Consider the following 56,011-nt stretch of genomic DNA (forward strand, 5'->3'; position numbering starts at 1 on the left):
GCGGGGAGCTTGTCCATCAGCGACGACAGGCCGCCCATCCCCTTCATTTGCGTGAGCTGCGCGCGGAAATCGTTGAGGTCGAAGTCGCCGCCTTTCTTGACCTTGTCGGCGAGCTTCTGCGCGGCTTGCACGTCGACGCCGCGCTGCGCCTCTTCGACGAGCGCGAGAATGTCGCCCATGCCGAGAATCCGGCTCGCCATCCGGTCGGGGTGGAACACTTCGAGACCGTCGAGCTTTTCGGCGACGCCGACGAACTTGATCGGCTTGCCCGTCACGTGACGCACGGACAACGCCGCGCCGCCGCGCGAATCGCCGTCGAGCTTGGTGAGCACCACGCCGGTGAGCGGCAGCGCGTCGCTAAATGCCTTGGCGGTGTTCACCGCGTCCTGGCCGAGCATCGCGTCGACCACGAACAGCGTTTCCGCCGGCTTCAGCGTGCTGTGCAGCGCGGTGATTTCCGCCATCATCGCTTCGTCGATACCGAGACGGCCGGCGGTGTCGACCAGCAGCACGTCGTGATAGTGACGCTTGGCCCAGTCGACCGCGGCGATCGCGATGTCGACCGGTTTCTGATCAGGTTCCGACGGGAAGAAATCCGCGCCGACCTGTTCCGTGACTGTTTTCAACTGCGCGATAGCGGCAGGGCGATAGACGTCGCACGAAACAGTCAGGACTTTTTTCTTGTATTTCTCGCGCAGCAGCTTGGCGAGCTTGCCGACCGTGGTAGTTTTACCTGCGCCTTGCAGACCCGCCATCAGGATGACGGCCGGCGGCGTGACCGCGAGATTCAGCTCGGCAGCCTTGCCTTCGTAGTCGCCGCCGATGATCGCGGTCAGCTCGCGCTGCACCACGCCGACGAGCGCCTGACCCGGCGACAGACTGCTGATGACCTCCTCGCCGAGCGCCTTTTCCTTCACCTTGGCGATGAACTCGCGCACGACGGGCAGCGCCACGTCGGCCTCGAGCAGCGCGAGGCGAACTTCGCGCAACATTTCCTGGGTGTTCGCCTCGGTGAGCCGGGCTTCGCCGCGCAGCGTCTTGACGACGCGCGCCATCCGTTGAGTCAGATTGTCGAGCATGGGGAGCGATGAACAGTGCGGCCCGCGCAGCACGCGAAGTAGAAGACGTCGCGGAGTTGGGGCCTAGTGTAAACTTCGAATATGGATATTGTACTGTATGCCCTCACTGCGCTCCTCTACGGTGGTCTTGCCGTAGCCGGCTGGCGCTCGCACCGGCAAGCCGCGTTGCGCCCCATGCTCGAAAGCGTGCCGCCGATGCCGGTCGCCGCAGCGTCGTCGACGGTGTCGGCGGCGTCCGGCATGAGCACGTCGGGCCGTGCGCTGCTGTGCGTCGCGCTGCTGGCCCACGGTGTGCTGCTCCATACCACGATCTTTCCGCAGAACGCGATGGTGTTCGGTTTCGCGTTCGCGCTGTCGGCGATGTTCTGGCTCGGCGCCGGCATCTACTGGATCGAGAGTCTGTTCTTTCCGCTCGACGGGCTGCGTCTGCTGGTGCTGCCGCTCGCCTGCATCGCCTCTTTATTGCCGCTGGCGTTCAACGGTGTGCGCGTGCTGCCGTATTCGGCCGCGCCGATGTTCAAGCTGCACTTCCTGATCGCCAACATTGCGTATGGTCTGTTCGCGATCGCCGCGCTGCACGCGATCCTGATGCTGCTGGTGGAGCGCCGTTTGCACGCGATGCGCGGCGGTGTCGCGCAGCGGCATGCGGCCGCAGCGGGGAACGGCTGGCTGTCGAGCTGGCTCGATACGCTGCCACCGCTGCTGACTTTGGAGAAGCTGCTATTCCGTCTGATCGGCGCAGGCTTCGTGCTGCTCACGCTCACGCTGGTGTCGGGCATTCTGTTCAGCGAGCAACTGGTCGACCGCGCATTGCGGCTCGATCACAAAACCGTTTTTGCGATTCTTTCCTGGGTGATGTTCGGCGCGCTGCTGACCGCGCGCAAGGTGTCCGGCTGGCGCGGCCGTGCGGCGTTGCGCTGGGTGCTGGCGTCGTTCGTCGCGTTGCTGCTGGCGTACGTCGGCAGCCGTTTCGTTTTCGAGGTGCTGTTGCACCGTGCTGTAGTGTGAGTCTCCTGACATGCGACAAATTTTTCTGCTGATCCTGTTATTCTTCGTCGGCCAGTGGCTGGTCAAGGCGCTGCGTCGTCATGACGCGCAAACGGCCCAACGCACCGGTGCCGGTGCCGGTGCAAAAGGTCCGAACGGTCCCAACGGTCCGAACGGCGCTCCTCGCAGCCCCAACGCGCCGCAAGCGCAGCCGCAACTCGCCGAGCCGATGATCCGTTGTGCCGAGTGCGGCGTGCATGCGCCGAAGAGCGACTCCGTGGTGGTGGCGGGGCAGCCGTTCTGCAGCGCCGCGCACGCGCAGCGTTACGGCGCGCATCCGACCGGCCGCGACGCTCGATGAGCGTCGAGTTCACCGTCGATGCCGACGGTTGGGTCGCCGCCGCACGCAAACTGCCATCGCCGAATTTCGAAGCGCGACCTGAAGGGGCCGTGCCGACGCTGATCGTCGTTCACAACATCAGCTTGCCGCCCAACGAGTTTGGCGGCACGGCGATCGCCGAACTGTTCCTCAATACGCTCGACTGCGACGCTCACCCGTACTACGACACGCATCTGCGCGGCGTGCGAGTGTCCGCGCATTTCGTGATTCATCGCGACGGCGCGCTCGAACAATTCGTGTCCTGCAACGAGCGCGCATGGCACGCGGGGCCGTCGAATTTTTTCGGCCGCGAACGCTGCAATGATTTCTCGATCGGCATCGAACTGGAAGGCAGCGACACCATCGCTTTCGAAGCCGCGCAATACACCACGCTCAGCGCGCTCGTCACAGCGCTGAAGGCTCGCTATCCGGTCGAGGCGCTCGCGGGTCACTCCGACATCGCCCCCGGTCGCAAGACCGATCCCGGGCCCTATTTCGAGTGGCTGCGCCTGCAGGAAGACACCGCGCTCGCCGCTCAGTATTTCCCCTATCTCAAGTTTTCCAAAACACCGTAACGACCCTTCGCGCGCGCTCGCGTGATGCGTGGAGAACGAGGCGCCATCTCGTTCTCCGGGGAGTCGGCTGGGCGCGCCGCTATCCAAAAGTCAAGCTATCGAAAGCAAATAAATCGGTTTGACCTGTCTTGAAACTCCACTATACTTGGTGCCACAAAATCAGTTTCGCACTATATCTTGTGTTGTGCTGTGCATAACCGTGTGAATAAGTGGGTGCGCAACTGGTGCATAAGTTAGCGGCGCCCCGCTCCCGGAGCATGGCGCCGCAAGCATTTCAGGCAGCGAAAAAATTCCTGCGGCGCGGCCGGTGGATATCTCCGGCGGCACCCAGAAGTATTCAGGAAAGGGGCTTGGCAAAGTGATCGCGACATACACGGTGAAGACCGTCATCAATTCGAATCAGGCTTCATCGCAGTCGCATCCCGCTAACCGGCCCGGCCGGTCCCGTCGGCTCTTTTCCTTCTCCCAATCGCTCGCCGTCGCGCAGCGTTCGTTTTAATCCGCAACATTTCCAGGACCAGGAGCTTTGCACATGCAAACCACCGACAACGTGACGACCCGCTACGAGGGTTCACCGACTGGCCAGGCTTTCGGCCAGGCACAAGGCGCACAGTCGCTCGCGCCGCAAGCGACGTACGCCGACTACAAGGTGATCCGTCGTAACGGCAGCGTCGTGTCGTTCGAACCGTCGAAAATCGCCATCGCCGTGACGAAGGCTTTTCTGGCCGTGAACGGTGGTCAAGGTGCGGCATCCGCACGCGTGCGCGAACTGGTCGAGCAACTCACGCAGAACGTGGTGCGCGCGCTGCTGCGCAGCCGTCCGAACGGCGGCACGTTCCATATCGAAGACATCCAGGATCAGGTCGAGCTCGCGCTGATGCGCGGCGGCGAGCACAACGTCGCGCGTGCGTACGTGTTGTATCGCGAGAAGCGCACGCAGGCGCGCGGTCATGACGACCAGATCGTCGCCAACACGCCGGGCCTGAACGTCACGGACAACGGCGTCACGCGTCCGCTCGACATGGCGGCACTGCGCGGCATCATCGAACTGGCGTGCTCGAACCTGGGCGACGCGGTCAGCGCCGATCCGATCATCGCGGAAACGGTGAAGAATCTGTACGACGGCGTGCCGATGGGCCAGGTCTACGACTCGGCGATTCTGGCTGCCCGCACGATGATCGAGAAAGACCCGGCATACAGCCAGGTCACCGCGCGCATCCTGCTGCACACGATCCGCCGCGAGATCCTCGAAGAGGAAGTCACGCAAACGGAAATGGCCGACCGCTATGCCGAGTACTTCCCGCAGTTCATCAAGCGCGGCATCGGTGCCGGCCTGCTCGACGACAAGCTCCAGCAGTTCGACCTGAAGCGCCTCGGCGCCGCGCTCGACAACAGCCGCGACCTGCAGTTCGGCTACCTCGGTCTTCAAACGCTGTATGACCGCTACTTCCTGCATCACGACGGCGTGCGCATCGAAATGCCGCAGGCATTCTTTATGCGTGTCGCGATGGGTTTGTCGCTGAACGAGATCGACCGCGAAGCGCGCGCCATCGAGTTCTACAACATCCTGTCGAGCTTCGACTTCATGTCGTCCACGCCGACGCTGTTCAATTCGGGCACGCATCGCTCGCAACTGTCGTCGTGCTACCTGACCACGGTCGACGACGACCTCGACGGCATCTACGAAGCGCTGAAGGAAAACGCGCTGCTGTCGAAGTTCGCCGGCGGTCTGGGCAACGACTGGACGCGCGTGCGTGCATTGGGTTCGCACATCAAGGGCACCAACGGCAAGTCGCAAGGCGTGGTGCCGTTCCTGAAGGTGGTCAACGACACGGCGGTTGCCGTGAACCAGGGTGGCAAGCGGAAGGGCGCGGTTTGCGCGTACCTGGAAACGTGGCACCTGGACATCGAAGAATTCCTCGAGCTGCGCAAGAACACCGGCGACGACCGTCGTCGCACGCACGACATGAACACGGCGAACTGGATTCCCGATCTGTTCATGAAGCGCGTGCACGAAGGCGGCGACTGGACGCTGTTCTCGCCGTCCACCTGTCCGGATCTGCACGACAAGTTCGGCGCTGAATTCGAAACGGCTTACACGGCTTACGAAGACAAGGTCGCGCGCGGCGAGATCAAACTGTTCAAGAAGATTCCGGCGGCGCAACTGTGGCGCAAGATGCTGGGCATGCTGTTCGAAACCGGCCACCCGTGGATCACGTTCAAGGATCCGTGCAATGTGCGCTCGCCGCAACAGCACGTCGGCGTCGTCCATTCGTCGAACCTGTGCACGGAAATCACGCTGAACACCAGCGACGCCGAAATCGCCGTCTGCAACCTGGGCTCGGTGAACCTCGTCGCGCACCTGAAGGAACAGGCCGACGGCACGCTGGTGCTCGACCACGACAAGCTGAAGCGCACGGTCAGCGTCGCGATGCGCATGCTCGACAACGTGATCGACATCAACTACTACGCGGTCGCCAAGGCGCGTAACTCGAACCTGAAGCATCGTCCGGTCGGCTTGGGCATCATGGGCTTCCAGGACTGCCTGCATCTGCTGCGCACGCCGTATGCGTCGGAAGAAGCGGTCAAATTCGCCGACACGTCGATGGAAGCGGTCTGCTACTACGCTTACTACGCGTCGACGGAACTGGCGCAGGAGCGCGGCCGTTACTCCAGCTACCGCGGTTCGCTGTGGGATCGCGGCATCCTCCCGCAAGACTCGGTGAAGCTGCTGGCCGAAGCACGCGGCGGTTATGTCGAAGTCGATTCGAGCGAATCGATGGACTGGACCGAACTGCGTTCGCGCATCGCCACCTACGGCATGCGCAACTCGAACTGCGTGGCGATCGCGCCGACGGCGACGATCTCGAACATCATCGGCGTGTCGGCTTGCATCGAACCGACGTTCCAGAATCTGTATGTGAAGTCGAATCTGTCGGGCGAATTCACGGTGGTCAACGACTACCTGGTGCGCGACCTGAAAGAACGCGGCCTGTGGGACGAAGTGATGGTCGCCGACCTGAAGTATTTCGACGGCACGCTGTCGCGTATCGACCGCATCCCGGCCGACCTGCGCGCGATCTACGCGACCGCGTTCGAACTCGATCCGGTGTGGCTGGTTGAAGCGGCATCGCGTCGTCAGAAGTGGATCGACCAGGCGCAGTCGCTGAACATCTACATGGGTGGCGCGTCGGGTAAGAAGCTCGACGAAATCTACAAGCTCGCCTGGGTGCGCGGTCTGAAGACCACGTACTACCTCCGCACGATGGCGGCGACGCACGTCGAGAAATCGACCGTGGCGCACGGCGCGTTGAATGCGGTGAGCTCGGGTGCGGGTTCGGGCGGCGAAGGTTCGGGCGGTGCTGCAGGTGGCGCGGCAGGTGGTTTCGGTGCGAACAACGGCGCGGCTGGTGGTGCCGCGGGCGGCTTTCAGGCTGCAGCGGCCACGTCAGCAGTCGCGGTTGAAGCAGCGCCGGAAGCGGATGGTCCGGTGTGCATGATGCGTCCGGGCGACCCGGGCTTCGACGAATGCGAGGCTTGCCAGTAAGCGCGAGTCGGGCAGGCGGCGCGCAGCAGGATCGTTGCTTGCTGACGGGTTGTAGGTAATGACCCGCATGCAGCGAGCAGCGAACCTGGCAGATGCGCTGTTGAAGTGAGGTCGCTGAATGAAGTCGATGAGTGAAGTAGAAGCGCGGTGCGGCGATGCAGATAAAAATCGCGCCGCTCTTCGAAAACGAGGCGACAGATTCAGACAGACGAAAGCAGCTCGGTAGTCGGCAGGCAGCAGCAAGCATCCGGCAACACACACGAAGCGCTCGACATGAAGCGCTCAGCAAACGGCGCGATCGAAGGTTCGATCAACAGCGCGATCAATCCAACCCGCGACATGCATCGCTCGACATTGCATTGAACTTCACTTCGCCGACGCTGACGAACCAGCAGACGAAGGCAAGCGCAAGACACTGCAAACGCGCTCCGCAATACAGATAGATAGAGCAGCGAAATGTCGCTTCGACACGTTGCTCTTCGAGTTCGTGAAGCACCTCGACGACACACGTTCAACACGCTTCACACGAGGCAACGCACAGGGTCTCTCGAACAAAGTGTTGTATGAACGTAGCAACGCGAATCGAAAACAGGATTTTTCATCAGCGAAGGCTTTTATCGCTCGTGAAAAGATGGTACAAACCGTTCTAAATTGATGGTGACATTTATGCTCAACTGGGATGACGAGATCACTGCCGTAACTCCCTCGAGCGCTACGCAACAGAACGTGTTGCGCAACGCTGCGGGATCGGCTGTCGGTTCGCAAGTCGGAACACGTTCCGCTCCCCACGCTCCCTCGGCTCAAGAAGTGTTCGCGAACGACATCGCTGTCGCTCCCGCTGCTTCCGTTTCTCCCGCTGCTTCCACCGAAGCGCGAGTCAACGTTGCCGACAAGCGCATCATCAACGGCCAGACCGACGTCAATCAGTTGGTGCCGTTCAAATACAAGTGGGCCTGGGAAAAGTATCTGGCTGGTTGCGCCAACCACTGGATGCCGCAAGAAGTGAACATGTCGCGCGACATCGCCCTCTGGAAAGACCCGAACGGTCTGACCGAAGACGAGCGCCGCATCGTCAAGCGCAACCTGGGCTTCTTCGTGACGGCCGATTCCCTCGCCGCCAACAACATCGTGCTGGGCACCTACCGCCATATCACGGCGCCCGAATGCCGCCAGTTCCTGCTGCGCCAGGCATTCGAAGAGGCGATCCACACGCACGCTTACCAGTACATCGTCGAATCGCTGGGTCTCGACGAAGGCGAAATCTTCAACGCGTATCACGAGGTCTCCTCGATCCGCGCGAAAGACGAATTCCTGATTCCGTACATCCACGTGCTGACCGATCCGGGCTTCAAGACCGGCACGCTCGAAGCAGACCAGACGCTGCTGCGTTCGCTGATCGTGTTCGCCTGTGTGATGGAAGGCCTGTTCTTTTACGTCGGCTTTACGCAAATCCTGGCGCTGGGTCGCCAGAACAAGATGACCGGCGCGGCGGAACAGTACCAATACATCCTGCGTGACGAGTCGATGCACTGCAATTTCGGCATCGACCTGATCAACCAGATCAAACTCGAAAACCCGCAACTCTGGACGGCTGAGTTCCGCGCGGAAATCCGCGAGATCTTCCAGCAAGCGGTCGAACTTGAATATCGTTACGCCGAAGATACGATGCCGCGCGGGGTGCTCGGCCTCAACGCGTCGATGTTCAAGAGCTATCTGCGTTTCATCTGCAACCGCCGTTGCCAGCAGATCGGTCTCGATCCGCTGTACCCGAACGAGGAAAACCCGTTCCCGTGGATGAGCGAGATGATCGACCTGAAGAAGGAACGCAACTTCTTCGAGACGCGAGTGATCGAATATCAGACTGGCGGCGCGCTGACCTGGGAGTGATCCGGGTTCGCGTCGTCGATGTATTCATCGATGGGGATGCCGTGGGCTTCGGCCGCGGCAATTATGCTTAGGAGCAGAATCGCCTGATGCAAAGCATGCCCGGTGCGCCGCGCGAGGTCGCGGCCCACAACCATGACTGGCACTTTGCGAACCCTTCAGTGGGATGGGCAAACTTCCCCCCGGAAAAAGCCGCTGGCGTCGCTGCCGGCGGCCCGATCAAGCAATTGCCGGCGCTGGGTTCCAGCGCCGAACAGATCTGGCGCGCGGTGTCCATGGACCCCGCGCGCCTTACCGCATTCATTAGCGTAAGCGCGCAGCACCTGCGTACGCCGATGAATAGCCCGCTTCGTAGCGCGCGCCCTGAGAAGCGTCCGCGGGAAGCGGGTTTTGACGAAGGGTGTAGTTTGAACTGATCTCATCTGAAAACCTGAAGGAGAAAATGATGGCAACTGCAAAAAAAGCCGCAGCTAAGAAACCCGCAGCGAAGAAGGTTGTAGCCAAGAAGGCTGCACCGGCTAAGAAGGCTGCTCCGGCAAAGAAAGTCGCTGCAAAGAAAGTCGCAGTGAAGAAGGTCGCAGCTAAGAAGGGAGCACCGGCGAAGAAGGTTGCAGCGAAGAAAGCTGCTCCGGCCAAGAAGGTTGCAGCCAAGAAAGTCGCAGTGAAGAAGGTTGCGGCGAAGAAGGCAGCACCGGCAAAGAAAGCTGCAGTGAAGAAGGTTGCAGCGAAGAAGGCCGCACCGGCGAAGAAGGCTGCAGCCAAGAAGGCCGCGCCGGCTAAGAAGGCTGCTGCGAAGAAAGCCGCACCTGCGAAAAAGGCTGCTGCCAAGAAAGCTGCGCCTGCGAAAAAGGCTGCTGCTAAAAAGGCTGCGCCTGCCAAGAAGGCTGCTCCTGCGAAGAAGGCTGCCGCTCCTGCGAAGAAGGCTGCCCCTGCGAAGAAGGCTGTCGCCAAGAAGGCGGCTCCCGCACCCGCAGCGACTTCCGTCTCGAGCGCACCGGCGGCGACGGTGAAGACCGCGCTGAACCCGGCAGCGGCATGGCCGTTCCCGACGGGCAGCCGTCCGTAATTGGCGGACAGGCAGTCGAGCACTTCGACACGTTGTATCAGGTGTCGATGATCGAGTAGCGCTTAAGTAGCACCAGCAGTACGACCGAGCGCTACTCGGTCAGGGTCCCGTTGCCGGGTTTCCGGCGACGGGATTTTTTTCGTCCTGTGATTTTGTTAGCACTCGCGAACGGGCGCCCGAAGAGGACGCCCCCTGCGAGACGCTTGCCGACGGCGGCATCAAAACGTACAGACGAAAAAAACGCATGCACAGGGGAGGGCATGCGTGTGAGGTCGCCGCAGCGGCGCGTACAGCGCGGCCGCGCGAGAGGGGAAAGCGTTAGTGCGTGACGCGCGTCACGCCGCCACTGGAGAGCAGACGGACACGTTCGCCCGCGCGGAAGATTTCGCCGGTGGCGCTCTGCGTGATCGCGCGCAGGTCGCCGTTGTCGAGTCGCACGGTGATCTCGAGACCGTCGTGTACCGCGACGCCGTTCTCGACCGCATTGCCCGCCACCGCACCAGCGAGACCGCCGATGATCCCGGTGACGATCGAACCACGGCCGCCGCCGATCGCACTGCCGGCGACCGCGCCGAGAGCGCCGCCGCCGATTGCGCCGAGACCGCTCGGCTGACCGTTGTTCGAGCTGATCTTCACGGCGCGGACGCTGTCGACCGTGCCCATGCGAACCGTCTCTTCACGTTGAGCCTGCGACGCCGTGTAGACGTCTGCAGAGCTGCTGTTGTACGCGCACCCGGACATTGCCAGTGAACCGGCAATCAAGGCGGCCACTATCAGGCGGCTGGTTGTTTTCATTCCCTAACTCCAATAGCTCCCGGTATTACTGCAGGTCGTATCCGAACGCCTGCTTGAACCGTTCGTTGATCTCCGCCCGGCTGGGCGCGTAGTTTTGCGGACCTTGCTGTTCGATCTTCAGCGCACCCATCAGGCTCGCGAGACGCCCGGTGGTCGCCCAGCCGAGCTTGTTCTCGATGCCGTACAGCAGGCCGCCGCGAAACGCGTCGCCGCACCCTGTAGGGTCGAGCACTTGCCGTGCCTTCACTGCCGGAATGTCTTCGATGCCGCCCGCGTGATGAATCCGCGCACCTTCTTCGCCGAGCGTGACGATCAGCGCTTCGACCTTGCCGGCAATTTCTTCGATCGACCAACCCGTTTTGTTGCTCACCAGTTTGGCTTCGTAATCATTGACTGCTACGTAAGTAGCAAGTTCAATCACGCGCCGCAGCGTCGGCCCATCGAAGAGCGGCAGACCCTGACCCGGATCGAAGACGAACGGCACGCCGGCCGCGGCCAGATGCTCCGCGTGCTGAACCATCGCGTCGAAGCCGTCCGGTCCGACGATGCCGAGCGTGATGCCCTTCGCTTCGTCCGCGCGGTTCAGATGCGCCTGCATCATCGCGCCGGGGTGGAACGCGGTGATCTGATTGTTTTCGAGGTCGGTGGTGATCATCGCCTGCGCGGAGTAGGTGTCCGGCACGACCAGCACGTTTTCCGTCGACAGGCCGAGCTGCGCGAAGCGCTCCATATAGCGCTGCGCGTCGATCGCGCCGAGCGCGCCCATGATGCGCGCGTTGCCGCCGAGCAGATGCAGCGAGTAAGCGATGTTGCCCGCGCAGCCGCCGAATTCGCGGCGCATCGTCGGCACCAGAAAACTCACGTTCAGGATGTGGACCTGCTCCGGCAGGATGTGCTCCCGGAAGCGGCCTTCGAAGGTCATGATGTTGTCGTAGGCGAGCGAGCCGCAAATGAGCGTAGCCAAGGCGAGCGTTCCCGTAAAAATCGATGGATGAAATGTGCGCGACGATGTGACAGCGCCGCGCACGAAGCGCGGCGCCGGGGTTCGTGCGCGAAGGTTTTACTTCAGCGCGGCGAGCGCTGCGTCGTAGTTCGGCTCGTTCTTGATTTCGCCGACCAGCTCAGCGTGCACGACATTGTCGTTTTCGTCGACGACCACCACCGCGCGTGCCGTCAGGCCCGTCAGCGGGCCGCTCGTCACGTCGACGCCGTACGCTTGCGCGAACTCGTGGCCGCGGAACGTCGACGCGGTGACGACGTTCTCGATGCCTTCGGTCGTGCAGAAGCGCGACGCGGCGAACGGCAGGTCGCCCGACACCACGATCACCGCGGTGTTGCTCAGCTTGGCTGCGGCTTCGTTGAACTTGCGGGTCGACGTTGCGCAGGTCGGCGTGTCGAGGCTCGGCACGATGTTCAGCACTTTGCGCTTGCCGGCGAAGTCGGTCAGCGACAACGTCTTCAGATCCTTGCCGACCAGCGAGAAGGCGGGCGCTTTCTGGCCCACCGACGGGAACGTGCCGGCTACTTCGATCGGGTTGCCACCCAGCGTGACTTGACTCATGGTGTTGTGCTCCGGAAAGTCGTCAGAAATGACGGTGAATGCGCCCGGTCGAGGCCGGACGCGCGAGAGTGCGTTACGGATAAAAGATCTGTACGCGGAAATTGGAGGCGACCGCGTTGCCTGTGTCGAGGTGCACGATCATGGTTTGCGTCGTGTGCGCGGGCAGACCCGCGGCGATCGGCGTGCCGGGCGCGACGTAGTCTTGCGGCCACAGCACGCGGCGCACGGCGACATTGTTCTGCTCGTCGAGCAGCGTGAGTTCGATCGCAGGATAAGCCAGTGCGACGTTGAAGCGATTGCGCAGCGGCATCTTCAGTTCGAGCTTGTGCGGGCCATCGATCTGGCGCAGATCGGACGGTTCGACCTGCAAGCCGTCGATGTCGTGCGGCGGCGTGACCTGGCAGCCGAACTGCGCGCAAGCCTTCACGTAAAGCGACTGCGAACGCGGGAAATAGACCAGCACCGTTTCGCGCTGCCACCACGCGAGTTGCGCGAGCAGCGCGATCACCAGCAGCGCCGCGACCACCGAGCCGAGAATGATCCAGCCGACGCGGCGTGGTTCCGCCGGCCGGGTTTCACGAACCACGGGGAACGGATCGACGCCGTCCTGGACCGGCGGCCTGACCGTGAACGGCTCGCCGCTGGAACCGGCGGCGGGTGGCGCTGAAGCGGCTGTGCCGAATGCGCTCGTACTCGCGTTCGAGCTTACCTCGGCCCCGGCGGCCGTGCCGAACGCTGCAGTGCTCGCTCCCGCCGCGGTGCCCAAACCTGCTTCACTCCCGGTGGAGGAACTCGCGCCGAAATGCGGTTCGTTGTCCGGAATGCCGCCATGCAAGCTCGCCGCTGCACCGAGCACAGGCTCATCATCAGCATGTTCGGAAGGGCGTTCGGTTTTGTGCCAGACCCGTGGCGCTTCGTCAGCCGATGCGGGTTCGACCGGCCGCACAAAAGGCTCACGCGGTGCGTCCGACGGCGGATCTTCCGCATAGGCGAACGGTTCGAGCGGTGCATCCGCGAGAATGGGTTCGTGGTCGGCAGGAATCGGCGCAGTGAAGGCGCTCGGCGGCAGTTCGGGCTCGATGGCGTGACGCGGCGTGACGGCGACGCCCGCACCGGTGGAAACCGGCGTGAGCGGCACATTGCCTGCGTTGTGCCGCAGACGGTTGTCGATTGTGGCGTCGGGGGCGGCCGCCCAGGGGTCCCACGCTTCCGCGCTGAAATCGGGGCCTTGCGGACGTATGCCCGACAAAGACTCGATCGCCGCAGCCGCGGCGATCGGCCTCGCGCTGGCGAAGTCGCCGTTCTCGTTCAACTCGAACAGGCTGCTCGACGCGTCGAATACTTCATGGCAATGCCCGCAGCGCACAAGTCCGCGGCGCAGCGCGAGCTGCGCCGGTTGCAGGCGGAAGACGGTTTCGCAGAAGGGGCAGCGCGTCGCCAGGAGCATATCGAGCCGGTAAGCCGAAAGGCTGTTGATTGGACAATACGCCCTATTCTAATGGCTTTCGCGGCGCGTTCCGGTGAGACATACCCAGCCTTCGTGTTCGCGCCATACGCCGATGTCGATCCAGCGCGCGTAGACCTGCGCCACTTCATCCGCTTGCCGCGCGAGAATGCCCGACAGCGCGATGCGTCCGCCCGGCTTCACCTTCGACGAAAGCATCGAAGCCATCAGCTTCAGCGGATTGGACAGGATGTTGGCGACCACGATATCGAACTCGCCGCTCGGACAATCGTCAGGCAAACCGTACGTGACTTCCGCGCGATTGCGCTCGCTGTTGTAGCGCGCCGATTCGACCGCTTGCGGGTCGATATCGATGCCGTACACCGGATTCGCGCCGCACTTCTTCGCGAGGATCGCGAGGATGCCCGAGCCGCAGCCGTAGTCGAGCAACGACTGCTCCGGCTTGACCGACTGTTCCAGCCATTCCATGCACAACCGCGTGGTAGGGTGGCTGCCGGTGCCGAAGGCGAGGCCCGGATCGAGTTCCAGCACGAGGGCGGTGGGGTCCGGCGCGTCGTGCCAGGACGGCACGACCCAGATGCGTTCGCCGATCGAAATCGGATCGAATTGCGACTGCGTGAGGCGCACCCAATCCTGTTCTTCGACTTCCCGCACCGTAAATGCAGGCGCGGCTTCCAGCCCGATTTCGTTGGCCGCCGCGGTGAGCAGCACCGCCGGCTCGTGTTCCGGAGCCAGCAGCGCGATCACGCGCGAACGCTGCCATGCAGTGCGATCCGGCGTGAGACCGGGCTCGCCGAACAGCGGCTGTTCGTCGGGCGTGTCGGCATCCGCATCTTCAACCGACACGGACAGCGCGCCCAACTCGAGCAGTGCGTCGGAAAACTCCTCCGCGTGCTCGCGTGCCAGCTCGGCGATCAGTTCCCGGTAGCTCATGGGTTACGCTTCTTCCGGCGCGGCCTGCAGCTTCGCGGCCAGACGGTTTTCGAGGTAATGGATGCTGGTGCCGCCTTCGACGAACTTCGCGTCCAGCATCAGCTCTCGGTGCAGCGGGATGTTGGTCTGAATGCCTTCCACCACCATTTCCGACAGCGCGATGCGCATCCGCTTGATCGCCTGCTCGCGCGTTGCGCCGTAAGCGATCAGCTTGCCGATCATCGAATCGTAGTTCGGCGGCACGAAATAACCATTGTAGGCGTGCGAATCGACGCGGATGCCGGGGCCGCCCGGCATGTGCCACGACGTCAAACGTCCCGGCGACGGAATGAACTTGAACGGATCTTCCGCGTTGATACGGCATTCGATCGCGTGACCCTTGAACACGATGTCGCGCTGACGGAACGCGAGCTTTTCGCCGGCCGCGATACGGATCTGTTCCTGGACGATGTCGACGCCCGTGATCAGTTCGGTGACCGGATGCTCGACCTGCACGCGCGTGTTCATTTCGATGAAGTAGAACTCGCCGTTTTCGTACAGGAACTCGAACGTACCCGCGCCAAGATAGCCCATCTTCTTGCAGGCGTCCGCGCAACGATCGCCGATGCGGTCGATCAGGCGGCGCGCGATGCCCGGCGCCGGCGCTTCTTCGATCACTTTCTGATGGCGTCGCTGCATCGAGCAATCGCGCTCGCCCAGCCAGATCGCGTTCTTGAACGAATCGGCGAGGATCTGGATTTCGATGTGCCGCGGGTTCTCCAGGAATTTCTCCATGTAGACCTGCGGGTTGCCGAACGCACGGCCGGCTTCTTCGCGTGTCATGTTGACCGCGTTGACTAGCGCAGCTTCCGTGTGGACCACGCGCATGCCGCGGCCACCGCCGCCGCCGGCGGCCTTGATGATCACCGGATAGCCGACCTGGCGGGCAATTTTCACGATCTCTTTCGGATCTTCCGGCAACGCGCCTTCAGAACCCGGCACGCAAGGCACGCCGGTCTTGATCATGGTTTGCTTCGCGGTCACCTTGTCGCCCATCATCCGGATCGTTTCCGGGCGCGGGCCGATGAAGGTGAAGCCGGACTGCTCGACGCGTTCCGCGAAGTCCGCGTTTTCCGACAGGAAGCCGTAGCCGGGGTGAATCGCTTCGGCGTCCGTCACTTCGGCCGCGCTGATCAGCGCCGGCATGTTCAGGTAGCTCAGATTCGAAGGCGCCGGGCCGATACAGACGGCCTCGTCGGCGAGCTTCACGTACTTGGCTTCCTTGTCGGCTTCCGAATAGACGACGACGGTCTTGACGCCGAGTTCGCGGCAGGCGCGCTGGATACGAAGCGCGATCTCGCCACGATTGGCAATGAGGATTTTTTCAAACATAGCGGGTTTTCGACTCATCAATGGGTACCGGGTTGATCGCAACGCCGGCTACCTCAGAGGATCGGTCGCGCGCCCCAAAGGCGGACGCGCGGACGGCAGGCGCACATGAAGCGCAAAGCGTGCCGCGTCAGCCAACCACGAACAGCGGTTGGCCGTACTCGACCGCCTGGCCATTTTCGACGAGGATTTCCTTCACCACGCCGGACTTGTCCGACTCGATTTCGTTGAGCAGCTTCATCGCTTCGATGATGCAGATCGTCTGGCCTTCCTTGACCGTGTCGCCCACCTGGACGAACGGATCGGCGCCCGGCGACGGTGCGCGGTAGAACGTGCCGACCATCGGCGAGGTCACCACGTGGCCTTGCGGCGCTGCGGCGGCCGGCGTAGCGGCTGCGGCTGCTGCAGCCGGTGCTTCGCCGCCGACGGCCGGCGCCGGTTGCGCGTACTGCGGCGCGTACGAAGCGGACGGTTGCACGTAAACCGGCGGCGCATTCTTGACGATGCGGACCTTGCCCTCGCCCTCGGTCACTTCGAGTTCGGAAATACCGGACTCGGAGACGAGGTCGATCAGAGTTTTCAGTTTACGTAGATCCATCAGGAAGCCCCTTTCAATGCGTGAAGTGCCGGCGCGTGCAAGCGTGCAGTACCCGGCTCAAATTAGACGTGTTTGGAATCAGCCGCGCGACGACCCGGCGGCGAGCCGGTCGAGCGCGAATTCGAGCGCGTATAGATATCCCTTCCAGCCGAGGCCGCAAATGACGCCCTCTGCCTGGTCGGAGAAATACGAGTGATGCCGGAACGGTTCGCGGCGATGTACGTTCGACAGATGAATCTCGACGAACGGGATGCCGACCCCCGCCAGTGCGTCCCGAATGGCCACGCTGGTGTGCGTGTACGCGGCGGGATTGATCAGTATGAAATCGGTTTGTTCGGTCCGGGCGGATTGGATGCGATCGACCAGAGCGCCTTCGTGATTGCTCTGGAACGACGCGAGCTCGACACCGGCATCCGCTGCGCGGTCCGCCAGCGCCTGATCGATCTGCGGCAGGGTCACCCGACCATAAACCTCGGGTTCCCGGGTGCCGAGAAGGTTGAGGTTAGGGCCGTGCAGTACCAGCAGTCGCGTCATGGTCGCTTCTATTTCCGTGGAGTTGGGCGCACTTTAGCGCTGATTAGAGAAACTTGTCTAGTTTCCCGCGCGTTCGGATCGATGTTGGCGGCTTTTTGCCGCCGCGCCGGGCGCCCATCTTCTCTCAAATCTGCGCGAATTGCGCCTAATTTCGCGCGTCTCGCCAGCATTCAAGCGTTAAAAGATTGTGAAATTTAAAGGGCGTCGAGCGTCTGTTTTAGGTCTTTCGGGACGATTTGGCCTAATTTTGTCGAGCGAACGTTGCCTTTAGCGTCGATTACGACGGTGAAAGGCAATCCGCCCGCGTTATTGCCGAACGCGCGCGCGAGGTCGGCGCCGCCGAAGCCGGTGACATAGACCGGGTAGGCGACCTTGACCTTCTGCAGGAACGCCTGGACGTTTTTGTCCGAATCGACGCCAAGTCCGACGAACTGGATTCCTTTCTTCGCATAGTCGCGCTGAAGCTGTGACAGCGCGGGCATCTCTTCGACGCACGGACCGCACCACGACGCCCAGAAGTTGACGACGATCGGGTGACCTTTGAGGATGGCCAGCGATTGCGGCTTGCCGTCGACGGTGGTCACCGGCGCGGCCCAAAGCTGGTCGACCGCGCTCGCCGACGATGCGGGTTGCGCTGCGTGCGCGACTTCCGGGTCGCCGCCGCTCAACCAGTGATTGGCCAGCACACCGCCGCCCGCGGCGGCTATCGCGATCACCGCGCCTGCCAGAATCCGTGTCGTGTTCATCGTGGTCTATCTAATTAGGTGAAGGAGTGACGTCGCTGCTGTCGAGCAGCATCCGCACGGCCTGGAGATTGGCGCGAGCGGTGCGGCCGCGTGCGTCGGCCCGGACCGCGCCGCGCAGGTCGTCCGTTTCGTACAGCGCGACGTGGATGCCGACCGGCGCCGCGTCGGCCTTTTCGTTTTCGGGGCGCCACAGGAAGCTGAGCGTTTCCACATAGCCGCGTCCGGCGAAGTGCCGTGTTTCGGACACGTCGTATTGAATGTTGGCGTTCAGGAAGTAGATCGCGACTTCTTTCGGGTTGTCGCAGAACGCCTGAAGGTGAATGTCCGAGTGTTCGCCGGCTGTGCCGCCGAGTACCGCGCCGGTCAGATACGGATTGAAGGGCGCGAGACGCTGCATCCAGTCGATGGCGACGCGCCGCAGGCGGCGTAGCAGTTCGGGCTGGCTGTCGCCCTGAAACAGCGATTGATACTCGCGGATTTCTTCTTCGATCTGGTCGTTATCCGGCAGCCATTCGCCGGCAACACGGCTCTCGCCGACTACCTGCCGTGCCGCTTTACGCTTGGCCGTGGCGTAGTCCAGACCGTCTTCGGCGATCATCCGGGCAGCGGCGATGGCGATTTCCTCGCGTACCCGCTGGGGATCGAAATGAGATTTGCGAACCATCCCGGAATCATACTAGAGAATGATGACAGGCCTTTCTGGAGGGGCATGCGGGAGGCGGGCTTCCGGCCGCCGGGCGGCAGCGGGTTCACAGGGCAAAACCCGCGGGCTTGCCCGTTGTCCTGTTCGCGGGGCGAGCGGAAGGCGTCGGTTACAATAGCGTCCTTTGCGGACGGTCGTTTCGGCCGTTCCTGCGCACTCACATCCCTCGCAAAAAACGCCCGCGCGGCACGACAGGCTTATGCATATCCACATCCTCGGTATCTGCGGCACGTTCATGGGCGGACTCGCGGTCCTCGCGCGCGGCGCGGGCCACACGGTGACGGGCTGCGACGCCGGCGTCTATCCGCCGATGAGCACACAGCTCGAGGCGCAAGGCATTCGTCTGATCGAAGGTTATGGCGCGGATCAGTTGGGCGGGCTGAACGCGGATCTGTTCGTGATCGGCAACGTGGTCTCGCGCGGCAATCCGCTGATGGAAGCGATTCTCGATCGAGGTCTGCCGTATGTGTCCGGCCCGCAATGGCTCGGCGAGCACGTGCTGAACGGCAAATGGGTGCTGGCCGTGGCCGGCACGCACGGCAAGACCACCACCAGCTCGATGCTGACCTGGCTGCTCGAAGACGCGGGCCTCAATCCAGGCTTCCTGATCGGCGGCGTGCCGTTGAATTTCGGCGTGTCGGCACGGCTGACCGATTCGAGCTTTTTCGTGATCGAAGCCGACGAGTACGACACCGCCTTCTTCGACAAGCGCTCCAAATTCGTTCATTACCGGCCCAAAACCGCGGTGCTGAACAACCTCGAGTTCGATCACGCCGATATTTTCCCGGATCTCGCCGCGATCGAAACGCAGTTTCATCATCTGCTGCGCACGGTGCCGGGCATCGGCCGGGTGGTCACGAACGGTCGCGAAGATGCGCTCGAGCGTGTGCTCACGCGCGGCTGCTGGAGCGAGGTCGAGCGTTTCGGCGTGCAGGGCGGCTGGGAAACCTTGCCGGCGGAAGACGGCGTGCCGGTCGACGAGCGTTTTGCCGTGTATCACAACAGCGAACGCGTCGGCGTGGTCGAGTGGCAGGTGCAGGGTGAGCACAACCGGCTGAACGCGCTTGCCGCGATTGCCGCCGCGCGCCATGTCGGCGTGCCGCCGGCACAGGCCGCGAAATCGCTGACGAGCTTTCGCAACGTGAAGCGGCGCATGGAAGTGCGCGGCAGCGTCGACGGCGTGACCGTCTACGACGACTTCGCGCACCATCCCACCGCGATCGACACCACCGTGGCCGGGCTGCGGGCGCGCGTCGGCCGCGAGAATACGCGGATCCTCGCGGTGCTCGAGCCGCGCTCGAACACGATGAAGCTCGGTGTGATGAAAGCGCAATTGCCGGCGAGTCTCGCCGACGCCGATCTGGTGTTCGGCTACGGCGCGCCAACCGGGCGCGACGCGCTCGGCTGGGATCTTGGCGAAGCGCTCGCGCCGCTCGGCGGCAAGGCGCAAGCTTTCGACAATCTCGACGCGCTCGTCAAAGCCGTGGTGCACGCGGCGCGCCCCGGCGACCAGGTTCTGGTGATGAGCAACGGCGGCTTCGGCGGCGTGCATCAGAAGCTGCTCGATGCACTTTCCGCGCGAGGCGCCTCGTGATTCTCTATCTGCACGGTTTTCGCTCGTCGCCGAATTCGTTCAAGTCGCGTGTGCTGGCGGCGCGGCTCGCCGAACTCGGCCGCAGCGACGAATGGTGTTGCCCGATGCTGCCGGTTTCGCCGCTCGAAACCATCGCGCTTGCCGAATCGCTGGTGGCGGCGGCAAAGCCCAACAACGTCGTGCTGATCGGCAGTTCGCTGGGCGGCTTTTTCGCCACGCATCTGGCCGAGAAACACGGCTGGCCGGCGGTGCTGCTGAATCCGGCGGTGGTGCCGCAGCGCGACCTGAGCGCGTATCTCGGCGAGCAGCCGTTGTGGCAAGGCGGCGGCAGTATCGTCGTCGAGCCGCATCATCTGGACGAGTTGCGCTCGCTCGGCGTCGCCGCGATCACGCGCCCGGAACGCTATTATTTGCTGGCCGCCACCGGCGACGAAGTGCTCGACTATCGCGAAATGCTCGCGCACTATCGCGGCGCGCGCACTACGCTGATTGAGGGCAGCGACCACGCGATCAGCGAGTTTCCGCAATACGTCGACGATGTGCTGGCGTTTTGCGACGCCGAAGACATCGAGCCGCCGGCGCCGCGCGAAGCTGCCTGAGCCTGATTAGCTGACGGGCAAGCCGTCGATCACCAGTTTCATCCCGCCGGCGCGCGCGTATCGCGCCGCGGAGCCACTACCACGAACACGTTGCCGAGCCGCGCGGGCAGCGACCGCCAGTCGGGCTTTCGACCAGGTTGGACGCGTCGGCAGATGCAAGTCAGAACGAGAGTATTGAGTGAACGTTTTCTTCGAGGAATCGGGCAGTTTCAAGGCGGGCAGCGTGCTGTCGCGCCAGGGCGACGCATTTCAGGTCGAGTTGCCGGGCGGCCGGCGCGCCAAGGTGCGCTCGAAAGATGTGTTGATCGAGTTCGAAAAACCGAGTGCCGCTGAACTGATTCAGCAGGCGGATGCCGCCGCGCAGGAGATCGATCTGGACTTCCTGTGGGAATGCGCGCCGGAAGACGAGTTTCCGTTTGCGACGCTCGGCGCCGAATACTTCGGCGAGGGCTTCGGTGCGATCGAGCGTGCCGCGCTGGTGCTGCGCATGCACGGCGCGCCGGTGTATTTCCGTCGCAAAGGCCGCGGCATGTATCAGCGCGCGCCGCAGGAGCAACTGCAGATGGCGCTCGCCGGTCTCGAGCGCAAGCGGCAGCAGGCGCTGGTGCAAGCCGGTTACGAGGACGAGCTGAAGGCCGGCCGTCTGCCCGAAGGGTTCAGCGGCAGCAAGGCGCTGGCGTTGCTCACGCGGCCGGACAAGAACACGATCGAATACAAGGCGCTCGAAGGCGCGGCCGCCGCGCGTGGTATTTCGCAGGCGCGTCTGATGCTGGAGTGCGGCGCGATTCCGTCTGCGCGCGCACTGCATGAGGCGAAGTTCCTGTCGGAGTTCTTCCCGCATGGCACTGGCTTTCCGCCGGTCACCGTCGGCGCGTTGCCGGAAGATTTGCCCGAAGCCGACGTCGAGGCATTCTCGATCGACGACGTCACCACTACTGAAATCGACGACGCGTTCTCCGTCGAGCATCTGGCCGACGGCCGCGTGCGGATCGGCGTGCACATCGCGGCGCCGGCGCTCGGCATCGAACGCGGCGACGAAGTGGATGCGATTGCGCGCACACGTCTGTCGACCGTTTATATGCCGGGCGACAAGATCACAATGCTGCCGGACAGCGTCGTGGAAGCGTTCACGCTGGCCGAAGGCGGCTTGCGGCCGGCGCTTTCGCTGTACGTGATCATCAATCGCGAGACGCAGGAGATCGTGGCGAGCGAGACGCGCGCCGAGCGCGTGTTCATCAAGAACAATCTGCGTCACAACACGCTCGACGAACTGGTTACTGAAGAAGCGCTCGCTGCCGGCACCGGCGACTATCCGCACAAGGAAGACATCGCGGTGCTGTGGCCGTTCGCGCTGGCGCTGTTCGAGAAGCGGCAAACCGCGCGCGCCGGTTACGGCCTGCGTCGCGAAGTGCAGCGCAACACCGATTTCAATTTCTACGTGGAAGGCGAGCACATCACGATCACGCCGCGCCGGCGTGGGTCGCCGCTCGACACGATCGTGGCCGAGCTGGCGATTCTGGCGAACTCGTCGTGGGGCGCGTTTCTGCACGACCACGGCGTGCCCGGCATCTATCGCACGCAGCGCGCGTTCGGCGCGCCGACCGGCCCGAAGCGCACGCGCATGCAGACCAACGCCGCGCCGCATGAAGGGCTCGGCGTCACGCAATACGCGTGGAGCACGTCGCCGCTGCGTCGTTACGTCGACCTGGTGAATCAGTGGCAATTGCTCGCGTGCGTGCAGCATGGCGTGACCGCGAAGCTCGCCGCGCCGTTCAAGCCTAAAGACGCGGATCTGTTCGCCGTCGTGCAAGGTTTCGACGACACCTACACCGCTTACGCCGATCATCAGCGTCGCATGGAGTACTTCTGGTGTCTGCGCTGGTTGAAGCAGGAGAACCGCAAGCAGGTGGTGGCGTCGGTGGTGAAGGGCGATCTGGTGCGGCTCGAAGAGATTCCGCTGCTGCTGCACGTGCCGGGTCTCGGCGTGCATGCACGCGGTACGCGTTTGCAGATGGAAGTGATGTCGCTCGACGAGCTCACGGTGGAAGCGTCGGTACGCTTGCTGCACGTGCTCGACGCGCCGACCGTGACGAGCGGCGGCGAGGCTGAGGAAGCCGATGACGGCGACGACAGCGAAGAAGAAATCATCGACGCCGCTGACGAAAGCGCCGAAGGCGAAGCTGAAGCACAGGCCGAGGCTGACATCGAAGGCGGCGCGGCAGCGGAAGGTGAAGGCGGTGCGGACAACGACGCGGACAATGCCGTCGACAACAACGCGGATGCCGGCGACGTAGCGGCCGATCAGCAGCACGTCGCGGAGCCGGGACGATGAGCGGACACGAGGTACGCGATCGCTATGCGGTGATCGGCAATCCGGTCGGCCACAGCAAATCGCCGTTCATTCACGGCCGCTTTGCCGCGCAGACTGGCGAGCCGGTCGAGTATGGTCACCTGCTCGCGCCGGTGGATGCATTCGTGCCGCACGTGCGCGCGTTCATCGAAGCGGGTGGCCGCGGTCTGAACGTGACGGTGCCGTTCAAGCTCGACGCGCACGCGTTTGCCGACACGCTTTCGCCACGTGCCGCGGCTGCGGGTGCGGTGAACACCTTGCGTTTCGATGCAGACGGCGTCTATGGCGACAACACGGATGGCTTCGGCCTCGTGCGCGATATCGAAGTGAATCTTGGCGTGCCGTTGAAGGGCGCGCGCATTTTGCTGCTCGGCGCGGGCGGCGCGGCGCGTGGCGTGGTGCTGCCGATGCTAGACCGTGCGCCGCATACGCTGACGATCGTCAACCGGACGGCGCAGAAGGCGGACGCGCTGGTCGAGCAGTTTGCGCCGGCCGCGCGCGAAGCGGCGTGTCGTCTGACCGGCGGCAGTGCGCGCGCGATCGACGCGGGCGCCTACGACGTGATCGTCAACGCAACGGCGGGGAGCCTCGATGCGTCGCTGCCTGAATGCGACGACCGCGCGTTCGGTGCGGGCACGCTTGCTTACGACATGATGTACGGCGCTCATCCGACCGTGTTCATGGAGCATGCGCGCAAGCTTGGCGCGCGTGGGGCGGACGGGCTCGGGATGCTGGTTGAGCAGGCGGCCGAATCGTTTTATGTGTGGCGTGGTGTGCGGCCTGATGGTGCGCCTGTGCTGGCGGAATTGCGTGCGTTGCTGAGTGCGCCGTCGCACGCGTAGAACGTCGCACGGATTTCCGGAATTCACCGACTCGGAGACTGAGACCACGATGACAGCAACGCGGCGCGCGAGCCGGGCGAGTCCGGCGCGATGGGTGTTTTATCTGGGCGCTGTGGTGGCGATTGCGTGGGTGGCGACGCAGGCGTTTTACTTTGCGCAGATTGCGGTTTGGAATGATGTGAATCCGCAGTCGACGGCTTTCATGCGTTCGGATGCATGGCGTTTATCGCAGGATCGGCCCGATCTTTCTGTGCAGCATACGTGGGTGCCGTATGAGCGGATTTCGCGCAATCTGAAGCGGGCGATTATCGCGTCTGAGGATGCGAATTTCGTGAACAACAACGGGTACGAGACCGACGCGATTTTGCAGGCTTGGGAGCGGAATAAGGCCAAGGGCAAGATTGTGCGTGGCGGGTCGACCATTACGCAGCAGTTGGCGCGGAATCTGTTTTTGTCGCGGGAGAAGAGTTATATCCGCAAGGGGCAGGAGCTGATCATTACGTGGATGCTCGAGACCTTGATGGATAAGGAGCGGATCTTTGAGATTTATCTCAACTCCGTTGAGTGGGGGAATGGGGTTTATGGTGCTGAGGCGGCGGCTCATTATTACTATAAAACGTCTGCCGATAAATTGACTGCTGCGCAGTCGGCCAGGTTGGCGGTGATGCTGCCGCAGCCTAAGTATTTTGATGAGCATCGAGGGTCACCGTATCTTGCGCAGCGCTCGCGGGTTATTGCGCGGCGGATGGGGGCTGCTGAGTTGCCGGAATAAGGGTTTTTGTCTTGCCTACGGCGGTTTTGGGTTTCTTCGTTTCGTTTCATTTCTTATCTTTTTGGTCCATTAGCGTTGCCCCTGTGCGGGGCGGCACTTACTTTCTTTGCCGCGGCAAAGAAAGATAAGCAAAGAAAGCCGCTCACACCGCCAGTGCTATGAGTTATCAGTAGCACTTATCTGCCAGTGGCCCGGGAGCATCCGGGTCATCGCGCATTCCGCGTGAGTGACAAGGCCATCGCACATCCCGTCTCGCACTGCGTGCTCACCGGACCGGTCCGCGCAAACCGAAGGTTTGCATGGGGCATCGCGCCGAGCGAAGCGACGGCTCGCGCTAACGCGCGGCGAAGCGAGTGGTTGATGAAGTACCGCTCCGGCGCGCGCAGCGCCGCCGGAACTGATGAGCGCCTTGTCACTCACGCCGAATGTGCGACACGCCGGATGCCCCGGGGCCACTGGCAGTGACGTGCTCCGCGCAACTTCTAGCACTGGCGGTGTGAGCGGCTTTCTTTGCTTATCTTTCTTTGCCGCGGCAAAGAAAGTAAGTGCCGCCCCGCACAGGGGCAACGCTAATGGACCAAAAAGAAAATAAACCGAGCCGCCGCAGGCAAACCAAAACCAGCCCGGCAAGGGTAAAAATCCCATTATATGAATCCAACACTCACATATTGGAGATTCAAAGAAAACCGCCCTACAATCACCTCAACACACCGCGCCGCGAGCATCGAAGCCGCGAGCAGCGAAAGCAAAAAAACCGGAGACAAAACCCAAACCATGCCGAATTTGAAAAGGCATCCCCCGCACGCCGCATGCGTTGCGAGCCATCAGGTCGACCTCTCCGGTCCCGCGCTGTAAGCGCAAAAATTCATCCAGAAGCGAATCGCCATGAACAAAGCGATGCCCACTCACGCCGCAGGCGCATCCGAAGCCGAACTGGCTCCGCATGCTGACCTCGCGCCCAGGCAGGCCGCAACGACCGCAACGACCGTCGCCAAAGCGCAGCCGCCCGGCACCCAGCAACAACCCCCCGCGGCGAACGAAATCGCACTCCCCAGCACGCTTCTCGACATCACCCCGCAACAAGCCGGCACCCAAACCCTGCTGCGCGGTCTCGCCATTCTCGAAGCGGCAGCCGCCGGCGTACGCGATCTGCGCACCTTCGGCGCAGCGCTCGGCACGACCCGCAGCACCACGCATCGGCTCGTCAGCAGCCTCGTGCAGGCGCGCTATCTGCGACAGGTTCAAGGCGGCTATCTGCTCGGCCCGAAGCTGATCGAACTCGGCACCATCGCGCTCGAACAGATGCCGCTCACCGCCGTCGCGCGTCAGCATCTCGAATCCCTTGCTGAACAAACGCTCGACACGATCCACCTCGGCGTCCGCGATGGCGACGACGTCCTCTATATCGACAAAATCCCCGGCACCCGTGGCCTCGAAATGCGTTCGCGCGTCGGTCATCGGATGCCGCTGGCGTCCACCGGAATCGGCAAAGCCATGATGCTCGACCTCGCGCCGGACGTCTGGCAGTCGCTGTTCGAAGCGTCGCGGCGCGCGCTAGCCGGCGTCACGTTCAAGCCGGATAACCGCCCCGACGCGCCAACCTTCATGCAGCGCATGACCCATTACGCAGCCGGCGGCTACACCTTCGACCTCGAAGAAAACGAAGCGTCGATCCGCTGCGTCGCGGCCCCGGTGCGCGATGCGTCGGGCGCGGTGGTGGCGGCGCTGTCGGTGGCGAGCACGATTCCCTACATGTCCCTGGAACGCATGGACGAACTCATTCCGGTCGTGCAGCGCGAAGCGCGCGCGATCTCGGAAGAACTCGGTTGGCGCGCGCCGCAACCGGCAACCCGCAGGATCAAGCGATGAAGCAAGCGGGTTCTCCCTCGCAGGCAACCAATCAGGCCGCGGCCGGCACCGTCGACGCCAATCCCGCCGCGCCGGCGCAGCCGGCATTGATCGCGCTTGATTGGGGCACGACGTCGCTGCGCGCCTATCTGTTCGACGCGGACGGCAACGTGCTGGCCACGCGGGCATCGACGGCCGGCATCATGAATCTGCCGAAGAGCGCGGAGCAGGGCGGCTTCGACGCCGCATTCGACGCCGTCTGCGGCCCCTGGCTCGACGCCGCGCGGGCGCTGCCTGTGATCGCGGCGGGCATGGTCGGCAGCGCGCAGGGCTGGCTCGAAGCGCCGTATGTCGACGCGCCGGCGAACGCCGATGCGCTGGTGGCCGGCATTGTCCGCGTGAAAGCGGCGAGCGGCGTGACAGTGCACATCGTGCCCGGCGTGCTGCAACGCGGCGAGCTTCCGAACGTGATGCGCGGCGAAGAAACGCAGATCTTCGGCGCGCTCGGCGAGGAAGCGAACGCCAAAGACGTAGAGACCAAAGCCGCGAACGCAGCGAACACAACGACCGAAGCCGCAACCCCGGCCGACACCAGCAAGCGCGCACTGATCGGCTTACCCGGCACGCACGCGAAATGGGTCGTCGTGCAAGCCGGCCGGATCGAGCGTTTTCACACCTTCATGACCGGGGAAGTGTTCGCGGCACTGCGCGATCACACGATCCTCGGCCGCACGATGCTCACGCCGGATCGTCCGGATACCGATGCATTCGTGCACGGCGTGAACATCGCCCGCGAGAAAGGGCAGGCCGGCGTGCTGGCGACTATTTTCAGTTCGCGCACGCTCGGTCTCACCGGACAACTTTCGCGCGAACAGCAGCCCGACTATCTGTCGGGATTGCTGATCGGTCACGAACTGGCCGGCCTCGACGCCGTGCTCGTGCAGCAACAGGACTCGCTCGCCGCGCAAAGCCTGCGTCTGATCGGCAATGAAGCGCTGTGCGAGCGCTATCGCCTCGCATTGGCGCAATTCGGCTGCCATCGCGCGGAGCTGGTCAAGCACGCGACCGAACGCGGCTTGTGGCGTGTCGCCACGCAGGCGGGGCTCGTCGAGCCGGCGCCCCATGCGGCGCACGCCGGCTAGGCGCAGCGGCGCTGCCTACGATAGAACGGATACAAGGAACCGACATGCAACCTCATATCAACCTGCCCGCCCCGTACATGCCGCACGCGGGTCTGATCGCCGCATTCGACGCGTGTCCGCTGATCGCGATCCTGCGCGGCGTGACGCCCGCCGATGCCGCCGAACACGGCCAGGCACTGTACGAAGCCGGCTTCCGGATCGTCGAAGTGCCGCTGAATTCGCCGCAGCCGTTCGACAGCATCGCGGCGATCCGCCAGGCGCTGCCGGCTGACGCGATCGTCGGCGCGGGCACGGTGCTGCATCCGAGTTTCGTCAACGACGTGAAGGCGGCCGGCGGCGAACTGATCGTGATGCCGCATAGCGATCCGGACGTGGTCTGCGCCGCGAAAGCGCAGGGGCTAGCGTGCGCGCCGGGCGTCGCGACGCCGAATGAAGCCTTCATCGCATTGAAGAACGGCGCGGACGTGCTGAAGATGTTCCCCGCCGAGCAGCTTGGCTGCCACGTGGTCAAAGCCTGGCGCGCGGTAATCGCGGCGCAGGTGCCGCTGGTGCCGGTCGGCGGAATCACGCCGGACAACATGGGACCGTTCCTGAGCGCCGGTGCGAACGGCTTCGGTCTCGGCTCGGCGTTGTACAAGCCGGGTCAGAGCGTTGCGGCTACCTCGTCGCATGCGAAGGCGTACGTCAACGGGCTGCGCATCGCTCGCGCGGGCGCGAAGAAATGAAGCGCCTCGCCGACAAGGTCGCATTGATCACCGGCGCTGGACGCGGCATCGGCGCTGCGATCGCGCTCGCTTTTGCGCGCGAAGGCGCGGCGGTCGTATTGGCCGAACTGGATCTCGACACCGCGCAACGGACGGCCGCGCAGATCGAGGCCCAAACGCAAGCACGGGTGTTGGCGGTGCGCACCGACGTGACGCAATCGGCGTCGGTACAGCACGCGGTGAGCGAGGCCGAAAGCGCATTCGGCGCGGTGAACGTGCTGGTGAACAACGCGGGCATCAACGTGTTCTGCGACCCGTTGACGATGACCGACGACGACTGGCGCCGCTGCTTCGCGGTCGATCTCGACGGCGTGTGGAACGGTTGCCGCGCAGTATTGCCGGGCATGGTCGAACGCGGCGCGGGCAGCATCGTGAACATCGCGTCCACGCATTCGTTCAAGATCATTCCGGGCTGCTTCCCGTATCCGGTCGCGAAGCACGGCGTGATCGGCCTGACGCGCGCGCTCGGCATCGAATATGCACCGCGCAACGTGCGTGTGAACGCGATCGCGCCGGGCTACATCGAAACGCAATTGACGCAGGACTGGTGGAACGAGCAAGCCGACCCGGCCGCGGCCAGACAGGCGACGCTCGCCCTGCAACCGATGAAGCGCATCGGCCGCCCGGAAGAAGTGGCGATGACAGCGGTCTTCCTCGCATCGGACGAAGCGCCGTTCATCAACGCGAGTTGCATCACGGTGGATGGCGGGCGCTCGGCGCTGTATCACGACTGAGTTGAATCCGGAGCAAAGGGTTTCGCAGTAAGCAGCATGGTTTCACCGGACGACGCGCTGGCCGCGTGTGTCACAGCCGGTACAAGAAAACGCGGCCGATACCTTCTCGTTAACAATTAGTCGGGAGACACGCATCATGAAACGCAGAATTTTTCTCACGCTGGCAGCCGCGGCGACGGGTGTGCTCTTCAACGCACCCATCGCGCAAGCCGCCGATCCGGTCAAGATCGGCTTCCTCGTGAAGCAGCCGGAAGAACCGTGGTTCCAGGACGAATGGAAGTTCGCCGAAATCGCCGCCAAGGAGAAGGGCTTCACGCTGGTGAAGATCGGCGCGCCGTCGGGCGAGAAGGTAATGAGCGCGATCGACAACCTGTCGGCGCAAAAGGCACAGGGCTTCGTGATCTGCACGCCGGACGTGAAGCTCGGACCGGGCATCGTCGCGAAGGCGAAGGCCGACGGCCTGAAGATGATGACGGTCGACGATCGTCTGGTCGACGGCGCGGGCAAGCCGATCGCTTCGGTGCCGCATATGGGCATCTCGGCCTACAACATCGGCAAGCAGGTCGGCGACGGTCTGGCTGCGGAAATCAAGAAGCGCGGCTGGGACATGAAAGACGTGGGCGCGATCGAGGTGACCTACGAACAGTTGCCGACCGCGCATGACCGCACCGGCGGCGCGACCGACGCGCTGATCGCCGCGGGCTTCCCGAAGGCGAACATCATCGCCGCGCCGCAAGCGAAGACCGACACGGAAAACGCGTTCAACGCCGCCAACATCGCGCTGACGAAGAACCCCAACTTCAAGCACTGGGTGGCTTACGCGCTGAACGACGAAGGCGTGCTCGGCGCGGTGCGCGCAGCGGAAGGCCGCGGTTTCAAGGCGGACAACATGATCGGTATCGGCATCGGCGGTTCGGATTCGGCTTTGAACGAATTCAAGAAGCCGACGCCGACGGGCTTCTACGGCACGGTCATCATCAGCCCGAAGCGTCACGGCGAAGAAACCTCGACGCTGATGTACGACTGGATCACGCAAGGCAAGGCACCGCCGCCGCTGACGCTGACAACCGGCATGCTGGCAACGCGTGACAACGTGGCCGACGTGCGTCAGAAGATGGGCCTGGCAGCCAATTAAGCGGGTGTTGCACTGAAGTGAGCTGCCGGTGCGTGTCGCTCTTTTGCTCAGGAGCACGCGCGCCGGCGGCAGTAGTACAAGATGAGTAGTTGAGACAGACCGTGTTTGCCGATGGCGTCAGCGCCTCGCGAAACGTCACGGTTCAAACGAAGTAAGAGGAGGCGAAGTGTCAGCGACGCTACGTTTTGACAATATCGGCAAAGTCTTTCCAGGCGTGCGCGCGCTCGACGGCGTGTCCTTCGACGTCAACGTCGGCCAGGTACACGGCCTGATGGGCGAAAACGGCGCAGGGAAATCGACCCTGCTGAAGATACTCGGCGGTGAATATCAGCCCGACTCGGGCCGCGTGATGATCGACGGCAACGAGGTGCGCTTCACGAGCGCGGCTTCGTCGATCGCGGCGGGGATCGCGGTGATTCACCAGGAACTGCAATACGTGCCCGACCTGACGGTCGCGGAAAATCTGCTGCTCGGCCAACTGCCGAACTCGCTCGGCTGGGTCAACAAACGCGAAGCGAAACGCTTCGTGCGCGAACGGCTCGAAGCGATGGGCGTCGCGCTCGATCCGAATGCGAAGCTGAGAAAGCTCTCGATCGCGCAACGGCAGATGGTCGAAATCTGCAAGGCGCTGCTGCGCAACGCGCGCGTGATTGCACTGGACGAGCCGACCAGTTCGCTGTCGCATCGCGAGACCGAAGTGCTGTTCAAGCTGGTGCGCGACCTGCGCGCGGACAACCGCGCGATGATCTACATCTCGCACCGGATGGACGAGATCTACGAGTTGTGCGACGCGTGCACGATCTTCCGCGACGGCCGCAAGATCGCGTCGCATCCGACGCTCGAAGGCGTGTCGCGCGACACCATCGTCAGCGAGATGGTGGGGCGCGAAATCGCGGACATCTACAACTATTCGGCGCGACCGCTCGGCGAAGTGCGCTTCGCGGCGAAAGGGATCGAAGGCCACGCGCTTGCACAACCGGCCAGCTTCGAGGTGCGGCGCGGCGAGATCGTCGGCTTCTTCGGTCTGGTGGGGGCGGGCCGCAGCGAACTGATGCACCTCGTGTACGGCGCCGATCACAAGAAGGGCGGCGAACTGTTGCTCGACGGCAAACCGATCAAGGTGCGCAGCGCCGGCGAAGCGATCCGTCACGGGATCGTGCTGTGTCCGGAAGACCGCAAGGAAGAAGGCATCGTCGCGATGGCGACCGTGTCGGAGAACATCAACATCAGTTGCCGCCGTCACTATCTGCGCGCGGGCATGTTCCTCGATCGCAAGAAGGAAGCCGAAACCGCCGACCGCTTCATCAAGCTTCTGAAGATCAAGACGCCGAGCCGCCGCCAGAAGATCCGCTTCCTGTCGGGCGGCAACCAGCAGAAAGTGATTCTGTCGCGCTGGCTCGCCGAGCCGGATCTGAAAGTGGTGATTCTCGACGAACCGACGCGCGGGATCGACGTCGGCGCGAAGCACGAGATCTATAACGTGATTTATCAGCTCGCCGAACGCGGCTGCGCGATCGTGATGATTTCGTCGGAATTGCCGGAAGTGCTCGGCGTGTCCGACCGCATTGTCGTGATGCGTCAGGGCCGGATTTCCGGCGAACTGGCGCGCAAGGATGCAACGGAACAATCGGTGCTGAGCCTCGCGTTGCCGCAAAGCTCGACCGCATTGCCCGGCACCGGAACTGGAACCGCCGCCGCCCAGCAGGCGGCCTGAACATTATCTGGACGAAAGTCCGGCAACCCGTGGGGAACGGGAGGAGTCTTCAACATGCAAGCCAGAGAAAACCTCGCGCAGCAAGCCGCCAAAAGCGCGGCCGAAGCGCTGATTCCGCAGTCGAACGACAAGGCGAAATGGTGGCAGCAGATCACTGAGTACAGCCTGATCGTGATCTTCGTCGTGATGTTCGCGACGATGTCGCTCACCGTCGAGCACTTCTTCTCGATCGAGAACATGCTCGGTCTCGCGCTGTCGATTTCGCAGATCGGCATGGTCGCGTGCACGATGATGTTCTGTCTCGCGTCGCGCGATTTCGACTTGTCGGTGGGTTCGACGGTCGCGTTCGCCGGCGTGCTGTGCGCGATGGTGTTGAACGCCACCGGCAACACGTTTATCGCGATCGTCGCCGCAGTCGTGGCGGGCGGCGTGATCGGCTTCATCAACGGCGCCGTGATTGCGTATCTGCGCATCAACGCGCTGATCACCACGCTCGCGACGATGGAAATCGTTCGCGGTCTGGGCTTCATCGTGTCGCACGGCCAGGCAGTCGGCGTGTCGTCGGATACGTTTATTGCGCTCGGCGGCCTGTCGATGTTCGGCGTGTCGCTGCCGATCTGGGTCACGCTGCTGTGCTTCATCGTGTTCGGCGTGATGCTCAACCAGACCGTGTACGGCCGCAATACGCTCGCGATCGGCGGCAATCCGGAAGCGTCGCGTCTCGCGGGGATCAACGTGGAACGCACGCGCGTCTACATCTTCCTGATTCAGGGCGCGGTGACTGCGCTGGCCGGTGTGATTCTGGCGTCGCGCATTACGTCGGGTCAGCCGAACGCGGCGGGAGGGTTCGAGCTGAACGTGATTTCGGCGTGCGTGCTGGGCGGCGTGTCGCTGCTCGGCGGCCGCGCGACGATCTCCGGCGTCGTGATCGGCGTGCTGATCATGGGTACCGTCGAGAACGTGATGAACCTGATGAACATCGACGCGTTCTATCAGTACCTCGTGCGTGGCGCGATCCTGCTCGCCGCCGTGCTGCTCGACCAGTTGAAGAACCGCGGTTCGCGCGATTAAGTGCGACCAGGCGCAACTCACTTACCCGCTTTAAAAGGAATCGAACGATGTCGTCTCCGGCCAATGCAAACGAGCGTCTCGCGGACAACGCGTTCGCGCGCTATCCGAGTCTCGTCGACCGTACGGTGCTGATCACGGGCGGCGCGACCGGTATCGGCGCGTCGTTCGTCGAGCATTTCGCGGCGCAGGGCGCACGCGTCGCATTCTTCGATATCGACGCGAGCGCGGGTGAAGCGCTCGCCGACGAACTCGGCGATTCGAAACACAAGCCGCTGTTTCTGCGCTGCGATCTGACCGACATCGACGCGCTGCAAAAAGCGATCGCCGACGTGAAGGCCGCGCTCGGTCCGATCCAGGTGCTGGTGAACAACGCGGCGAACGACAAGCGTCATTCGATCGGCGAAGTGACGGCCGCATCGTTCGACGCCGGCATTGCGGTGAATATCCGCCACCAGTTTTTCGCGGCGCAGGCCGTGATGGAAGACATGAAAGCGGCGAACGCGGGGTCGATCATCAACCTGGGCTCGATCAGCTGGATGTTGAAGAACGGCGGTTATCCGGTGTACGTGATGTCGAAATCGGCGGTGCAGGGTCTGACGCGCGGTCTGGCGCGCGATCTCGGTCACTTCAATATTCGCGTCAACACGCTGGCGCCGGGCTGGGTGATGACGGAGAAGCAGAAGCGTTTGTGGCTCGACGACGCGGGCCGCCGCGCGATCAAGGAAGGCCAGTGCATCGACGCCGAGCTGCAACCGGCCGACCTCGCGCGCATGGCGCTGTTCCTCGCCGCCGACGACAGCAGGATGATCACCGCGCAGGACATCATCGTCGACGGAGGCTGGGCGTGAGCGCTGTGCCGCGTACGCCCGGTACGCCCGGTAAGTCCGGTACGCATCCCGCGACGTTGCTGCTCGACACGCAATGCGCGCTCGGCGAAGGCGCCACCTGGTGCGCGAACACCGGGCGCTTTTATTGGACCGACATCGAAAGCGCGCAACTGTGGCGCTACGACCCGAGCGACGGCAGCAGCACGTTCTGGCGCATGCCGGAGCGGCTCGCCACCTTCGCGCTGTGCGCCGATCCGAATGTTCTGCTGCTCGGCCTCGCGTCGCATCTCGCGTTTTTCGATCTGACCACGGGCGAGACCCGGCATATCGTCGACGTCGAACCCGGTCTGAACACGCGCGTCAACGACGGACGTTGCGACCGCCAGGGCCGCTTCGTGTTCGGCACGAAAGACGAAGGCGCGCCGCTGAGGACGGTGGGCGGCTTCTATCGCCTGAATCATGATCTGTCGCTTGAACGTCTTCCGCTGCCCGCGCCGGCGATTTCGAACAGCATCGCGTTCAGTCCGGACGGCACGACGATGTACTACTGCGATTCGCCGACGCGCGAAATTCGCGCCTGCGACTATCGCGCGGACGGCAGCATCGCGAACGACCGTCTGTTCACGACGCTCACCGACGCGACCGGCGAGCCGGACGGCTCGAGCGTCGACAGCGACGGCGGGCTGTGGAACGCGCAATGGGGCGGTAAGCGGGTGGTGCGATACGGCCCCGACGGCGTCGCAACCGAACGTGTCGATGTACCTACAGCGCAGCCGAGTTGCGTCGCGTTCGGCGGGGCGCAACGGGGCACGCTGTACATCACGAGCGCGCGCGTCGGCCTCGATGCCGCCGCACTCGCCGACGATTCCCACGCGGGCGGTGTGTTTGTAGCAACGCCAACGCGGCACGGTTTGCCCGAACCGGTATTCCAGGGCGCGCCGGCTTAGCGCAGAATGACGCTGCCTCGATCGCCATGCACTACCGGGAGGAGGTCGAGCCGAGTGTTTGATGGTGAATCAGAAGTCGATGTCGCATAACCCCTTGCAGCAAATTCGGCAGCAAATCGGCAGCAAGCAGTTCGGACCCAGAGGCGACCCGTACAAAAAATCGCCCAATAACGTACCCGTCGACCACGACGGCCAAGTCCTACGCCTCTCGATGGAGCCAGATATGACTGTTGCGAATCTTGTTTCCGCTTCTTCTCAAACCCGGCGCGCGCGACTCAACGCGGCAGCCAATCCGGTGCTTCCGGGTCCCAGTACGTCGGCCGTCGCGGTCGGCGAAACGAGCGGCGGCGACGTCGCCTGCATCACGCTGGCAAATGCGCATTTGCGCCTCGACGTCGCGCCGACGCTCGGCGGCGGCATCACCCGTTTCGACTGGCGCGCCGACGGCGCGCTGACGCCGATCTTCCGCCGTTGCCGGCACGTCGCCGCGGACACCCCGCCGAATCAGCTAGCCTGTTATCCCTTGCTGCCGTATTCGAACCGGATCGGCGGCGGCCAGTTCAACGTGGCCGGACGGCGCGTCGAGGTGCCGCGCAATCGCGCCGACGAACCGCTGCCGATTCACGGCGACGGCTGGCTTTCCGCGTGGCAGGTCGCCGAGTCGGAGCGCGAAACCGTGCGCCTGACGCTCGATCGTCACGACGGCAAACCGTATGCATTCCGCGCGACGCAAACCTATACGCTGGACGGCCCGACGCTGGTGGTTGCACTGGAAATCGAGAACGCCGGGCGCGAGCCGATGCCGTTCGGCCTCGGCGTGCATCCGTTCTTCGTGCGCGACACCGACACGGAGTTGTCCGCCGCCGCGGGCGGCCTGTGGCTTTCCGGCGACGACTGGCTGCCGGTGCGGCACGTGCCCGCGCCGCCCGCGTGGCAATTCGGCGTGGCGTATCCGCTGCCGGAAACCATCGTCAATCACGCGTTCACCGGCTGGAGCGGGCAGGCGGCGGTGGTGTGGCCGAAGCGCCGCCTGTCGCTGAACATCGCGGCCGATACCGACTACTACGTGCTTTACACGCCGCCCGGCGAGGACTTCTTCTGCTTCGAACCGGTCGATCATCCGATCAACGCGATGAATCTTGCCGGCGGCGCGAGCGAGAACGGGATGACCCTGCTCGCGCGCGGCGAGCGGCTGACGCGCACGTTCCGCTTCACCGTCGAGCGGACGGGTTTGCGTTCGATGCCGGGCGCGCGCGGGTCGAAGCGGCGGCAGTAGTCGCCGGGACGGCGCACGGGACAGGTAAAATACGCGCCTCTTCCGTTATCGGCTCGCCGCGAGACTCACCATGTCCCATTTCATCCAGACGCTCAACGACGCCTGGCAGCGCACCCACTCGCTGCTGTGCGTCGGCCTCGACCCCGAGCCCAGCAAATTCCCCGGCGCGCTCGCCGGCCGGCCCGACTCGATCTTCGATTTCTGCCGCACGATCGTCGATGCGACCGCGCCGTATGCGTCGTCGTTCAAGCCGCAAATCGCCTACTTCGCGGCGCATCGCGCGGAAGATCAACTCGAGCAGTTGATCGCGCATATTCATACGAACCATCCGGGCCTGCCGGTGATTCTGGATGCGAAACGCGGCGACATCGGCAGCACCGCCGAGCAGTACGCGCGCGAGGCGTTCGAGCGCTATCAGGCGGATGCGGTGACGGTGAATCCGTATATGGGCTTCGATTCGATCGAGCCGTATCTGGAACACGAAGGCAAGGGCGTGATCGTGCTGTGCCGGACTTCGAACCCCGGCGGTTCGGATCTGCAATTCCTCGAAACCGGCGGGCGTCCGCTGTATCAGGTCGTCGCGCAACTGGCCGCGCAGAAGTGGAACGCGAGCGGGCAGTTGAGTCTCGTGGTCGGCGCGACTTTCCCGAAGGAAATCGAAGTGGTGCGTGGGATTGTCGGCGACATGCCGCTGCTGATTCCGGGCATCGGCGCGCAGGGCGGCGACGTGCAGGCGACGGTCAACGCCGGGCGCACCGCGAACGGCACGGGCATGCTGATCAACTCGTCGCGGGCGATCATCTATGCGGGCAAGGGCGACGATTTCGCCGAAGCCGCCGCGAAAGCCGCGCTGGAAACGCGAGACCGGATCAACGCGTTCCGGTGATGAAGGGCTGTTGTTGGTGACGGCCGCTCTATGCAGCGGCCGCCGCTAGTCGCGCAATCAACGCCGCGTGCTGCGGATGTCGTGCCTTCAATGCATCGGCATCCGCCAGTTCGAATTCGCTGAACTCGAACCCCGGCGCTACCGTGCAGCCGACCAGCGCGAACGTCGCCGGGTCGGCGCATTCGGCAGCGAACCACAAACCCGCCGGTACGACGGCCTGAAATACGGCGTTGGGGTGGGTCAGCGTGTTGCCTAACCGATGCGTGACCAGCGTGCCGTTTTTGTCGAGTACGTGGACGTTCAGCGGCGCGCCGGCGTAGAAATGCCAGACCTCGTCGGACTTGATCCGATGCCACGCGGAATGCGCGCCGTCGCAAAGCAGGTAGTAGATGGCGGTGGACGCCGAGCGCGTGTCACTCGATTCGCGTGGATCGTCGCCGCGCGTGACACGTGCGAAGGACCGATACGTCTCGCTAAAAAATCCACCTTCCGGATGCGGCTTCAGATCGAAGCGGCGGATCAACTCGTTTTTGGCTGTGTTCGGATCGCTCATATCGCGCGTGATTTCAGAAGCTCGAACGACGGTTAATCAATGTTCGCGCTCGTCGAGCAGCGCGAGTACGCCGCGCAACGCGTGCGCCGCGGCCTGCACCCGGATCCTTTCGCGATCGCCTTTGAAAATCTTCGTTTCGACCGACGTATGCAGCCGGTTGCTCCAGCCGAACGAAACCATGCCGACCGGCTTGGTTTCGGTGCCCCCGCCCGGCCCGGCCACGCCGGTGATCGACAGCGACACCTGCGCGCGGCTGTTGCGCAGCGCGCCTTCGGCCATCGCTTTCGCGACCTGCTCGCTGACCGCGCCGTGCTTGTCGATCAGGTCGGCCGGCACGCCGATCATTTCGCACTTCGCCTGATTCGAATACGTGACGAAGCCACGGTCGAACCAGCCGCTGCTGCCGGAGATGTCAGTGATCGCGGTCGCCACCATGCCGCCCGTGCAGGATTCGGCGGTGACCAGCAGCAGGCGCTCGTCACGCAGCCGGTTGCTCACGCGAATCGCGAGTTGATGAACCACTGAATCGGTAGGCATGGCGTGAATCCGGAAAGCGCAAAAAGCAGATAGGCAGAGAAGCTGGCAAATAGGCGAAGGCGGCGCGCCGAGGCCCGCTCAGACCGACATGCGCCACAGCGCGATCACGAGCAGCGTGAAAAACGCGGCGACCAGGTCATCGAACATGATGCCAAAGCCACCTTTCAGACGCCGGTCGAAATAGCCGATCGGCGGCGGCTTCACCATATCGAAAAAACGGAACACGACGAACGCCCAGAATTGCCCGACCAGCGTGAGCGGCGTGACCATCAGCAGCACCAGCCAGAACGCGACGATCTCATCCCATACGACCGGCGACGGATCGTCGGTGCCGAGCTTCTTCGCGGTGAAGCCGCAGATCGCGATGCCGCCGATGAAGCCCGCGACGATCAGCACGCCCCATTCGATCACGGTCAGATAACGGCTCAACACGGCAAACGACGCCCACGCGAACAGCGTGCCGACCGTGCCCGGCGCGACCGGCGACAAACCGCTGCCGAATCCGAGCGACAGCAGATGCAACGGATGCGACAGCATGAACCGTGCGGTGGCGCGGCGTGGCTGCGGGCGCGGCGCGCGCGGACCGGAGGCGCCGGGCGGCGGGTTGCCGATGAGTTTGTCGGCGGGGCCGAGCGGGGGATCAGTCTGCATGAAAGTGATCGAAGCCTTGCAACGTCAGAGTGAGCGGCGCGCCGGCGGCGTCGCGCCAGCCGATCGCCGGGCGGTCGGCCGCCGATTCAAGTGCGCTTATTGTACCGATGCGGGTGACCGCCACGGCCGCCTCGCGGCCGGCATTTTCAACCTGCGCGCGCGCCGCGACCGGCGCGGTGAAGCACAACTCGTAATCGTCGCCGCCGGCGAGCGTGCAGCGCCGCTGGATGTCCGGCGCGAGGCGTCGCAGCGCTTCCGAGCGCGGCACCGCGTCGACATCGACGGTGGCCTGTACTTTCGAGCGTTCGAGGATGTGCAACAGGTCGCCGGCAAGGCCGTCCGACAGGTCGAGCGCCGCGTGCGCGATGCCGCGCAGTGCGAGGCCGAGGACTACGCGCGGCTCCGGGCGCTCGAGGGCGCGACGAAACGTCGCAGTGTCGCCGGCATCGGCTGCCCACTCGCCGCGCAGCACGCCGAGCCCTGCGCGCGCGTCGCCGAGCGTGCCGGAAATCCAGATGTCGTCGCCCGGCTGCGCGGTGTCGCGGCGCAGCGCGGCGTGCGGCGGCACGCTGCCGAACACCGTGATGCACAGATTCAGCGGACCGCCGGTCGTATCGCCGCCGACCAGATCGCAGCCGTAGCGCTCGGCCAGCGCAAAGAGGCCGTTGCTGAACGCGGCGAGCCACGCTTCGTCGGCTTTCGGCAGCGAGAACGCCAGCGTGAACGCCTGAGGCTTCGCCGCCATCGCCGCCAGATCCGACAGATTCACCGCGAGCGCCTTGTGGCCGAGCGCCTCCGGATCGACATCCGCGAAGAAGTGACGGCCTTCCACCAGCATGTCCGTCGATACCGCCAGCATTTCGCCCGGAGGCGGCGCGAGCAGCGCGCAGTCGTCGCCGATGCCGAGCGTGCCCTCCGCGGGGCGGGGCGATTGAGCGGCGGCGCGCCGGGCGAAGAAGCGGTCGATCAGCGAAAACTCGGAGAGCATGGTGGTAATGGTTGAACGGGTAGGTGCCGCGAAAAATCCGCTAACCGCGCGCATTCCGTGCGCAGCGTTGCGGGTCAACACGCGATTTGGCTTCGATGCCCGCCTGGTTTGCGGTCGGGTCGGAATGTGCCGCGTCGGCCTTTCGGATTATTTCGGTCGCGGCAGTTGTACCCGTATTGAAGGGATTGGGCTGGCAATTGGGGCTACAATGCCGTCGAACATCTATTCTAATCCGCACTTCGAAGCCCGCCTTATGTCGACCCCCGTCAATAGCAAACTCCGCGAAGCCGCTCTCGATTATCACGAGTTCCCCACCCCCGGCAAGATCGCGATCGCCCCGACCAAGCAGATGATCAACCAGCGCGACCTTGCGTTGGCCTATTCGCCCGGCGTGGCGTTTGCTTGTGAAGAAATCGTCGAAAACCCGCTGAACGCCGCACGCTTCACCGCGCGCAGCAACCTGGTCGGCGTCGTGACGAACGGCACCGCGGTGCTGGGTCTCGGCAACATCGGGCCGCTCGCGTCGAAGCCGGTCATGGAAGGCAAGGCCGTCCTGTTCAAGAAGTTCGCCGGCATCGACGTCTTCGACATCGAACTGAACGAATCCGACCCGCACAAGCTGGTCGAAGTGATCGCGGCGCTGGAGCCGACGTTCGGCGGCATCAACCTCGAAGACATCAAGGCGCCGGACTGCTTCATCGTCGAACGCGAATGCCGCAAGCGGATGAAGATCCCGGTATTCCACGACGACCAGCACGGCACCGCCATCGTCGTCGCGGCGGCGATTACCAACGGCCTGAAAGTGGTCGGCAAGGACATCAAGAAGGTCAAGCTCGTGTCGTCGGGCGCGGGCGCCGCCGCGCTGGCCTGCCTGGACCTGCTGGTCGACATCGGCCTGCCGCTCGAAAACATCACCGTCACCGATCTGGCCGGCGTGGTCTACAAGGGCCGCGTCGAACTGATGGACCCGGACAAGGAACGTTTCGCCCGCGAAACCGACGCGCGCACGCTCGCTGAAGCGATCGGCAACGCGGATATTTTCCTGGGTCTGTCGGCCGGCGGCGTGCTGAAGCAGGACATGGTCAAGCAGATGGCGGACAAGCCGCTGATTCTGGCGCTCGCCAACCCGACGCCGGAAATCCTGCCGGAACTGGCGCTGGAAGTGCGCCCGGACGCCGTGCTGTGCACCGGCCGCACGGATTACCCGAACCAGGTGAACAACGTTCTGGTGTTCCCGTTCCTGTTCCGCGGCGCGCTGGACGTAGGCGCGACGACGGTCACGCGTGAAATGGAAATCGCCGCGGTCAATGCGATCGCCGAACTGGCGCGTCAGGAGCAGAGCGACATCGTCGCGACGGCTTATGGCATTCAGGATCTGTCGTTCGGCCCGGAATACCTGATTCCGAAGCCGTTCGACCCGCGCCTGATCGTCAAGGTCGCGCCGGCCGTGGCCAAGGCCGCGATGGATTCCGGCGTCGCCGAGCGTCCGATCGAAGACATGGACGCGTACGAACAGCATCTTCAGCAGTTCGTGTATCACAGCGGCACCACGATGAAGCCGATCTTCCAACTGGCGCGCGGCGTCGAGCCGGAGAAGAAGCGCATCGTTTTCGCCGAGGGCGAAGAAGAGCGCGTGCTGCGCGCCATGCAGATCATCGTCGACGAAAAGCTCGCCAAGCCGATCCTGATCGGCCGCCCGGCGGTGATCGAGCAGCGGATTGCGCGCTACGGTCTGCGTCTCGTCGCGGGTCAGGACTACACGGTCGTCAATACCGACCACGACGAGCGCTACCGCGACTTCTGGCAGGAATATCACAAGATGATGTCGCGCAAGGGCATCAGCGCGCAGATGGCGAAGCTCGAAATGCGCCGCCGCACCACGCTGATCGGCGCGATGCTGGTGGAGAAGGGCGAAGCCGACGGGATGATCTGCGGCACGGTGTCGACCACGCATCGCCACCTGCACTTCATCGATCAGGTGATCGGCAAGAAGGCGGGCGCGAACGTCTACGCGGCGATGAACGCGCTGGTGTTGCCGAACCGCCAGATTTTCCTCGTGGATACGCACGTGAACGTCGACCCGACGCCTGAAGAGCTGGCCGAGATCACGATCATGGCCGCGGAAGAGGTGCGCCGCTTCGGTATCGAGCCGAAGGTCGCGCTGCTGTCGCATTCGAACTTCGGCACGAGCAACGCGCCGAGCGCGCAGAAAATGCGCGACACGCTGGCGATCCTGCGCGAGCGCGCGCCGGAACTGCAAGTGGACGGCGAAATGCACGGCGACATCGCGCTCGACGCGAATCAACGCCGCGAAATCATGCCGGACTCGACGCTGGAAGGCGACGCGAACCTGCTGGTGCTGCCGAACATCGACGCGGCCAACATCTCGTACAACCTGCTGAAGACGGCTGCGGGCAACAACATCGCGATCGGCCCGATGCTGCTGGGCGCGGCGAAGCCGGTGCACGTGCTGACCGCTTCGGCGACGGTGCGCCGCATCGTCAACATGACGGCGCTGCTGGTTGCCGACGTGATCGCCGCCCGCTAAGCGGCTGGCTGCGTGAACACGGCGCCAGCCAGCCGGGCGCCGGGCAAAAAAAAGGCGTGCCCGCAATGGGCACGCCTTGGGTGAACAGGGGAAAGCCACCCAAAAAAAGGCTGAATGAGACCATTCCGCCTCCGAGGCACTCGGAAATCCACACAGCGACAAAAGAGAAGAACGGCATGCCGGCATCGGCCGTATGCGTGCTGATCGGGCTCGTTACGTCCGCAGAACTCTTCTGCTTGCATCGATGAGCTAATTTTAGCCTGAGCAGGCTAGAAATTCTGTCAAAAGTCGTCAAAGCCTGTACGGTGGCGCTTCCCCGCATGATTGGGGCGCTTTGCCTGTCTGGCGAACGTTGATTCCGGGGGGCTTTAGCGATACCCTTACGACTTTCATGGTCGTCAAACTCGTGATCTAACAGCGGGGAACCTTGATTCATGGCACGCAAGTGGCAGCGCATGAAGGGCGTGCTGATCGGTGCGTTGACGCTTTGTGTTCTATCCGGCCCCGTGCCGCACGCGTTTGCGCGCGACTACGCGGCGCCCGCCGGACCAGAAGCGCAAGTGCAGGGCACCGTCGCGCTGGCGCAGCTGCCGCGCGAAGCAGTCAACACATTGAACTTGATTGCCGCCGGCGGGCCTTACCCGTATGAGAAGGACGGCGTCGTATTCGGCAACCGCGAACGATTGCTGCCGCCACAAAGGCGCGGCTATTACCACGAATACACCGTTCCCACGCCTCGTTCGCGTAATCGCGGGGCGCGTCGCATCGTCTGCGGAGGTCCGCTACGGCGAACCGATAACTGCTACTACTCGGACGACCACTACACCAGTTTTAATCGTATTGTTGAATGACATCGGGATGAACGGCATGAGCGACAACGTCTACGCGCACGACTCCGGAGTCGCGACGGATCTTTTCGCGGCCGGCGACGGCAATTTGTTCCAGCGCGTCATGAAGATGCGTGCCGGCGATCAGGGCCGGGATAACCAGGGCGAAGACAGCACTGCGCTCTCATCGAACGAGGAGCCCATGAGTCTTTTCAAGACCGTACGACCGAACATCGTACAGTCGATCCGCGCCTTTCGCGTGCAGGATCTCGCCGACGAAGCCAATCAGCTCGGGCAGCATTTCCTGTATGCGTACACCGCGAATGCACAGAGCAAACAGGAAGTCCTCGAGACCATCGCGACGTCGTTCCTGTTTCCCAAGCATTTCGGCAAGAATTACGACGCGCTCTACGACTGCCTGACCGACCTGGTTCACAAGGCAGGCGCGCAGCCCGGCTTTGTGATCGTGCTCGATCAACTGCCGGTCGCGCAGAAATTCGACAAGGAAGGGCGCGAGACGCTGCTGGACGTGTTCCGCGAGGCAGCCGAATTCTGGGCTGAGCGCAAGATTGCGTTCCGGGTGTTTTACTCGTTTGCGTGAACGCGCGGTGCGTTGAAGCGCTAGAAGCTCAAGCAGGTTTAGAAAGCAAAGGCCCGCCAACTGGCGGGCCTTTGCTTTTACCAGCCTCCCCAACGCGCAGCCAGAGCGGACAGAACCGCGATGCCCGCGGTTTCGGTGCGCAGCACGCGCGGTCCGAGTCCGACAGCCGTAAAGCCTTGCTCGATCGCGGCCGCTTCTTCTTCCGCCGACAAACCGCCTTCCGGACCGATCAGCACCGTCACGCGACCGGACGGCGGATCGGCCGGCAGTGCCGCGAAGCCGATGCTCGCACGCGGCGACAGCAAGATGCGCAACTCGCCGTCTTCGGCTGCGGCGGGCAGCGCGTCCAGCCAGGCGGCGATGTCGCGCACCGGCATGATTTCCGGCAGACGATTGCGCCCGCACTGTTCGCACGACGCCCGCACGATGCCTTGCCAGTGCGCATGGCGCCGCTGCGCGCGTTCACCGGCAAGCCGCACGACGCTGCGCGTAGCGGTGAGCGGCATGAAACACGATGCGCCCAGTTCAACCGCCTTCTCGATCAGCCAGTCCATCTTGTCGCCGCCAGCGATGCCTTGTGCGAGCGTCAGCCGGTAGGGCGGCTCCGCTTCGTGATCGCGAAACTCGCGGATGCGGACGGTGGCCGAGCGCCGCTCGACTTCGAGGAGTTCGGCGCTGTATTCGCCGCCTTCGCCGTTGAACAGCGTGATCGAATCGCCCGGCTGCAAGCGCAGCACGAGAACATGGCGGGCGACGTCATCGGGCAACGGCAGGATGTCGTCGGATTGAAGAGCGGCGCCGACGAAGAAACGAGGCATCGAAAAATACTCACTAGTTCAGGAAAGATGGCGAGCGAGCGCCCAACGGTAGCCGTCCAGATCTTCGACCTGGGCGAACCGGTCGCCCCAGAACTGATCCTGTGGCTCGCTCAGCGATTTGGCGCCGGCAGCCAGTGCCCGCGTATAGACCGCGTCGACATCGTCGACGTAGACGTAGAACGATTGCGGCGCGATCGCGCCCGAGCTTTTGGGCGTTTTCGCCGCCGAGCCGAACGCGCCTTCGGGCGCGAACATCACGATCAACTGGCCTTGATAGGTCATCTCGACATGCATGACGACGCCGTCGTCCTGCACGCTGTCGCGCACTTCGAAACCGAATGCCGCCGTGAAGAAGGCGCTGGCGGCACGGGCGTCGCGCACCGTCAGATAAGGGGTCAACCAGGGCACACCGGCTGGGCGGGAGGCGGTCATGGAGTTCTCCGGATCGATGGGTTGGCGGGGCGCGACGCGTGCGGCAAGGCGTGCGGTCGGGCGCGTATCGGTGCCTCTTCAGCGCGTCGGCGGACCGCGCATTTTGCACGCGCGTCAGCTCGACGGCTTGAAGAACTGACTTAGTTTATCGCGCACCGCGCGCGATGCCGAGAAGAGTGCGGGATGCAGCGCGGCGTCGTAGTGCTGCAACGGTGGGATGCTTCGCCCAGCCATGCGCGATTCGAGTTCTGCGACGCCGGGCGATGTGGGGTCGAGCGTGTCGCTGGCGGTCGCCATCATCCAGAGCGAGCCGTAGAGCGGGATGAAGGTGCTCATCGTGCGAACGATCGTGAATGCGTCGCGTAGATCGCTCAACAATCGATTAATGCGTTCTGCGTGGAAGTACGGCGAGCCGAGGTGCAGCGACAGCGCGGCGTTCGGGTTCATCGCCAGTTTGAGTTGCGTGTAGAAGGCCGGCGTGTAGAGACCGGCGGCGGGCGAATCGGGCGGCGTCAGGTCGAAGACGACCAGATCGAATCGCGCGGCAGGGTTGGAAGCGGCAGCCTTCACCGCCCCAGTCACATACTTCGCGGCGTCGCCGATCACCAGTTCCACGCGCGGATCGTCGAAAGCACCGCCGTGTACTTGCGGTAGATGCTCGCGCGTCAGGCGCACCACTTCTGCGTCGAGCTCCGCTACCACGATCCGTTCGATGCCCGGATGCTTCAGCAATTGCCGCGCGGCGCCGCCATCGCCACCGCCCAGCACCAGCGCCGAGCGGGGCGCCGGATGCGTCAAGGCAGCAGGATGCACCATGCATTCGTGATAGATGAATTCGTCGCCGGTGGAGGTCATCGGCCGACCGTCGAGCGTGAACAGACGGCCGAGCTGCGGCGTGTCCCACACCTCGATGTGCTGGTACGGCGAGGTCACGCTCGCAATGCGACGCGCATTGTCGAAGCCGTAGACAGCGCCTTGACCAGGATGGAACAGCAGCGAATCGGTCATAACGAGCGGGCTCCGTGCGCGGCACAGCGGCAGGTTGGCAAAGTGAATCGAGGTGGTCCGATTGTAAAGGGCGGACGCGCTCCGCATCCGCGACCGGCGCGCACCGCCGCCGCATCCGGCCGCACGAACAGCTGCAATCCCACTCTGCTTTGCAAGCAGAACGGCAACAACGTTCTGTTAGAATGGCACGCTTTCAGCCTTGTCCGTTTGCTCTGCCCGTTTCGCGTCTCCTGGCGCCGCACCGTGCGCCGAAGCGAACCGGCATGCGAGCATCCGGTCCTCGAGCGCGCACCGCTTTCTGACTCTGTCTCCGGACTCGACATGACGACCCCGTCTCCTGCACCCACTTCCCTGATGGCCAACGCGATCCGCGCGCTGTCCATGGATGCCGTTCAAAAAGCGAATTCCGGCCACCCCGGCATGCCGATGGGCATGGCCGAAATCGGCGTGGCCTTGTGGTCGCGTCATCTGCGCCACAACCCGAAGAACCCGCAATGGGCCGATCGCGACCGCTTCGTGCTGTCGAACGGCCACGGCTCGATGCTGCTGTACTCGCTGTTGCATCTGACCGGCTACGACCTGCCGATCGAAGAGCTGAAGAACTTCCGTCAGATGCATTCGAAGACGCCGGGCCACCCGGAATACGGGATCACGCCGGGCGTCGAAACCACCACCGGCCCGCTCGGCCAGGGTCTGGCGAACGCAGTGGGCATGGCGCTCGCCGAGTCGCTGCTCGCTACCGAATTCAACAAGCCTGACGCATCGATCGTCGACCACCACACGTATGTGTTCGTCGGCGACGGCTGCCTGATGGAAGGCATCTCGCACGAAGCCTGTTCGCTCGCGGGCGTGCTGAAGCTGAACAAGCTGATCGCGTTCTACGACGACAACGGCATCTCGATCGACGGCGAAGTGGTCCACTGGTTCCACGACGACACGCCGAAGCGCTTCGAAGCATATGGCTGGAATGTGATCCCGAACGTGGTCGGTCACGACGTCGACGCAGTGGACGCCGCCATCAAGCAAGCGAAGCTGTCGGACAAGCCCACGCTGATCTGCTGCAAGACCGTGATCGGCGAAGGTGCGCCGACCAAGGCCGGTAGCCACGACTCGCACGGCGCGCCGCTCGGCGACAAGGAAATCGCGGCCACCCGCGAAAAGATCGGCTGGAAGTGGGAGCCGTTCGTGATCCCGCAAGAAGTCTATGCGGCATGGGACGCGAAGGAAGCGGGCGCGCGCATCGAATCCGAATGGGACAAGGCGTTTGCAGCGTACGCGGCCAAGTACCCGCAGGAAGCCGCCGAGTTCAAGCGTCGCGACGCGAAGCAGCTGCCGGCCGACTGGAAGGAAAAGGCGAAGGCGATCATCGCCGGCGCGAACGAACGCGCGGAAACCATCGCTACGCGCAAGGCGTCGCAACAGGCTATCGAAGGTTTGTCGGCTGTGCTGCCGGAACTGCTCGGCGGCTCCGCCGACCTGACCGGTTCGAACCTGACCAACTGGAAGGCCGCGAAGCCCGTGCGCGTGAACGCCGAAGGCAAAGCCGCCGGCAACTACGTGAACTACGGCGTGCGTGAATTCGGCATGAGCGCCGCGATCAACGGCGTCGCGCTGCACGGCGGCTTCAAGGCCTTCGGCGGCACGTTCCTGACGTTCTCGGACTACAGCCGCAACGCGCTGCGCGTGGCCGCGCTGATGAAAGCGCCGTCGATCTTCGTGTTCACGCACGACTCGATCGGCCTCGGCGAAGACGGCCCGACGCACCAGTCGATCGAACATGTTGCGAGCCTGCGTCTGATTCCGCACCTGCAAGTGTGGCGTCCGGCTGATACCGTCGAAACCGCGGTGGCCTGGACCCACGCGGTCGAGCATCACGGCCCGTCGTGCCTGATCTTCAGCCGTCAGAACCTGTTGTTCTCGGAGCGCACGGACGCGCAGATCGCCAACATCGAGAAGGGCGGTTATGTGCTGCGCGACTGGAACGACGAGATCGTCGCACGCAAGATCATCCTGATCGCCACCGGTTCTGAGGTTGAACTGGCGTTGAACGCGGTCGAGCCGCTGGCTCGCGAAGGCATTGCGGCACGGGTCGTGTCGATGCCGTCGACCACCGTGTTCGACAAGCAGGACGCCGAGTACCGCGAACGCGTGTTGCCGCAAGGCGTGCGCCGTGTCGCGATCGAAGCGGGCGTGACGGATTTCTGGCGCAAGTACGTGGGTCTCGAAGGCGGCGTGGTCGGCATCGACACGTTCGGCGAATCGGCCCCGGCTGGCGTGCTGTTCAAGCATTTCGGCTTCACCGTCGAGCACGTCGTAGAGACGGCTAAAGCCGCGCTCGGCTGATCTTCGGCCACGAGCGTTGCCGCTTGCGTGCGAACGCGCGGCAACGCGGCCAGTCAGACGAACTGTGACGTATTTTTTCAGCCATCAGGAGATAGACCATGACGATTCGCGTCGCAATCAACGGCTACGGCCGGATCGGCCGCAACACGCTGCGCGCCTTCTACGAAAACGGCAAGAAGCACGATATCGAAATCGTCGCCATCAACGATCTCGGCGATGCCAGGACCAACGCTCACCTGACGCAATACGACACCGCGCACGGCAAGTTCCCGGGCGAAGTGTCGGTGGACGGCGACTACCTGGTCGTCAACGGCGACAAGATCCGCGTGCTGGCCAACCGCAACCCGGCCGAACTGCCGTGGGGCGAACTGAATGTGGACGTCGTGCTGGAATGCACGGGCTTTTTCACGACCAAGGAAAAGGCGAGCGCGCACATCAAGGGCGGCGCAAAGAAGGTGATCATCTCGGCGCCGGGCGGTAAAGACGTCGACGCGACGGTTGTCTACGGCGTGAACCACCATGTGCTGAAGGCTTCGGACACGGTGATCTCGAACGCATCGTGCACGACCAACTGCCTCGCACCGCTGGTCAAGCCGCTGAACGACAAGATCGGCCTCGTGAACGGTCTGATGACCACGATCCACGCGTACACGAACGACCAGGTGCTGACGGACGTGTACCACGAAGACCTGCGCCGCGCGCGCTCGGCCACCCACAGCCAGATCCCGACCAAGACCGGCGCGGCTTCGGCTGTCGGTCTGGTGCTGCCGGAACTGAACGGCAAGCTGGACGGCTACGCGATTCGCGTGCCGACGATCAACGTGTCGATCGTCGACCTGTCGTTCATCGCCGCGCGCGACACGACGGTCGAGGAAGTCAACGCGATCATGAAGGAAGCGTCGGAAGGCGCGCTCAAGGGCATCCTCGGCTACAACACGGCGCCGCTGGTGTCGATCGACTTCAACCACAACCCGGCTTCGTCGACGTTCGACGCCACGCTGACCAAGGTGTCGGGTCGTCTGGTGAAGGTGTCGAGCTGGTACGACAACGAGTGGGGCTTCTCGAACCGCATGCTCGACACGGCTGTGGCGCTCGCGAACGCGAAGTAAGTCGTTTGCCTGGTCTGCCCGGCGGCCGCGGTTGGGCTTTGCCGGGCGATTACACGGCGACTGCAAGAAGAAACCGCTCCTCGGAGCGGTTTTTTTATACCTGCGGCGTCGGAAAATACACGCCGGCGCGTTGCGCGGCGTTCGAGATATGCGTTTCGATCGCCTTGCCGGCCGCGGTGGAGTCGCGGGCCTTGAGTGCATCCAGAATCACGCGATGTTCGTGGTACGTGGACAGCACCAGCTCGCGCCGATAGAACGGCATCCGCTGGCTTTCCTTCATGATCTCCGCGCTGCTGCTCAGGATCGACTCGATCGCCGCGTTGCCCGCAATACTGACGATGCGCATGTGGAAGTCGTAGTCGAGGCGGGCGGCTTCATCGAGTTCCTCGTGTGCCAGCGCCGTTTGCAGCGCCGCGATATTGTCTTCGAACCACGCGAGGTCGGTGTCGCTCACGGCCAGCGCCGCCATGCGCGCGATAAAGCCCTCAAGCGCATAACGCATCTGATAAGTGTCGGGCAACGACGACTGCTCGGCGAAGCGCCACGATTGAGCGGCGTTGGCCTGCGCACTTTCCACATATACGCCCTTGCCGGGGCGAATCATCAGCAGACCGAGCGCTTCCAGCGTGGACAGCGCTTCGCGCAGCGATGCACGGCTGATCGCCAGTTCCTCCGAAAGCTGACGCTGCGCCGGCAGCAGACTGCCCACCGGATAGACGCCTGCCTCGATCCGCTCGCGGATCGTCGCGATGGCGGCGTCGGTGACGGTGTGCGGGGCGTTTTTCATCGTTTCTCACTCGGTTGTCGCGGTCTGACCAGCATTCTAATACGTGTACCGGGTGCTCTTGCGAGAGCTTGTCCACAAGCCTCGGCAAGCGCCGCAACGCTTTGACGGAACGGGTAAACATTCCAATATGAATCCTTGACGCCAGTATATCGGCTTCCTATTATTCGCCATAACGATACTGGTCGGACCAGTCTGAACAGATGTGGCTCGCAACACGCATGCCGCAAGGTTCATCGGCATCGTGCGCGTGCTGACCGTCTGATCGGCAACCGCGTCGCGACGGCGGTGTCGCCGTGTCGGGCATGCGCGCATCGTGTGCTGAATCGAGACACCCGCACGCGTCGCTTTGCCGGCAGATGACCACGCTCTGCCGGGTATTCCTTAACCCTTCGTCGCTCACCCGAGACTGCGAGACCACGAAATTATGGCCAATCCGATCCTCGACCCCAACGCTCCCGCCTTCACGCGTCGCTACATGAATCTCGCCGACCCGCGTCTGGGCGCACAAGCGCTTTACGCCAGCGACGAATTCTTCGCGCCGAAGGAACGCATGCTCGAGCCGCAACCGGCGGTGTTCATCCCCGGCAAATACGACGACCACGGCAAATGGATGGACGGTTGGGAAACGCGCCGCAAACGCACCACCGGCCACGATTACTGCGTGATCCGGCTCGCGCGGCCGGGCGTCGTGCATGGCGTGGATCTGGATACGAGCCACTTCACCGGCAATTTCCCACCGGCCGCGTCGATCGACGCGTGTCACGTGGAAAGCGATACGCCGCCGGACGACGCCGACTGGCAGCCGCTCGTGCCCGCCACCACGTTGCAGGGCAACCAGCACCACTACGTCGAGGTGAGCGACGCCCGCGCGTTCACGCATCTGCGCGTGAATCTGTATCCGGACGGCGGGCTCGCCCGTTTGCGCGTGTACGGCCAGCCGAAACGCGACTGGCAGCGGGTCGGGCGCGGCACGTTGCTGGACCTGGCGGCGATCGAAAACGGCGCATACCTCGTGGCGGCCAACAACCAGCATTTCGGCGCAGCCTCGCAGATGCTGATGCCGGGGCGCGGCGTGAATATGGGCGACGGCTGGGAGACGCGGCGCCGTCGCGAGCCCGGCAACGACTGGGCGATCGTCGCGCTCGCCCGGCCCGGCGTGATCCGCCGGATCGAGGTCGACACCGCGCACTTCAAGGGCAATTTCCCGGACCGCTGTTCGCTACAAGCGGCCGCGGTAACGGGCGGCACCGACGACTCGCTCGTCACCCAGGCGATGTTCTGGCCGATGCTGCTCGACGAGCAGAAGCTGCGGATGGACCACGTGCACAGCTTCGAGGGCGGACTCGCCGCGCTCGGCCCGGTCACCCACGTGCGTTTCAATATCTTCCCCGACGGCGGCGTGTCGCGCTTGCGTCTGTGGGGCGAGATCGCGTGACGGAGCGGCATCGATGAAAACATTGCAGATGGAGCGCCTGACGCGCGCGGCTTTCGCGCCGTTCGGCGACGTGATCGAACTGGACGGCGCGCGTCATTTCGCGATCAACGGCGGCACGACCGAGCGTTATCACGACCTCGCCACGGTCGACGTGACAGCGCACGGCGGGCGTCCGTTGATCAACCTGTTTCGTGCGCAACCGCGCGCGTGGCCCGTCGAGATCGCGATGATGGAGCGTCATCCGCTCGGCAGTCAGGCTTTCATCCCGCTATCGGCGCGCCGCTATCTGGTGGTGGTCGCGCCGGCGGGAGAGTTCGATCCGTCACGCCTGCGCGGGTTCTGGAGCGACGGCTGGCAGGGCGTGAACTATGCGAAAGGCGTGTGGCACCATCCGCTGCTCGCGCTCGACGAGGTGAGCGATTTCATCGTGGTCGATCGGGGCGGCGAGCAGCCGAACTGCGACGAACTGCCGTTGACGCAACCGTGGCGGCTCGCGTTCGAGACCCATCCGGAACTCGTCGAATAGCGCGAAAAGTCACCCGACAAGCACCCGAAGACTTACCGTAAGGCAACGGCATTCGCGTGTAATAAACCGCGCGCGGACGCAAAAAAACCCGGCTCGATTTGCATCGGCCGGGTCTTTTTTTGCCTGCGGAGCGCGTACCCCCGACGCGGCCCTGCTGCGCTAACGTGACGTCAGTGCTTGCGATGCGGGCAATTTTCCTTCGTGCACGCGCCATACAGCGCCAGCGCGTGTTCCTGCAGCTTGAAGCCGCGCTCCTTCGCGATGGACTGCTGGCGGCTTTCGATTTCGGAGTCGAAAAACTCTTCGACGACTCCGCAATCGAGGCATACGAGGTGGTCGTGGTGCGACCCTTCGTTCAGTTCGAACACCGCCTTGCCCGACTCGAAGTTGCTGCGCGAGAGCAGGCCAGCCTGCTCGAACTGCGTGAGCACGCGATACACGGTGGCAAGGCCGATATCGAGTTCTTCATGCAGCAGGTTGCGGTAGACGTCTTCTGCAGTCAGGTGACGCACGGGGCTATGCTGGAAAATCTCAAGGATTTTGAGGCGCGGAAGGGTCGCCTTGAGCCCGATATTCTTGAGATCGGTTGGATTGGTCATGACAAGGGATCCCTAGAGTACAATGCTGGGCTCTCATAGTAATGTGTTTTTGCCGTTCTGGTCATCTTCGATGGAATGAAACTCGCGCGGCTCGTCAGCGGGCCCGCACGGTGAGTGAAATGATTTCAAAATCTCAATTGATCTACCGGGGGAGCCGCATGCGGGGTACCTTGATCGCTGTTGCGACTGTCGCGGTTCTTGCCGGATGTTCCACTTACGACAGCCTGACACAGCGCATTGCCCAAAGTATTACGCCGTACCGTATCACGGTGGTGCAAGGCAATTTCGTTTCGAAGGAAGCGGCCGCGCAATTGCAAGTCGGTCAGTCGCGCGCGCAGGTGCGCCAGTTGCTCGGCACGCCGCTGCTCTCCGACATGTTCCACGCAGACCGCTGGGACTACGTGTTCTACTTCAAGCGCGGCTCGACTAACGTCGTGCAGGAGCGCGACTTGGTGCTGATCTTCGCGGGCGATCGTCTCGCGAGCTGGTCGGGCGGTGAAGACCTGCCTTCCAACCTCGAATTGCTGGCCGAAATCGACGGCGACAAGCGCGGCAAGAAAGCCGCAACGCCAGTCGTGGCGAGTGCTGCCGGTGCCGCAAGCGGGGCGGTGGCGTCCACATCCGCGCCGGTTGCGACGGACACCACGCGCTCGCCGTCCGTCGATGGCGCAGCCGCAGCGGCTGCCCCGTCTACCGACGCGAACGCCGAAGCCGCGCAAGCCGCCAATCGTGCGACGAATGCGGTGCAGGCGCCTACGGGCAAGACCACTTCGTCGGCACGCGCCGCGGCGCCAACCGCGAACGGCGGCGGTATTCCGTCGCAAGGTCCGACGGCCGCCGGTCAGCCGCAGTTCCAGTTCCACCGGCCGCCGCCGCCGCAAACGCAGGGCAACCAGGACAATCCGGTGGGGCCGACGGGCCCGCAAGGCAACAGCGGCGGTCCGACGCTCAACGCGCCGCTTACCGCCCCGGTTCCGGCTTCGGGAACGGGCGGCTGATCGCGCTGTCCCTGTCTTAAGACGGGCGCTGCATGCGGGCAACGCGCCGCGTGCAGCGCCCGTCAGGCTTTCTGCAGTCGCTGTGCCGTAGTCGTGCAGTACCCGTTCTGTGCGGCGCGCCCGGGTCTCAATCCAGCGCCGTCGCTTTCGCCCGCGTTTGCCGGGTTTTGCCTCTCCGAACCCTCGTAGCCATGAAAATTGCCATTGCTGGCGCATCGGGCCGTATGGGCCGCATGCTCATCGAAACCGTCCTCAACGATTCCAACGCCACGCTGTCCGGTGCGCTCGACCGCGCGGGTTCACCGCAACTCGGTCAGGACGCCGGCGCATTTCTCGGCAAACAGACCGGCGTGCTGCTCACGGACGACATCGAGCGCGTGTTCGCCGAATCCGACTACCTGATCGACTTCACGCGCCCCGAGGGCACGCTCGCGCATCTCGAAGCCGCGCAGCGCCACAACGTGAAAATGGTGATCGGCACGACCGGTTTCGACAATGAACAGAAAGCGCAACTGCGCGCGGCGGCGGAGAAAATCGCCATCATGTTCTCGGCGAACATGAGCGTGGGCGTGAACGTCACGCTGAAGCTGCTGGAGTACGCCGCGAAGCATTTCGCGACCGGCTACGACATCGAAATCATCGAAGCGCATCATCGTCACAAAGTCGACGCGCCGTCCGGCACCGCGCTCACGATGGGCGAGGTGATCGCCGGCGCGCTGGGCCGCAATCTCGACGACTGCGCGGTCTACAGTCGCGAAGGCGTGACCGGCGAGCGCGATCCGTCCACGATCGGCTTTTCGGCGATCCGCGGCGGCGATATCGTCGGCGACCACACGGTTCTGTTCGCGGGCATCGGCGAGCGGATCGAAATCACGCACAAGTCGGCGAGCCGCTTGTCTTATGCGCAAGGCGCGCTTCGTGCTGTACGTTTCCTCGAAGGCCACAAGAACGGCTTCTTCGATATGCAGGATGTGCTCGGTTTGCGTTGAGCATGTCGCCGGGCCGTTCAAGGCCCGGCTTGCGCCCCTGTAATCACGTTCCACTAGCAAGAATTGCGAGGTCAGATGGCGGGCAGCGGCATCACCCATTACCTGCAAACGAGCGACGCGATCACGCATGGCGTCGCGTATGTGCTGCTGGCTATGTCGATTGCGAGCTGGTGCTTTCTGATCGTCAAAAGCTGGATTCTCACGCGCGCGAAACGTCAGGCGGCGCGCGCGATCGCGCAGTTCTGGCAGGCTCCCACGCTCTCCGAAGGCGTCGCGGCGTTGAAGCGCGTGGATCGCGAACGGGTTTTCACGCCGCTTGCCGAAGCCGCGCTATATGCCGCGGAAGTCGATATTCCGGGCGCGCTGCTCGCGCGCGTCGAGCGCGGCGAGCGAGTGCTGCGCGCGTTGCGCCAGGCGCTCAATGCGTCGCAGCGGCGGCTCGAATTCGGCCAGGTGCTGCTTGCCTCGGTGGGCAGCACGGCGCCGTTCGTCGGCCTGCTCGGCACCGTGTGGGGCATCTATCACGCGCTCGGCAGCATCGCGGCGAGCGGCCAGGCGCAGATCGAGAATGTCGCCGGGCCGGTCGGCGAGGCGCTGATCATGACGGCGTTCGGCCTCGTGGTCGCGATTCCGGCGGTGCTCGCCTATAACGTGCTCGGGCGGCTCGTGCGGCAGTTGTCGGAGGAACTCGACGGCTTCGCGCACGATCTGCACGCGTACGTTTGCGCGCCGGCGGACGACGCAGCACGCCACGCACCGCGCGCGATCGCAGACGAAACGCGCTGAGCGGCGGCGTTCACGCGAAAGGAGGCAGCAGCATGGCATTCGGCGGACTTGAAAAAAAGCAGACAGCCGCGCCGATGGCGGACATCAACATGACGCCGCTGATCGACGTGATGCTGGTGCTGCTGGTGATTTTCATCATTACCGCGCCTTTATTCACGCACGCGATCCGGTTGGACTTGCCCAAGGTCGCGGCCGCTCCGGCACGGCAAACGCCGCAAACCATCTCTCTTTCCATCGACGCAGCCGGCAAGCTCTACTGGAACGGCACGGTCATCACGCTGCAGCAGATGCGCGCGCAATTCGCTGAAGCGGGCAAACAGGCGGATCAGCCCGAAATCCAGCTGCGCGCCGAGCGTTCCACGCGCTACGAGGTGATCGCGCAGGTGATGGGCGCCGCGCAGCAGGCGGGCCTCGAGCGGATCGGTTTCGTGACGGATCCGCCGCCGCCGGGCGCCGCGCAGTAAGCCTCGCCACGCGGCGCACCGGTCCGCGAACGGTATAATCAGCCCTTTCCCCCGCAGAAGGGGAATCGAAGCCATTTCATCCAGCAGAGCACCAGGCCGGTGCGAAAGCACCGAACCCAGCGATCCCATCACACCATGCACGAAAAATACGTTCCCTCCGACGTCGAATCCGCCGCGCAAGGGCAATGGCGCGCCATCGACGCGTACAAGACGACGGAAACCTCCGACAAGCCCAAGTACTACTGCGTCTCGATGCTGCCGTACCCGTCGGGCAAGCTGCACATGGGTCAC

56 protein-coding genes (2 of these 56 only partly in view) are annotated in these 56,011 nt (G+C 63.7%); 36 read left to right on the forward strand and 20 right to left on the reverse strand.

The genetic code is table 11. The features are described 5' to 3' along the window. Window positions 1–1,079: the 5' portion of a signal recognition particle protein gene (ffh, locus tag PQQ51_RS00245; protein WP_408493845.1), read on the reverse strand. The gene continues 289 nt to the left of window position 1, outside the view; the window shows 1,079 of its 1,368 coding nt (coding positions 1–1,079); its start codon is at window positions 1,077–1,079; the stop codon falls past the left edge of the window. A gap of 81 nt (window positions 1,080–1,160) precedes the next feature. Here ffh and PQQ51_RS00250 point away from each other — a divergent pair, with 81 nt between their 5' ends. From PQQ51_RS00250 to PQQ51_RS00285, 8 genes are all read left to right on the forward strand, one after another. Next, entirely contained in the window at window positions 1,161–2,087 is a 927-nt protein-coding gene (locus tag PQQ51_RS00250) for a cytochrome C assembly family protein (protein WP_408493846.1), read from the forward strand. 10 nt (window positions 2,088–2,097) lie between these two features. After that, on the forward strand, window positions 2,098–2,427 hold the full coding sequence (locus tag PQQ51_RS00255; RefSeq protein ID WP_408493847.1) for a PP0621 family protein: 330 nt from the start codon (window positions 2,098–2,100) through the stop codon (window positions 2,425–2,427). Further along, window positions 2,424–3,020, forward strand: a complete 597-nt coding sequence (ampD, locus tag PQQ51_RS00260; RefSeq protein ID WP_408493849.1) for a 1,6-anhydro-N-acetylmuramyl-L-alanine amidase AmpD — start codon at window positions 2,424–2,426, stop codon at window positions 3,018–3,020. Before PQQ51_RS00255 ends, ampD begins: the two co-directional genes overlap by 4 nt. Window positions 3,021–3,327: 307 nt before the next feature. After that, the gene (locus PQQ51_RS00265; RefSeq protein WP_408493850.1) at window positions 3,328–3,519 is read left to right on the forward strand and encodes a hypothetical protein; all 192 of its coding nucleotides are present in this window, start codon (window positions 3,328–3,330) and stop codon (window positions 3,517–3,519) included. A gap of 33 nt (window positions 3,520–3,552) precedes the next feature. After that, window positions 3,553–6,567, forward strand: coding sequence for a ribonucleoside-diphosphate reductase subunit alpha (locus PQQ51_RS00270; protein ID WP_408493851.1), 3,015 nt, complete (start codon window positions 3,553–3,555; stop codon window positions 6,565–6,567). Window positions 6,568–7,233: 666 nt separating this feature from the next. After that, window positions 7,234–8,454 (forward strand): ribonucleotide-diphosphate reductase subunit beta, encoded by a 1,221-nt coding sequence (locus tag PQQ51_RS00275; protein WP_408493853.1) that lies wholly within the window; start codon window positions 7,234–7,236, stop codon window positions 8,452–8,454. 86 nt (window positions 8,455–8,540) lie between these two features. Further along, a complete protein-coding gene (locus tag PQQ51_RS00280; RefSeq protein WP_408493855.1) occupies window positions 8,541–8,867 on the forward strand; it encodes a hypothetical protein in 327 nt (108 codons plus the stop codon). 29 nt (window positions 8,868–8,896) lie between these two features. After that, window positions 8,897–9,517 (forward strand): histone H1-like DNA-binding protein, encoded by a 621-nt coding sequence (locus tag PQQ51_RS00285; RefSeq protein WP_408494280.1) that lies wholly within the window; start codon window positions 8,897–8,899, stop codon window positions 9,515–9,517. Between the two features lie 318 nt (window positions 9,518–9,835). Here the strand turns inward: PQQ51_RS00285 and PQQ51_RS00290 are convergent, their stop codons facing one another. The 10 genes from PQQ51_RS00290 to PQQ51_RS00335 form a co-directional block, all read right to left on the reverse strand. Further along, complete coding sequence (locus PQQ51_RS00290) at window positions 9,836–10,312, reverse strand: outer membrane lipoprotein (RefSeq protein ID WP_408493856.1); 477 nt, start codon at window positions 10,310–10,312, stop codon at window positions 9,836–9,838. 25 nt (window positions 10,313–10,337) lie between these two features. Continuing rightward, a complete protein-coding gene (locus tag PQQ51_RS00295; RefSeq protein WP_408493858.1) occupies window positions 10,338–11,276 on the reverse strand; it encodes a carbohydrate kinase family protein in 939 nt (312 codons plus the stop codon). Between the two features lie 96 nt (window positions 11,277–11,372). Continuing rightward, window positions 11,373–11,873, reverse strand: a complete 501-nt coding sequence (gene tpx / locus PQQ51_RS00300; RefSeq protein WP_408493859.1) for a thiol peroxidase — start codon at window positions 11,871–11,873, stop codon at window positions 11,373–11,375. 73 nt (window positions 11,874–11,946) lie between these two features. Next, on the reverse strand, window positions 11,947–13,320 hold the full coding sequence (locus tag PQQ51_RS00305) for a zinc-ribbon and DUF3426 domain-containing protein (RefSeq protein WP_408493860.1): 1,374 nt from the start codon (window positions 13,318–13,320) through the stop codon (window positions 11,947–11,949). Between the two features lie 48 nt (window positions 13,321–13,368). Next, the gene (gene prmA, locus PQQ51_RS00310; protein WP_408493861.1) at window positions 13,369–14,271 is read right to left on the reverse strand and encodes a 50S ribosomal protein L11 methyltransferase; all 903 of its coding nucleotides are present in this window, start codon (window positions 14,269–14,271) and stop codon (window positions 13,369–13,371) included. 3 nt (window positions 14,272–14,274) lie between these two features. Beyond that, window positions 14,275–15,642 carry an acetyl-CoA carboxylase biotin carboxylase subunit gene (accC, locus tag PQQ51_RS00315; protein WP_408493863.1) on the reverse strand — a complete coding sequence of 456 codons (1,368 nt, stop codon included), beginning with the start codon at window positions 15,640–15,642 and terminating at the stop codon, window positions 14,275–14,277. Window positions 15,643–15,769: 127 nt separating this feature from the next. Continuing rightward, the gene (gene accB / locus PQQ51_RS00320; RefSeq protein ID WP_408493865.1) at window positions 15,770–16,237 is read right to left on the reverse strand and encodes an acetyl-CoA carboxylase biotin carboxyl carrier protein; all 468 of its coding nucleotides are present in this window, start codon (window positions 16,235–16,237) and stop codon (window positions 15,770–15,772) included. A 78-nt stretch (window positions 16,238–16,315) separates the two neighbouring features. Beyond that, complete coding sequence (aroQ, locus tag PQQ51_RS00325) at window positions 16,316–16,771, reverse strand: type II 3-dehydroquinate dehydratase (RefSeq protein WP_091799017.1); 456 nt, start codon at window positions 16,769–16,771, stop codon at window positions 16,316–16,318. Between the two features lie 194 nt (window positions 16,772–16,965). Continuing rightward, window positions 16,966–17,517, reverse strand: coding sequence for a TlpA family protein disulfide reductase (locus tag PQQ51_RS00330; protein ID WP_408493867.1), 552 nt, complete (start codon window positions 17,515–17,517; stop codon window positions 16,966–16,968). 10 nt (window positions 17,518–17,527) lie between these two features. Then, window positions 17,528–18,181 carry a UDP-N-acetylmuramate--alanine ligase gene (locus PQQ51_RS00335; protein WP_408493869.1) on the reverse strand — a complete coding sequence of 218 codons (654 nt, stop codon included), beginning with the start codon at window positions 18,179–18,181 and terminating at the stop codon, window positions 17,528–17,530. 238 nt (window positions 18,182–18,419) lie between these two features. On the opposite strand from PQQ51_RS00335, the gene mpl reads away from it, so the two are divergent. The 16 genes from mpl to pyrF all read left to right on the forward strand — a co-directional run bounded on the left by mpl (window position 18,420) and on the right by pyrF (window position 36,721). Further along, window positions 18,420–19,814 carry a UDP-N-acetylmuramate:L-alanyl-gamma-D-glutamyl-meso-diaminopimelate ligase gene (mpl, locus tag PQQ51_RS00340; RefSeq protein WP_408493871.1) on the forward strand — a complete coding sequence of 465 codons (1,395 nt, stop codon included), beginning with the start codon at window positions 18,420–18,422 and terminating at the stop codon, window positions 19,812–19,814. After that, window positions 19,811–20,413 carry a YqiA/YcfP family alpha/beta fold hydrolase gene (locus PQQ51_RS00345; RefSeq protein ID WP_408493872.1) on the forward strand — a complete coding sequence of 201 codons (603 nt, stop codon included), beginning with the start codon at window positions 19,811–19,813 and terminating at the stop codon, window positions 20,411–20,413. Before mpl ends, PQQ51_RS00345 begins: the two co-directional genes overlap by 4 nt. A 178-nt stretch (window positions 20,414–20,591) precedes the next feature. Further along, on the forward strand, window positions 20,592–22,745 hold the full coding sequence (locus PQQ51_RS00350; RefSeq protein WP_408493873.1) for a ribonuclease catalytic domain-containing protein: 2,154 nt from the start codon (window positions 20,592–20,594) through the stop codon (window positions 22,743–22,745). Continuing rightward, window positions 22,742–23,605: a shikimate dehydrogenase gene (gene aroE / locus PQQ51_RS00355; protein ID WP_408493874.1), complete on the forward strand. Its 864-nt coding sequence runs from the start codon at window positions 22,742–22,744 to the stop codon at window positions 23,603–23,605. The genes PQQ51_RS00350 and aroE overlap by 4 nt, the downstream gene beginning before the upstream one ends. Window positions 23,606–23,654: 49 nt before the next feature. Then, window positions 23,655–24,377: a monofunctional biosynthetic peptidoglycan transglycosylase gene (gene mtgA / locus PQQ51_RS00360; RefSeq protein WP_408493875.1), complete on the forward strand. Its 723-nt coding sequence runs from the start codon at window positions 23,655–23,657 to the stop codon at window positions 24,375–24,377. Window positions 24,378–25,262: 885 nt separating this feature from the next. Then, window positions 25,263–26,246 (forward strand): IclR family transcriptional regulator, encoded by a 984-nt coding sequence (locus PQQ51_RS00365; protein ID WP_408493876.1) that lies wholly within the window; start codon window positions 25,263–25,265, stop codon window positions 26,244–26,246. Continuing rightward, complete coding sequence (locus PQQ51_RS00370; RefSeq protein WP_408493877.1) at window positions 26,243–27,367, forward strand: 2-dehydro-3-deoxygalactonokinase; 1,125 nt, start codon at window positions 26,243–26,245, stop codon at window positions 27,365–27,367. Before PQQ51_RS00365 ends, PQQ51_RS00370 begins: the two co-directional genes overlap by 4 nt. Window positions 27,368–27,411: 44 nt before the next feature. Beyond that, on the forward strand, window positions 27,412–28,092 hold the full coding sequence (locus tag PQQ51_RS00375; RefSeq protein ID WP_408493878.1) for a 2-dehydro-3-deoxy-6-phosphogalactonate aldolase: 681 nt from the start codon (window positions 27,412–27,414) through the stop codon (window positions 28,090–28,092). Beyond that, window positions 28,089–28,865 (forward strand): SDR family oxidoreductase, encoded by a 777-nt coding sequence (locus PQQ51_RS00380; RefSeq protein WP_408493879.1) that lies wholly within the window; start codon window positions 28,089–28,091, stop codon window positions 28,863–28,865. The genes PQQ51_RS00375 and PQQ51_RS00380 overlap by 4 nt, the downstream gene beginning before the upstream one ends. Before the next feature lie 136 nt (window positions 28,866–29,001). Next, window positions 29,002–30,000, forward strand: a complete 999-nt coding sequence (locus PQQ51_RS00385) for an arabinose ABC transporter substrate-binding protein (RefSeq protein ID WP_408493880.1) — start codon at window positions 29,002–29,004, stop codon at window positions 29,998–30,000. 166 nt (window positions 30,001–30,166) lie between these two features. Continuing rightward, a complete protein-coding gene (gene araG, locus PQQ51_RS00390; protein ID WP_408493881.1) occupies window positions 30,167–31,714 on the forward strand; it encodes an L-arabinose ABC transporter ATP-binding protein AraG in 1,548 nt (515 codons plus the stop codon). Window positions 31,715–31,768: 54 nt separating this feature from the next. After that, complete coding sequence (araH, locus tag PQQ51_RS00395; protein ID WP_408493882.1) at window positions 31,769–32,785, forward strand: L-arabinose ABC transporter permease AraH; 1,017 nt, start codon at window positions 31,769–31,771, stop codon at window positions 32,783–32,785. A 47-nt stretch (window positions 32,786–32,832) separates the two neighbouring features. After that, window positions 32,833–33,633, forward strand: a complete 801-nt coding sequence (locus tag PQQ51_RS00400) for an SDR family NAD(P)-dependent oxidoreductase (RefSeq protein ID WP_408493884.1) — start codon at window positions 32,833–32,835, stop codon at window positions 33,631–33,633. Then, window positions 33,630–34,559, forward strand: a complete 930-nt coding sequence (locus tag PQQ51_RS00405) for an SMP-30/gluconolactonase/LRE family protein (RefSeq protein WP_408493886.1) — start codon at window positions 33,630–33,632, stop codon at window positions 34,557–34,559. Before PQQ51_RS00400 ends, PQQ51_RS00405 begins: the two co-directional genes overlap by 4 nt. Window positions 34,560–34,782: 223 nt before the next feature. Beyond that, window positions 34,783–35,835 (forward strand): aldose 1-epimerase, encoded by a 1,053-nt coding sequence (locus PQQ51_RS00410; RefSeq protein ID WP_408493887.1) that lies wholly within the window; start codon window positions 34,783–34,785, stop codon window positions 35,833–35,835. Window positions 35,836–35,905: 70 nt separating this feature from the next. Beyond that, window positions 35,906–36,721: an orotidine-5'-phosphate decarboxylase gene (gene pyrF / locus PQQ51_RS00415; protein WP_408493888.1), complete on the forward strand. Its 816-nt coding sequence runs from the start codon at window positions 35,906–35,908 to the stop codon at window positions 36,719–36,721. Window positions 36,722–36,749: 28 nt separating this feature from the next. Here pyrF and PQQ51_RS00420 read toward each other — a convergent pair whose 3' ends face one another. The 4 genes from PQQ51_RS00420 to thiL all read right to left on the reverse strand — a co-directional run bounded on the left by PQQ51_RS00420 (window position 36,750) and on the right by thiL (window position 39,450). After that, window positions 36,750–37,274, reverse strand: a complete 525-nt coding sequence (locus PQQ51_RS00420) for a cupin domain-containing protein (protein WP_408493889.1) — start codon at window positions 37,272–37,274, stop codon at window positions 36,750–36,752. A 36-nt stretch (window positions 37,275–37,310) separates the two neighbouring features. After that, complete coding sequence (locus PQQ51_RS00425; RefSeq protein WP_408493890.1) at window positions 37,311–37,811, reverse strand: CinA family protein; 501 nt, start codon at window positions 37,809–37,811, stop codon at window positions 37,311–37,313. A 78-nt stretch (window positions 37,812–37,889) separates the two neighbouring features. Next, complete coding sequence (locus PQQ51_RS00430; RefSeq protein ID WP_408493891.1) at window positions 37,890–38,462, reverse strand: phosphatidylglycerophosphatase A family protein; 573 nt, start codon at window positions 38,460–38,462, stop codon at window positions 37,890–37,892. After that, a complete protein-coding gene (gene thiL, locus PQQ51_RS00435) occupies window positions 38,452–39,450 on the reverse strand; it encodes a thiamine-phosphate kinase (protein WP_408493893.1) in 999 nt (332 codons plus the stop codon). Before thiL ends, PQQ51_RS00430 begins: the two co-directional genes overlap by 11 nt. A gap of 208 nt (window positions 39,451–39,658) precedes the next feature. Here thiL and PQQ51_RS00440 point away from each other — a divergent pair, with 208 nt between their 5' ends. The 3 genes from PQQ51_RS00440 (at window position 39,659) to PQQ51_RS00450 (ending at window position 43,426) form a co-directional block, all read left to right on the forward strand. Continuing rightward, a complete protein-coding gene (locus PQQ51_RS00440) occupies window positions 39,659–41,998 on the forward strand; it encodes an NADP-dependent malic enzyme (protein WP_408493894.1) in 2,340 nt (779 codons plus the stop codon). Between the two features lie 434 nt (window positions 41,999–42,432). Then, on the forward strand, window positions 42,433–42,849 hold the full coding sequence (locus PQQ51_RS00445) for a ribonuclease (protein ID WP_408493896.1): 417 nt from the start codon (window positions 42,433–42,435) through the stop codon (window positions 42,847–42,849). Between the two features lie 16 nt (window positions 42,850–42,865). Further along, on the forward strand, window positions 42,866–43,426 hold the full coding sequence (locus tag PQQ51_RS00450; RefSeq protein WP_408493897.1) for a barstar family protein: 561 nt from the start codon (window positions 42,866–42,868) through the stop codon (window positions 43,424–43,426). Window positions 43,427–43,503: 77 nt separating this feature from the next. On the opposite strand, the gene PQQ51_RS00455 is transcribed toward PQQ51_RS00450, so the two are convergent. From PQQ51_RS00455 to speE, 3 genes are all read right to left on the reverse strand, one after another. Continuing rightward, window positions 43,504–44,244: a 16S rRNA (uracil(1498)-N(3))-methyltransferase gene (locus tag PQQ51_RS00455; protein WP_408493898.1), complete on the reverse strand. Its 741-nt coding sequence runs from the start codon at window positions 44,242–44,244 to the stop codon at window positions 43,504–43,506. A gap of 18 nt (window positions 44,245–44,262) precedes the next feature. Further along, window positions 44,263–44,676 carry a VOC family protein gene (locus tag PQQ51_RS00460; protein WP_408493899.1) on the reverse strand — a complete coding sequence of 138 codons (414 nt, stop codon included), beginning with the start codon at window positions 44,674–44,676 and terminating at the stop codon, window positions 44,263–44,265. 114 nt (window positions 44,677–44,790) lie between these two features. Beyond that, complete coding sequence (gene speE, locus PQQ51_RS00465; protein ID WP_408493900.1) at window positions 44,791–45,684, reverse strand: polyamine aminopropyltransferase; 894 nt, start codon at window positions 45,682–45,684, stop codon at window positions 44,791–44,793. A gap of 321 nt (window positions 45,685–46,005) precedes the next feature. Between speE and tkt the strand changes: the two genes are divergently transcribed. Then, a complete protein-coding gene (gene tkt / locus PQQ51_RS00470) occupies window positions 46,006–48,027 on the forward strand; it encodes a transketolase (protein WP_408493902.1) in 2,022 nt (673 codons plus the stop codon). Between the two features lie 98 nt (window positions 48,028–48,125). After that, window positions 48,126–49,136 carry a type I glyceraldehyde-3-phosphate dehydrogenase gene (gap, locus tag PQQ51_RS00475; protein WP_408493903.1) on the forward strand — a complete coding sequence of 337 codons (1,011 nt, stop codon included), beginning with the start codon at window positions 48,126–48,128 and terminating at the stop codon, window positions 49,134–49,136. A gap of 94 nt (window positions 49,137–49,230) precedes the next feature. Here gap and PQQ51_RS00480 read toward each other — a convergent pair whose 3' ends face one another. Beyond that, window positions 49,231–49,923 carry a FadR/GntR family transcriptional regulator gene (locus tag PQQ51_RS00480; protein WP_408493905.1) on the reverse strand — a complete coding sequence of 231 codons (693 nt, stop codon included), beginning with the start codon at window positions 49,921–49,923 and terminating at the stop codon, window positions 49,231–49,233. Window positions 49,924–50,347: 424 nt separating this feature from the next. On the opposite strand from PQQ51_RS00480, the gene alc reads away from it, so the two are divergent. Together alc and PQQ51_RS00490 are read left to right on the forward strand one after the other, a co-directional pair. Further along, a complete protein-coding gene (alc, locus tag PQQ51_RS00485; RefSeq protein ID WP_408493907.1) occupies window positions 50,348–51,358 on the forward strand; it encodes an allantoicase in 1,011 nt (336 codons plus the stop codon). Window positions 51,359–51,371: 13 nt separating this feature from the next. Continuing rightward, the gene (locus tag PQQ51_RS00490; protein ID WP_408493908.1) at window positions 51,372–51,884 is read left to right on the forward strand and encodes an ureidoglycolate lyase; all 513 of its coding nucleotides are present in this window, start codon (window positions 51,372–51,374) and stop codon (window positions 51,882–51,884) included. A gap of 170 nt (window positions 51,885–52,054) precedes the next feature. On the opposite strand, the gene fur is transcribed toward PQQ51_RS00490, so the two are convergent. Next, window positions 52,055–52,483, reverse strand: a complete 429-nt coding sequence (gene fur, locus PQQ51_RS00495; protein ID WP_115781030.1) for a ferric iron uptake transcriptional regulator — start codon at window positions 52,481–52,483, stop codon at window positions 52,055–52,057. A 158-nt stretch (window positions 52,484–52,641) separates the two neighbouring features. Between fur and PQQ51_RS00500 the strand changes: the two genes are divergently transcribed. From PQQ51_RS00500 to leuS, 5 genes are all read left to right on the forward strand, one after another. Next, entirely contained in the window at window positions 52,642–53,481 is an 840-nt protein-coding gene (locus tag PQQ51_RS00500; RefSeq protein WP_408493909.1) for an outer membrane protein assembly factor BamE, read from the forward strand. Between the two features lie 191 nt (window positions 53,482–53,672). Next, a complete protein-coding gene (dapB, locus tag PQQ51_RS00505) occupies window positions 53,673–54,470 on the forward strand; it encodes a 4-hydroxy-tetrahydrodipicolinate reductase (protein ID WP_408493910.1) in 798 nt (265 codons plus the stop codon). A 75-nt stretch (window positions 54,471–54,545) separates the two neighbouring features. Further along, entirely contained in the window at window positions 54,546–55,256 is a 711-nt protein-coding gene (locus PQQ51_RS00510) for a MotA/TolQ/ExbB proton channel family protein (RefSeq protein ID WP_408493911.1), read from the forward strand. A gap of 32 nt (window positions 55,257–55,288) precedes the next feature. Next, window positions 55,289–55,720 carry an ExbD/TolR family protein gene (locus tag PQQ51_RS00515; protein WP_408493912.1) on the forward strand — a complete coding sequence of 144 codons (432 nt, stop codon included), beginning with the start codon at window positions 55,289–55,291 and terminating at the stop codon, window positions 55,718–55,720. A 135-nt stretch (window positions 55,721–55,855) separates the two neighbouring features. After that, on the forward strand, window positions 55,856–56,011 hold the start of the coding sequence (gene leuS / locus PQQ51_RS00520; RefSeq protein ID WP_408493913.1) for a leucine--tRNA ligase. Its footprint extends 2,445 nt past the window's final position; 156 of the gene's 2,601 nt are visible here — the first part of the coding sequence; it begins with the start codon at window positions 55,856–55,858; its stop codon lies off the right edge, out of view.

It is taken from the genome of Paraburkholderia xenovorans (assembly GCF_046030735.1).
Taxonomy (GTDB): Bacteria; Pseudomonadota; Gammaproteobacteria; order Burkholderiales; family Burkholderiaceae; genus Paraburkholderia; species Paraburkholderia xenovorans_A.

What these genes read in the sequence shown, in the direction of transcription:
- PQQ51_RS00460 (WP_408493899.1), bottom strand. Translation starts at nt 44,676, where the DNA reads ATGACCGCCTCCCGCCCAGCCGGTGTGCCCTGGTTGACCCCTTATCTG.
- PQQ51_RS00250 (WP_408493846.1), top strand. Translation starts at nt 1,161, where the DNA reads ATGGATATTGTACTGTATGCCCTCACTGCGCTCCTCTACGGTGGTCTT.
- PQQ51_RS00285 (WP_408494280.1), top strand. Translation starts at nt 8,897, where the DNA reads ATGGCAACTGCAAAAAAAGCCGCAGCTAAGAAACCCGCAGCGAAGAAG.
- PQQ51_RS00335 (WP_408493869.1), bottom strand. Translation starts at nt 18,181, where the DNA reads ATGGTTCGCAAATCTCATTTCGATCCCCAGCGGGTACGCGAGGAAATC.
- PQQ51_RS00510 (WP_408493911.1), top strand. Translation starts at nt 54,546, where the DNA reads ATGGCGGGCAGCGGCATCACCCATTACCTGCAAACGAGCGACGCGATC.
- PQQ51_RS00275 (WP_408493853.1), top strand. Translation starts at nt 7,234, where the DNA reads ATGCTCAACTGGGATGACGAGATCACTGCCGTAACTCCCTCGAGCGCT.
- dapB (WP_408493910.1), top strand. Translation starts at nt 53,673, where the DNA reads ATGAAAATTGCCATTGCTGGCGCATCGGGCCGTATGGGCCGCATGCTC.
- aroE (WP_408493874.1), top strand. Translation starts at nt 22,742, where the DNA reads ATGAGCGGACACGAGGTACGCGATCGCTATGCGGTGATCGGCAATCCG.
- gap (WP_408493903.1), top strand. Translation starts at nt 48,126, where the DNA reads ATGACGATTCGCGTCGCAATCAACGGCTACGGCCGGATCGGCCGCAAC.
- PQQ51_RS00500 (WP_408493909.1), top strand. Translation starts at nt 52,642, where the DNA reads ATGCGGGGTACCTTGATCGCTGTTGCGACTGTCGCGGTTCTTGCCGGA.
- PQQ51_RS00305 (WP_408493860.1), bottom strand. Translation starts at nt 13,320, where the DNA reads ATGCTCCTGGCGACGCGCTGCCCCTTCTGCGAAACCGTCTTCCGCCTG.
- PQQ51_RS00400 (WP_408493884.1), top strand. Translation starts at nt 32,833, where the DNA reads ATGTCGTCTCCGGCCAATGCAAACGAGCGTCTCGCGGACAACGCGTTC.
- accC (WP_408493863.1), bottom strand. Translation starts at nt 15,642, where the DNA reads ATGTTTGAAAAAATCCTCATTGCCAATCGTGGCGAGATCGCGCTTCGT.
- PQQ51_RS00280 (WP_408493855.1), top strand. Translation starts at nt 8,541, where the DNA reads ATGCAAAGCATGCCCGGTGCGCCGCGCGAGGTCGCGGCCCACAACCAT.
- PQQ51_RS00480 (WP_408493905.1), bottom strand. Translation starts at nt 49,923, where the DNA reads ATGAAAAACGCCCCGCACACCGTCACCGACGCCGCCATCGCGACGATC.
- PQQ51_RS00430 (WP_408493891.1), bottom strand. Translation starts at nt 38,462, where the DNA reads ATGCAGACTGATCCCCCGCTCGGCCCCGCCGACAAACTCATCGGCAAC.
- PQQ51_RS00270 (WP_408493851.1), top strand. Translation starts at nt 3,553, where the DNA reads ATGCAAACCACCGACAACGTGACGACCCGCTACGAGGGTTCACCGACT.
- mpl (WP_408493871.1), top strand. Translation starts at nt 18,420, where the DNA reads ATGCATATCCACATCCTCGGTATCTGCGGCACGTTCATGGGCGGACTC.
- tpx (WP_408493859.1), bottom strand. Translation starts at nt 11,873, where the DNA reads ATGAGTCAAGTCACGCTGGGTGGCAACCCGATCGAAGTAGCCGGCACG.
- PQQ51_RS00515 (WP_408493912.1), top strand. Translation starts at nt 55,289, where the DNA reads ATGGCATTCGGCGGACTTGAAAAAAAGCAGACAGCCGCGCCGATGGCG.
- pyrF (WP_408493888.1), top strand. Translation starts at nt 35,906, where the DNA reads ATGTCCCATTTCATCCAGACGCTCAACGACGCCTGGCAGCGCACCCAC.
- prmA (WP_408493861.1), bottom strand. Translation starts at nt 14,271, where the DNA reads ATGAGCTACCGGGAACTGATCGCCGAGCTGGCACGCGAGCACGCGGAG.
- speE (WP_408493900.1), bottom strand. Translation starts at nt 45,684, where the DNA reads ATGACCGATTCGCTGCTGTTCCATCCTGGTCAAGGCGCTGTCTACGGC.
- araH (WP_408493882.1), top strand. Translation starts at nt 31,769, where the DNA reads ATGCAAGCCAGAGAAAACCTCGCGCAGCAAGCCGCCAAAAGCGCGGCC.
- PQQ51_RS00255 (WP_408493847.1), top strand. Translation starts at nt 2,098, where the DNA reads ATGCGACAAATTTTTCTGCTGATCCTGTTATTCTTCGTCGGCCAGTGG.
- PQQ51_RS00420 (WP_408493889.1), bottom strand. Translation starts at nt 37,274, where the DNA reads ATGAGCGATCCGAACACAGCCAAAAACGAGTTGATCCGCCGCTTCGAT.
- alc (WP_408493907.1), top strand. Translation starts at nt 50,348, where the DNA reads ATGGCCAATCCGATCCTCGACCCCAACGCTCCCGCCTTCACGCGTCGC.
- PQQ51_RS00370 (WP_408493877.1), top strand. Translation starts at nt 26,243, where the DNA reads ATGAAGCAAGCGGGTTCTCCCTCGCAGGCAACCAATCAGGCCGCGGCC.
- mtgA (WP_408493875.1), top strand. Translation starts at nt 23,655, where the DNA reads ATGACAGCAACGCGGCGCGCGAGCCGGGCGAGTCCGGCGCGATGGGTG.
- PQQ51_RS00450 (WP_408493897.1), top strand. Translation starts at nt 42,866, where the DNA reads ATGAGCGACAACGTCTACGCGCACGACTCCGGAGTCGCGACGGATCTT.
- aroQ (WP_091799017.1), bottom strand. Translation starts at nt 16,771, where the DNA reads ATGACGCGACTGCTGGTACTGCACGGCCCTAACCTCAACCTTCTCGGC.
- fur (WP_115781030.1), bottom strand. Translation starts at nt 52,483, where the DNA reads ATGACCAATCCAACCGATCTCAAGAATATCGGGCTCAAGGCGACCCTT.
- PQQ51_RS00490 (WP_408493908.1), top strand. Translation starts at nt 51,372, where the DNA reads ATGAAAACATTGCAGATGGAGCGCCTGACGCGCGCGGCTTTCGCGCCG.
- PQQ51_RS00440 (WP_408493894.1), top strand. Translation starts at nt 39,659, where the DNA reads ATGCCGTCGAACATCTATTCTAATCCGCACTTCGAAGCCCGCCTTATG.
- ampD (WP_408493849.1), top strand. Translation starts at nt 2,424, where the DNA reads ATGAGCGTCGAGTTCACCGTCGATGCCGACGGTTGGGTCGCCGCCGCA.
- PQQ51_RS00380 (WP_408493879.1), top strand. Translation starts at nt 28,089, where the DNA reads ATGAAGCGCCTCGCCGACAAGGTCGCATTGATCACCGGCGCTGGACGC.
- tkt (WP_408493902.1), top strand. Translation starts at nt 46,006, where the DNA reads ATGACGACCCCGTCTCCTGCACCCACTTCCCTGATGGCCAACGCGATC.
- accB (WP_408493865.1), bottom strand. Translation starts at nt 16,237, where the DNA reads ATGGATCTACGTAAACTGAAAACTCTGATCGACCTCGTCTCCGAGTCC.
- PQQ51_RS00455 (WP_408493898.1), bottom strand. Translation starts at nt 44,244, where the DNA reads ATGCCTCGTTTCTTCGTCGGCGCCGCTCTTCAATCCGACGACATCCTG.
- PQQ51_RS00385 (WP_408493880.1), top strand. Translation starts at nt 29,002, where the DNA reads ATGAAACGCAGAATTTTTCTCACGCTGGCAGCCGCGGCGACGGGTGTG.
- PQQ51_RS00330 (WP_408493867.1), bottom strand. Translation starts at nt 17,517, where the DNA reads ATGAACACGACACGGATTCTGGCAGGCGCGGTGATCGCGATAGCCGCC.
- PQQ51_RS00375 (WP_408493878.1), top strand. Translation starts at nt 27,412, where the DNA reads ATGCAACCTCATATCAACCTGCCCGCCCCGTACATGCCGCACGCGGGT.
- PQQ51_RS00410 (WP_408493887.1), top strand. Translation starts at nt 34,783, where the DNA reads ATGACTGTTGCGAATCTTGTTTCCGCTTCTTCTCAAACCCGGCGCGCG.
- PQQ51_RS00425 (WP_408493890.1), bottom strand. Translation starts at nt 37,811, where the DNA reads ATGCCTACCGATTCAGTGGTTCATCAACTCGCGATTCGCGTGAGCAAC.
- PQQ51_RS00445 (WP_408493896.1), top strand. Translation starts at nt 42,433, where the DNA reads ATGGCACGCAAGTGGCAGCGCATGAAGGGCGTGCTGATCGGTGCGTTG.
- thiL (WP_408493893.1), bottom strand. Translation starts at nt 39,450, where the DNA reads ATGCTCTCCGAGTTTTCGCTGATCGACCGCTTCTTCGCCCGGCGCGCC.
- PQQ51_RS00365 (WP_408493876.1), top strand. Translation starts at nt 25,263, where the DNA reads ATGAACAAAGCGATGCCCACTCACGCCGCAGGCGCATCCGAAGCCGAA.
- PQQ51_RS00290 (WP_408493856.1), bottom strand. Translation starts at nt 10,312, where the DNA reads ATGAAAACAACCAGCCGCCTGATAGTGGCCGCCTTGATTGCCGGTTCA.